The sequence below is a fragment of the Paenibacillus sp. FSL R5-0928 genome (assembly GCF_037970385.1).
GTDB lineage: Bacteria > Bacillota > Bacilli > Paenibacillales > Paenibacillaceae > Paenibacillus_AQ > Paenibacillus_AQ odorifer.
On sequence record NZ_CP150225.1, the window covers coordinates 2,825,900 to 2,883,570 of the forward strand.

General features: G+C 44.3%; 52 protein-coding genes and 1 pseudogene (1 of these 53 cut by a window edge). 47 read left to right on the forward strand and 6 right to left on the reverse strand.

What is annotated here, in order from left to right:
• From MKZ16_RS12515 to MKZ16_RS12525, 3 genes are all read left to right on the forward strand, one after another.
• Positions 1-810, forward strand: partial view of a metallophosphoesterase family protein gene (locus MKZ16_RS12515; protein WP_076106129.1) — the 3' portion only. The gene continues 432 nt to the left of window position 1, outside the view; the window shows 810 of its 1,242 coding nt (coding positions 433-1,242); its start codon lies off the left edge, out of view; the stop codon is at positions 808-810.
• Between the two features lie 218 nt (positions 811-1,028).
• Positions 1,029-1,787 carry a DUF6612 family protein gene (locus MKZ16_RS12520; RefSeq protein ID WP_076106132.1) on the forward strand — a complete coding sequence of 253 codons (759 nt, stop codon included), beginning with the start codon at positions 1,029-1,031 and terminating at the stop codon, positions 1,785-1,787.
• A gap of 351 nt (positions 1,788-2,138) precedes the next feature.
• Positions 2,139-5,759, forward strand: a complete 3,621-nt coding sequence (locus MKZ16_RS12525; RefSeq protein WP_339205411.1) for a X2-like carbohydrate binding domain-containing protein — start codon at positions 2,139-2,141, stop codon at positions 5,757-5,759.
• Between the two features lie 501 nt (positions 5,760-6,260).
• On the opposite strand, the gene MKZ16_RS12530 is transcribed toward MKZ16_RS12525, so the two are convergent.
• Positions 6,261-7,001: an SDR family NAD(P)-dependent oxidoreductase gene (locus tag MKZ16_RS12530; RefSeq protein ID WP_076105479.1), complete on the reverse strand. Its 741-nt coding sequence runs from the start codon at positions 6,999-7,001 to the stop codon at positions 6,261-6,263.
• A 131-nt stretch (positions 7,002-7,132) separates the two neighbouring features.
• On the opposite strand from MKZ16_RS12530, the gene MKZ16_RS12535 reads away from it, so the two are divergent.
• On the forward strand, positions 7,133-8,026 hold the full coding sequence (locus MKZ16_RS12535) for a LysR family transcriptional regulator (RefSeq protein ID WP_076105480.1): 894 nt from the start codon (positions 7,133-7,135) through the stop codon (positions 8,024-8,026).
• A 388-nt stretch (positions 8,027-8,414) separates the two neighbouring features.
• Positions 8,415-9,125, forward strand: coding sequence for an SAM-dependent methyltransferase (locus MKZ16_RS12540; RefSeq protein ID WP_036685878.1), 711 nt, complete (start codon positions 8,415-8,417; stop codon positions 9,123-9,125).
• A 75-nt stretch (positions 9,126-9,200) separates the two neighbouring features.
• Here the strand turns inward: MKZ16_RS12540 and MKZ16_RS12545 are convergent, their stop codons facing one another.
• Entirely contained in the window at positions 9,201-10,415 is a 1,215-nt protein-coding gene (locus MKZ16_RS12545; RefSeq protein WP_036686510.1) for an MFS transporter, read from the reverse strand.
• 174 nt (positions 10,416-10,589) lie between these two features.
• On the opposite strand from MKZ16_RS12545, the gene MKZ16_RS12550 reads away from it, so the two are divergent.
• The 7 genes from MKZ16_RS12550 to MKZ16_RS12580 all read left to right on the forward strand — a co-directional run bounded on the left by MKZ16_RS12550 (position 10,590) and on the right by MKZ16_RS12580 (position 16,065).
• Positions 10,590-10,751: a hypothetical protein gene (locus tag MKZ16_RS12550; RefSeq protein WP_179089302.1), complete on the forward strand. Its 162-nt coding sequence runs from the start codon at positions 10,590-10,592 to the stop codon at positions 10,749-10,751.
• Positions 10,748-11,710 carry a phosphotransferase gene (locus MKZ16_RS12555; protein ID WP_076105482.1) on the forward strand — a complete coding sequence of 321 codons (963 nt, stop codon included), beginning with the start codon at positions 10,748-10,750 and terminating at the stop codon, positions 11,708-11,710. The genes MKZ16_RS12550 and MKZ16_RS12555 overlap by 4 nt, the downstream gene beginning before the upstream one ends.
• A gap of 60 nt (positions 11,711-11,770) precedes the next feature.
• Positions 11,771-12,256, forward strand: coding sequence for a DUF3888 domain-containing protein (locus MKZ16_RS12560; RefSeq protein WP_256715508.1), 486 nt, complete (start codon positions 11,771-11,773; stop codon positions 12,254-12,256).
• A gap of 638 nt (positions 12,257-12,894) precedes the next feature.
• The gene (locus MKZ16_RS12565; RefSeq protein WP_235219526.1) at positions 12,895-13,230 is read left to right on the forward strand and encodes a hypothetical protein; all 336 of its coding nucleotides are present in this window, start codon (positions 12,895-12,897) and stop codon (positions 13,228-13,230) included.
• Positions 13,231-14,373: a DNA polymerase III subunit beta gene (dnaN, locus tag MKZ16_RS12570; protein WP_076105483.1), complete on the forward strand. Its 1,143-nt coding sequence runs from the start codon at positions 13,231-13,233 to the stop codon at positions 14,371-14,373.
• Between the two features lie 183 nt (positions 14,374-14,556).
• Positions 14,557-15,441: an EFR1 family ferrodoxin gene (locus MKZ16_RS12575; RefSeq protein WP_076105484.1), complete on the forward strand. Its 885-nt coding sequence runs from the start codon at positions 14,557-14,559 to the stop codon at positions 15,439-15,441.
• Positions 15,442-15,444: 3 nt separating this feature from the next.
• Complete coding sequence (locus MKZ16_RS12580) at positions 15,445-16,065, forward strand: hypothetical protein (protein ID WP_076105485.1); 621 nt, start codon at positions 15,445-15,447, stop codon at positions 16,063-16,065.
• A gap of 110 nt (positions 16,066-16,175) precedes the next feature.
• On the opposite strand, the gene MKZ16_RS12585 is transcribed toward MKZ16_RS12580, so the two are convergent.
• Positions 16,176-16,793 carry a nitroreductase family protein gene (locus MKZ16_RS12585; RefSeq protein ID WP_036685885.1) on the reverse strand — a complete coding sequence of 206 codons (618 nt, stop codon included), beginning with the start codon at positions 16,791-16,793 and terminating at the stop codon, positions 16,176-16,178.
• 220 nt (positions 16,794-17,013) lie between these two features.
• Between MKZ16_RS12585 and MKZ16_RS12590 the strand changes: the two genes are divergently transcribed.
• From MKZ16_RS12590 to map, 6 genes are all read left to right on the forward strand, one after another.
• A complete protein-coding gene (locus tag MKZ16_RS12590) occupies positions 17,014-17,856 on the forward strand; it encodes a DUF2785 domain-containing protein (RefSeq protein ID WP_076105486.1) in 843 nt (280 codons plus the stop codon).
• A gap of 200 nt (positions 17,857-18,056) precedes the next feature.
• Positions 18,057-18,500 (forward strand): DUF1641 domain-containing protein, encoded by a 444-nt coding sequence (locus MKZ16_RS12595; protein ID WP_036685888.1) that lies wholly within the window; start codon positions 18,057-18,059, stop codon positions 18,498-18,500.
• 40 nt (positions 18,501-18,540) lie between these two features.
• The gene (locus MKZ16_RS12600; protein WP_036685891.1) at positions 18,541-19,719 is read left to right on the forward strand and encodes an NAD(P)/FAD-dependent oxidoreductase; all 1,179 of its coding nucleotides are present in this window, start codon (positions 18,541-18,543) and stop codon (positions 19,717-19,719) included.
• A gap of 164 nt (positions 19,720-19,883) precedes the next feature.
• Entirely contained in the window at positions 19,884-20,510 is a 627-nt protein-coding gene (locus MKZ16_RS12605; RefSeq protein WP_076105487.1) for an SGNH/GDSL hydrolase family protein, read from the forward strand.
• Positions 20,511-20,678: 168 nt separating this feature from the next.
• Positions 20,679-21,665, forward strand: coding sequence for a hypothetical protein (locus MKZ16_RS12610; RefSeq protein ID WP_143763742.1), 987 nt, complete (start codon positions 20,679-20,681; stop codon positions 21,663-21,665).
• A gap of 32 nt (positions 21,666-21,697) precedes the next feature.
• On the forward strand, positions 21,698-22,444 hold the full coding sequence (gene map, locus MKZ16_RS12615) for a type I methionyl aminopeptidase (RefSeq protein ID WP_076100706.1): 747 nt from the start codon (positions 21,698-21,700) through the stop codon (positions 22,442-22,444).
• Positions 22,445-22,640: 196 nt separating this feature from the next.
• Here map and MKZ16_RS12620 read toward each other — a convergent pair whose 3' ends face one another.
• Together MKZ16_RS12620 and MKZ16_RS12625 are read right to left on the reverse strand one after the other, a co-directional pair.
• Positions 22,641-23,729 carry a hypothetical protein gene (locus MKZ16_RS12620; protein WP_036685899.1) on the reverse strand — a complete coding sequence of 363 codons (1,089 nt, stop codon included), beginning with the start codon at positions 23,727-23,729 and terminating at the stop codon, positions 22,641-22,643.
• Between the two features lie 33 nt (positions 23,730-23,762).
• A complete protein-coding gene (locus MKZ16_RS12625; protein ID WP_038570088.1) occupies positions 23,763-24,749 on the reverse strand; it encodes a hypothetical protein in 987 nt (328 codons plus the stop codon).
• Between the two features lie 248 nt (positions 24,750-24,997).
• On the opposite strand from MKZ16_RS12625, the gene MKZ16_RS12630 reads away from it, so the two are divergent.
• From MKZ16_RS12630 to MKZ16_RS12765, 28 genes and pseudogenes are all read left to right on the forward strand, one after another.
• On the forward strand, positions 24,998-25,774 hold the full coding sequence (locus tag MKZ16_RS12630) for an electron transfer flavoprotein subunit beta/FixA family protein (protein ID WP_339815770.1): 777 nt from the start codon (positions 24,998-25,000) through the stop codon (positions 25,772-25,774).
• A gap of 158 nt (positions 25,775-25,932) precedes the next feature.
• Complete coding sequence (locus MKZ16_RS12635) at positions 25,933-26,973, forward strand: electron transfer flavoprotein subunit alpha/FixB family protein (RefSeq protein WP_339205083.1); 1,041 nt, start codon at positions 25,933-25,935, stop codon at positions 26,971-26,973.
• Positions 26,970-27,665: a hypothetical protein gene (locus tag MKZ16_RS12640; RefSeq protein WP_036685905.1), complete on the forward strand. Its 696-nt coding sequence runs from the start codon at positions 26,970-26,972 to the stop codon at positions 27,663-27,665. Before MKZ16_RS12635 ends, MKZ16_RS12640 begins: the two co-directional genes overlap by 4 nt.
• 26 nt (positions 27,666-27,691) lie before the next feature.
• Complete coding sequence (locus MKZ16_RS12645; protein WP_076105491.1) at positions 27,692-28,549, forward strand: hypothetical protein; 858 nt, start codon at positions 27,692-27,694, stop codon at positions 28,547-28,549.
• 12 nt (positions 28,550-28,561) lie between these two features.
• Positions 28,562-29,710, forward strand: coding sequence for a DegT/DnrJ/EryC1/StrS family aminotransferase (locus MKZ16_RS12650; protein ID WP_218642115.1), 1,149 nt, complete (start codon positions 28,562-28,564; stop codon positions 29,708-29,710).
• Positions 29,707-30,714 carry an ATP-binding cassette domain-containing protein gene (locus MKZ16_RS12655; protein ID WP_036685909.1) on the forward strand — a complete coding sequence of 336 codons (1,008 nt, stop codon included), beginning with the start codon at positions 29,707-29,709 and terminating at the stop codon, positions 30,712-30,714. Before MKZ16_RS12650 ends, MKZ16_RS12655 begins: the two co-directional genes overlap by 4 nt.
• Positions 30,711-31,502 (forward strand): ABC-2 family transporter protein, encoded by a 792-nt coding sequence (locus MKZ16_RS12660; RefSeq protein WP_036685911.1) that lies wholly within the window; start codon positions 30,711-30,713, stop codon positions 31,500-31,502. Before MKZ16_RS12655 ends, MKZ16_RS12660 begins: the two co-directional genes overlap by 4 nt.
• Before the next feature lie 5 nt (positions 31,503-31,507).
• The gene (locus MKZ16_RS12665; RefSeq protein ID WP_036685913.1) at positions 31,508-32,302 is read left to right on the forward strand and encodes an ABC-2 family transporter protein; all 795 of its coding nucleotides are present in this window, start codon (positions 31,508-31,510) and stop codon (positions 32,300-32,302) included.
• A 12-nt stretch (positions 32,303-32,314) separates the two neighbouring features.
• Positions 32,315-33,796 (forward strand): class I adenylate-forming enzyme family protein, encoded by a 1,482-nt coding sequence (locus tag MKZ16_RS12670; protein ID WP_076105492.1) that lies wholly within the window; start codon positions 32,315-32,317, stop codon positions 33,794-33,796.
• Positions 33,797-33,804: 8 nt separating this feature from the next.
• Positions 33,805-34,719, forward strand: a complete 915-nt coding sequence (locus tag MKZ16_RS12675) for an NAD(P)-dependent oxidoreductase (RefSeq protein ID WP_179087398.1) — start codon at positions 33,805-33,807, stop codon at positions 34,717-34,719.
• The gene (locus tag MKZ16_RS12680) at positions 34,716-35,912 is read left to right on the forward strand and encodes a nucleotide disphospho-sugar-binding domain-containing protein (RefSeq protein ID WP_076105494.1); all 1,197 of its coding nucleotides are present in this window, start codon (positions 34,716-34,718) and stop codon (positions 35,910-35,912) included. The genes MKZ16_RS12675 and MKZ16_RS12680 overlap by 4 nt, the downstream gene beginning before the upstream one ends.
• Positions 35,913-35,915: 3 nt before the next feature.
• The gene (locus tag MKZ16_RS12685; protein WP_076105495.1) at positions 35,916-37,085 is read left to right on the forward strand and encodes a peptidase U32 family protein; all 1,170 of its coding nucleotides are present in this window, start codon (positions 35,916-35,918) and stop codon (positions 37,083-37,085) included.
• A gap of 14 nt (positions 37,086-37,099) precedes the next feature.
• Positions 37,100-37,366, forward strand: coding sequence for an acyl carrier protein (locus MKZ16_RS12690; RefSeq protein WP_036685924.1), 267 nt, complete (start codon positions 37,100-37,102; stop codon positions 37,364-37,366).
• Between the two features lie 2 nt (positions 37,367-37,368).
• Positions 37,369-38,562: a glycosyltransferase gene (locus tag MKZ16_RS12695; protein ID WP_076105496.1), complete on the forward strand. Its 1,194-nt coding sequence runs from the start codon at positions 37,369-37,371 to the stop codon at positions 38,560-38,562.
• Between the two features lie 11 nt (positions 38,563-38,573).
• A complete protein-coding gene (locus MKZ16_RS12700) occupies positions 38,574-40,307 on the forward strand; it encodes a hypothetical protein (protein ID WP_076105497.1) in 1,734 nt (577 codons plus the stop codon).
• Entirely contained in the window at positions 40,282-42,885 is a 2,604-nt protein-coding gene (gene uvrA / locus MKZ16_RS12705; RefSeq protein WP_339815775.1) for an excinuclease ABC subunit UvrA, read from the forward strand. The genes MKZ16_RS12700 and uvrA overlap by 26 nt, the downstream gene beginning before the upstream one ends.
• Positions 42,879-44,531, forward strand: coding sequence for a carbamoyltransferase C-terminal domain-containing protein (locus tag MKZ16_RS12710; protein ID WP_036685931.1), 1,653 nt, complete (start codon positions 42,879-42,881; stop codon positions 44,529-44,531). The genes uvrA and MKZ16_RS12710 overlap by 7 nt, the downstream gene beginning before the upstream one ends.
• A 27-nt stretch (positions 44,532-44,558) precedes the next feature.
• Positions 44,559-44,846 carry a hypothetical protein gene (locus tag MKZ16_RS12715; protein WP_036685933.1) on the forward strand — a complete coding sequence of 96 codons (288 nt, stop codon included), beginning with the start codon at positions 44,559-44,561 and terminating at the stop codon, positions 44,844-44,846.
• 38 nt (positions 44,847-44,884) lie between these two features.
• A complete protein-coding gene (locus MKZ16_RS12720; protein ID WP_076105499.1) occupies positions 44,885-48,226 on the forward strand; it encodes a non-ribosomal peptide synthetase in 3,342 nt (1,113 codons plus the stop codon).
• An 18-nt stretch (positions 48,227-48,244) separates the two neighbouring features.
• Entirely contained in the window at positions 48,245-48,505 is a 261-nt protein-coding gene (locus MKZ16_RS12725) for an acyl carrier protein (protein ID WP_162164283.1), read from the forward strand.
• The gene (locus MKZ16_RS12730; protein WP_147614428.1) at positions 48,477-49,505 is read left to right on the forward strand and encodes a hypothetical protein; all 1,029 of its coding nucleotides are present in this window, start codon (positions 48,477-48,479) and stop codon (positions 49,503-49,505) included. The genes MKZ16_RS12725 and MKZ16_RS12730 overlap by 29 nt, the downstream gene beginning before the upstream one ends.
• Positions 49,502-50,674 carry an FAD-binding oxidoreductase gene (locus MKZ16_RS12735; protein ID WP_076105501.1) on the forward strand — a complete coding sequence of 391 codons (1,173 nt, stop codon included), beginning with the start codon at positions 49,502-49,504 and terminating at the stop codon, positions 50,672-50,674. Before MKZ16_RS12730 ends, MKZ16_RS12735 begins: the two co-directional genes overlap by 4 nt.
• A 21-nt stretch (positions 50,675-50,695) precedes the next feature.
• On the forward strand, positions 50,696-51,439 hold the full coding sequence (locus MKZ16_RS12740; protein WP_036685943.1) for a hypothetical protein: 744 nt from the start codon (positions 50,696-50,698) through the stop codon (positions 51,437-51,439).
• An 18-nt stretch (positions 51,440-51,457) separates the two neighbouring features.
• Positions 51,458-52,882, forward strand: coding sequence for a radical SAM protein (locus MKZ16_RS12745; RefSeq protein ID WP_076105502.1), 1,425 nt, complete (start codon positions 51,458-51,460; stop codon positions 52,880-52,882).
• Between the two features lie 41 nt (positions 52,883-52,923).
• Positions 52,924-53,529, forward strand: a pseudogene (locus MKZ16_RS12750) (4'-phosphopantetheinyl transferase superfamily protein); the annotation flags it as partial.
• Between the two features lie 378 nt (positions 53,530-53,907).
• The gene (locus MKZ16_RS12755) at positions 53,908-54,735 is read left to right on the forward strand and encodes a hypothetical protein (RefSeq protein ID WP_081383957.1); all 828 of its coding nucleotides are present in this window, start codon (positions 53,908-53,910) and stop codon (positions 54,733-54,735) included.
• A gap of 349 nt (positions 54,736-55,084) precedes the next feature.
• Positions 55,085-55,507: an Rrf2 family transcriptional regulator gene (locus MKZ16_RS12760; RefSeq protein ID WP_076100677.1), complete on the forward strand. Its 423-nt coding sequence runs from the start codon at positions 55,085-55,087 to the stop codon at positions 55,505-55,507.
• A gap of 175 nt (positions 55,508-55,682) precedes the next feature.
• Positions 55,683-56,207, forward strand: coding sequence for a hypothetical protein (locus tag MKZ16_RS12765; RefSeq protein ID WP_076105503.1), 525 nt, complete (start codon positions 55,683-55,685; stop codon positions 56,205-56,207).
• A 50-nt stretch (positions 56,208-56,257) separates the two neighbouring features.
• On the opposite strand, the gene MKZ16_RS12770 is transcribed toward MKZ16_RS12765, so the two are convergent.
• Positions 56,258-56,788 carry a hypothetical protein gene (locus MKZ16_RS12770; protein ID WP_339815780.1) on the reverse strand — a complete coding sequence of 177 codons (531 nt, stop codon included), beginning with the start codon at positions 56,786-56,788 and terminating at the stop codon, positions 56,258-56,260.
• A 119-nt stretch (positions 56,789-56,907) separates the two neighbouring features.
• On the opposite strand from MKZ16_RS12770, the gene MKZ16_RS12775 reads away from it, so the two are divergent.
• Positions 56,908-57,642 (forward strand): metallophosphoesterase family protein, encoded by a 735-nt coding sequence (locus MKZ16_RS12775; protein WP_076105504.1) that lies wholly within the window; start codon positions 56,908-56,910, stop codon positions 57,640-57,642.
• Positions 57,643-57,671 lie beyond the last annotated feature (29 nt).

Below are 57,671 nucleotides of genomic sequence, written 5' to 3' on the forward strand. Positions count from 1 at the left end.
TCTTTTATCAACGTAACGGATTCTCAAGGGGAAACGGCAGAGGATTTTAAGCTGTGGGGGAATACACTGAACAAGGCTTTTCAGACATTTCCTGAAGCCAAATTTATTGTGCATAACGGGGATTTGACGGAGGATCCGGAGGATTCGGCAGGCTGGGATGATTTTTTTGGCAATGTGCAGGGCTGGATTTCAGGGATTCCGTTAATGCCGGTAACAGGCAATCATGATGAGGTGGATGAGGATGCAAAGTATTATACTTCACACTTCAACCTGCCGGATAATGGGGCGAAGGGTTCAATTACTGGCACCTCGTATTCCTTCGATTATGGACCTGTGCATGTAACGGTACTGAATACAGAGAGCAATCTAAAAAAGCAAACGGAATGGCTGAAGGAAGATCTGAAGAACACAGACAAGAAATGGAAAATCGTTGCGATGCACCGTCCGGCTTACGGGGGGAACTCCTATAAGAAAGTTGAAGATTGGACGGATATTTTTGATACGTATCAGGTTGACTTAGTGCTGCAGGGTCATAATCATGAATATTCCAGATCCTACCCGTTACGTGGCGGAAAAAAAGTTCCAGAAGGTGAGATTTCCAAAGATGCTAAACGAGGTACAGTCTATGTTGTGACCAACGCTTCTGGAGGGAAATTTAACGAGAAAAAAGAAGATCAGTTCTATCACGCGGTGCATTTTCAGAATAATAAGCAAATGTTTGCCGGCATTAACGTTACCGGGGATACATTAACCTATCAGGCCTATGATGTGGATGGAAAGCTGCTGGATGAGTTTGTGCTGACACATTGAGCTAAGGGAATTGGTAATATTACTAAAATACCTTCTCAGCTGTAAAGGCGGGGGAGGTATTTTTTTGATTTGCATCAAAGCACCAAACCCGGCGCAACTGTACACCATAAGACGCTTTTTCACATGTCTACCTTTTCCGTCATATAAGCTGTTAGCTTTATAATGATAAAATAGATTTAGTTATATTTGGATTTCATTCGAAGTGAAGGGGAAGTAATATGTTTATCAGAAAAATGGTTTTTATCGGTATCATTTGTATGTTAGGTTTGACAGGTTGTGCAACGAACACTAAATCGGGTGCTGAAGGAGAGGGAGATAAGCGTGCAGAGGAGCTGCTCAGCATGTCTCGGAGTGAACTGGCTAAGCAGGAGAGCTACACTATAGAAATGGAGAAACAAGAAGAAACATCAAGCAAATCGGAAAAAAGTGAAGATAAACATTGGTCGAGCGCTGTCTCATTTCATGTCGACTATGTTAGAAATCCTTATACCGTATATCTAAAATCGGAGACTGCGGAAGGGAAGGAACGAGAAGAGTACATATCGGATACTGAATATCATACAAAGGTAATGGATGATTTATTTATCAAGCAAGACGATTATATTCCAGTGAAAGAAAAACAAATGGTACAAAGATTTATTGATCCGTACGATTATATAGACACGTACCAGATAGATTCTCAGGAGATCGTTGTTACTGAAGAGGAACAAGAATACATACTTTCGATGGAGATATCGTCTAATGATGCGAGTAAGGAAACACTCAAATTGATGAAACAGAATTTAACAGACAAAATTAAACTAAGATATACGCTGGATAAAACTACACATTTGCCGCAAAAAGTGGAAGCGGAAATATTCACTTCATTGAAATCAGAAAACTTAGATTCAGAATCAGTGCTCACTTTGCAAACAAATATCAGCCATTTTAATGGTATAAAAGAGATTGTTATGCCTGCAGATACTAGTGAAGAATAGTTATATTAGAAAGCCTCTGGGATTTATTCCGGAGGTTTTCTTTATCAACAGAATTATTTTTGATCAAAATTTAGTGAAATTGTATCCTGAAGTGTGAAAATGGTACGATTTTTAGAGACAATCTTCTGCAAAATATAACCATTTTCTCTCGATAATGAAAAACCTTACCATTATAATGAAAGCGTTATCAGAAAATGGATTCTAAGTTCTAAAGGTATGGATTAAGGGGGAGGGAGGAGCAGGGATATAGAGTAAGAAGAAGGCATAAACAAACCAATTATATCGTAGGAGGCGTAAAACGTGATTCGTAACCGTATCCGGAAAACAGGACTTTTGGTCCTGCTTGGCGCGATGGTAGGCTCTTTATTCTCTGCATTCCCAGCTACTACCCATGCAGTCTCAAGTGAACCTTACACCTGGAAAAGCGTTGTAACGGGAGCTGGCGGGGGCTTTGTACCCGGAATTATTTTTAATCAAACTGAACCGGATCTGATTTATGCCAGAACAGATATTGGCGGTGCCTATCGCTGGAATCAAGCTACATCCAGTTGGGTCTCAATTAGTGACTCGGTAGGCTGGGTAGATTGGAACAAGAATGGCGTAGATGCTCTGGCTACAGACCCAATTGATCCTAATAAAGTCTACATGGCAACGGGTACGTATACTAATCATTGGGATAATAATGGCCAGATTATGCGCTCTAATGACCGGGGGAACACCTGGCAAACCACACCACTGCCTTTTAAAGTAGGTGGCAATATGCCGGGCCGTTCCGCTGGTGAACGCCTAGTCATCGACCCCAATAAGAACAACATTCTCTACTTTGGAGCTAGAAGTGGTAACGGTCTCTGGAAGAGTATTGACTCTGGTGTAACTTGGTCAAAGGTAACCTCTTTTCCAAATGTAGGCACGTATATTCAGAATCCGACACTTGATTATGGGAATGATCTCGTCGGATTGTCTTGGATCACTTTCGATAAGAGTACAGGTACACTTGGCAACGCTACTCAAACGATCTATGTCGGTGTAGCCGACACGGCTAGCAGCGTATATCGGAGTACAGATGGTGGAGTAACCTGGACAGCTCTGGCTGGACAACCTACGGGTTTCTTGCCACATCACGGCGAGCTGTCATCCACAGGCGACCTCTATATTACTTATAGTAATGGTGTAGGACCGTATGATGGTAGTAAGGGTGAAGTTTGGAAATATAACAAAACTAGTGGGGCTTGGACCAATATCAGTCCTACGACTGGTACAGATAATTGGTACGGCTTTGGTGGATTGGCGCTGGATGCTCAGCACCCTAACACATTGATGGTATCCAGCTTAAACGCCTGGTGGCCTGATGAAGTCATTTTCCGCAGTACCAACGGTGGCGCTACTTGGAGTCGCATTTGGGATTGGGGCAATTATCCAGAACGGACTTATAAGTTCAGTATGGATATCACCGCCGCTCCATGGCTCGATCATGGAACCACTTCTACATCCCTGGATCCTTCACCGAAGTTAGGCTGGATGATGGGTGATTTGGAAATTGATCCATTTAACTCGAATCGAATGATGTACGGCACTGGAGCAACAATTTATGGCTCGAACAATTTGACCTCATGGGATACCGGTGGCAAGGTAAATATCTCAGTCATGGCAAAAGGTGTGGAGGAAACTGCAGTGCTGGGTCTAATTAGCCCGCCAACTGGAACTTCGCATTTGATCACTGCACTTGGTGACGTTTCTGGTTTCCGTCATGAGGATTTGTCGGTAGCACCAACCAAATTCCAGACCAGTCCTTCATGGGCAACAACGATGAGTATTGACTACGCTGAATTGAGTCCGTCCTATATGGTGCGGGTAGGCAGTGCAGATAAAGAAAAAACGCCAAGCATGAAGTCCATTGGTATCTCTAACGATGGTGGAGTGAACTGGTATATGCCAAACTCCGAGCCTTCAAATGGAACCAAAACAACGGTGGGCCATGGACAAGTGGCAGTCTCTGCAAGTGGTAATTCCATTCTGTGGAGCACCTCAGATATTGGGGTCTATTACTCCAAAACCTCAGGCAATTCTTGGACAGCAAGTGCAGGATTACCGGCAGGGGCGAAGATAGCGTCTGATCGCGTGAATCCTAACAAATATTATGGATTCTATGCAGGAACTTTCTATGTAAGTGTGGATGGTGGAGCTACATTTACTGCCACCGCAGCTTCGGGCTTCCCGACCAATAATGTGGCTGGATTACAGCCGAATGAAGCCCAAATCAGTATGAAGGCAGTTCCAGGTATTGAAGGCGACATTTGGTTCGCCGGAGGGAATACGGTTGAGAATAAATATGGTCTATGGCACTCCACTAATTCAGGTGCGAGCTTCACGAAGTTAACGAATGTAGAAGAAGCTGATCTTATTGGTTATGGTAAGGCTGCTCCGGGCCAAACTTATATGGCATTGTACACCGTAGCGAAGATTGATGGTGTAAGGGGCGTTTTCCGTTCCGATGATGTTGGCGCAACTTGGGTACGTATTAATGACGATGCTCACCAATACGCTAAGATCAATATGGCGATTACTGGGGATCCAAGAATCTATGGACGTGTATATCTCGGTACGAATGGCCGAGGCACCTTGTATGCTGATCCTGTAAATCCACCAGCTACAGGCTCGACCATTACGCCAATAACTGCAAGCTTTGATAAGAAAACAGCGAATCAAGCAGACGTTGCAGTAACTATGACGTTGAACGGAAATACACTGAGCACGATCAAGAACGGAACGGCAACCCTTGTAGCCGGAACGGATTATACGGTAAGTGGATCAACAGTGACGATTAAAAAAGCGTATTTAGCGACACAAGCGGTAGGAACGACTACGCTGACGTTTAGCTTTAGCGCTGGAGCTACACAATCTTTGGCGGTAGCGGTAACGGATACTACAACACCAGTATCCAACTCGACCATCACCCCAAGCAGCGCAGGTTTTGATAAGAAAACAGCAAATCAAGCAGACGTTGCAGTAACTATGACGTTGAACGGAAATACGCTGAGCACGATCAAGAACGGAACGGCAACCCTTGTAGCCGGAACGGATTATACGGTAAGTGGATCAACAGTGACGATTAAAAAAACGTATTTAGCGACACAAGCGGTAGGAACGACAACGCTGACGTTCAGCTTTAGCGCTGGAGCCACACAATCCTTGGCGGTAGCGGTAACGGATACTACAACACCAGTATCCAACTCCACGATAACGCCAACAAGCGCCGGATTTGATAAGAAGACAGCGAATCAGACAGACGTCGCCGTAACTATGACGTTGAACGGAAATACGCTGAGTGCGATCAAAAATGGAACGGCAACCCTCGTAGCTGGAACGGATTATACGGTAAGTGGATCAACAGTCACTCTCAAGAAGGAGTATCTGGCAACTCAAGCCGTAGGAACGACAACGCTGACCTTTGAGTTTAGTGCAGGAGCCGCACAATCCTTGGTTGTCACCATCACAGATACGTCAGTAGCTCCTACAGCAGCACTGAAAGTGCAGATGTATAACGGTACAGTGTCTGCTTCCGGAAATACTCTAAATCCAAAGTTTAAGCTGGTGAATACAAGCACAAGTGCTGTTGCACTTTCTGATGTGAAATTAAGATATTATTACACAATTGACGGTGAGCAGGCACAAAGCTTCTTCTGCGATTGGTCACAGGCTGGAAGCGCGAATGTAACGGGCACGTTTGTGAAGCTGCCAACGGCTAAAGCAGATGCGGATTATTATCTGGAGCTTGGATTCTCGAGTGCAGCAGGTTCACTTGCTGCGGGTGCGAGCATCGATATCCAAGTGCGAGTGGCTAAAGAGGATTGGTCAAATTACACTCAAACCGGAGATTACTCCTTTAATGCGGTTGATACCAATTTTGTAGATTGGACAAAAGCGCCAGCCTATATCTCGGGTAATCTGATCTGGGGTAGTGAACCTAACTAAGAATCTCCATTAATAGTTATGCTGAAAAGGCTGTCCTAAAAGTAGAAAATTCTACTTTTGGGGCAGCTTCTTACTTTAACCCACAGACTGTGGTGTACTACGTGCGTTCTAAGAGGCGTGTACTATGTGGCAACGTTCTATAAGGCATGTGGTACGTGCTATGAGAAGGCATGTGGTATGTCGGATGCATTTATGGTTCCTACAGTGTTGGCTATATAGTAATTAGGGAAAACCTCCCTGAAAACAGCCGATATTTGCTTTAAATGAACGAAATCAGGGAATACCTCCCTAAAAATCAGGCGAATTCGTTATTTGCCAGTAAATTAGCTAATAATTAGGGAGGTTTTCCCTAATTATTGGTTGGATGACCAGAAAACTCAGAATTTTAGGGAGAAATTCCCCAATTATTCTATCAACGCTTCACTTCGTCCTGTACGGTACGTAAGAACCAGCTAATGATACTTAAAAGTAGTTCTGACATACCATTAGCTGTTTTGGCTGTTACAATGTTTGTCCGCTATCTATGGTAATGATCTGTCCAGTCATTGCTTCCTGTTCTAGCGCAGCGCAGACGAACTGGGCGATATCTTCGGGGGTTGAAATATGCTGAAGCAGCAGATTAGGGGCTAGTTTATACATCTGTTCTTCTCGTCCAGCCCACCATCTAGTAGCAACGGCGCCCGGTGCTACACAGTTAACTCTAATATTTGGAGCCAGCGCGTGTGCCAGCGATTTCGTAAGACCGTGGACAGCCGCTTTGGAGACGGCATAAGGAAGGGAGGAGCCTAAGCCTGTCTGTCCAGCGATGCTGCCGAGATTGATGATGGCTCCTGAATTTTTATGATTCATATATGGTGCAACCGCTCTGGCGCAGAAAAACATTCCTTTCACATTTACATCATATAGCTCATCCCATACTTCCTCGGTTGCCTTTTCCAGATCTCCGAGAGCAATATGTTTAGTTATACTGGCATTATTCACTAGCAGATCTATTGTCCCGAAATGCTGAATAATCGAATCCACCATACTCTGCACTTCTTGATCTTTAGAAACGTTGGCTTGTATTGCTATAGCCTGCCCCCCTTGATTCAGAATTGTCTTTACGGTTTCAATGGCTTCATCCTCAGATCTAGAATAGTTCACTACGACGTGAGCCCCGCGTTTGGATAGTTCCAAGCTTACAGCTTTGCCAATTCCAGTCCCTCCACCAGTTACTAATGCGACTTTATTGTTGAGATCCATCCTCATGCACTCCTTAAGTTGGCGTATGTTGTTGATATAAAGTATTCTATAGAGAAAAGTGGATTTCGTATAATTGAATATAATGAAGGTTTGGTTCAATTTATTTGAATTGAACACTGGAGGACACTAGGATGGATCTAAAAACAATAAAAACCTTTCAAACAATCGTAACTTCCGGAAGCTTTAATCGTGCCGCAGAAGAATTGAACTATGCCCAATCTACAGTTACGATGCAGATGCAAAGGCTTGAATCTGATCTGGGATGTCAATTGCTTGAGCGGGGTAAGCAAATCAGCTTAACAGAAGCAGGCAGATTGTTTTATGAAGAGAGCTTACATATCGTTAAAGATATGGAACGACTAGAGAGCCGTTTGGCTGATTTAAAAATAGGAGAAGCTGGCAACGTGCGATTAGGAGTAACGGACCCGACGGCGAGCTATCGTTTGCCGCAGCTTTTAAGTAGGTTTATGGTGCAATTTCCTAAAGTGAAGGTCTCCGTGGATATTGCGGGAACCGCCGCACTTAGTGAATTACTCCTGCGTGGTGAAATTGATTTGGCAGTGTGTTCGGCACCAGAGCTCGGTAAGGAGCTTTATTTTGAACCGTTATTTGCGGAGGAATTCTTGTTACTTTTGCCAGAAGAGCATCCGCTAGCATCCAAGGAACATATCACCCCAGAGGATCTACAGAGTCATCGCTTACTGATTACGGCAGCGAATTGTCCTTATCGCAAAAAATTAGAAAGTGTGCTGCAGGAATCAGGCGGGCCGCCACTAGAAACAATGGAGATTGGGAGTATGACAGCGCTGAAATATTTTGTGGGAAGTGGTTTAGGCGTGGCACTTGTTCCTGAGATTGTGCTGAATCCAGCCCCGGCAGGAACTATAGTACGGAAGCTGGAGGGGAAGGTTATTGATATGACCTGTGGGATCCTATGTAAACTTTCAGATTATCCGCTCAAGCTAGCGAGCTCCAGATTGTATCATTTTTTAAAACAAGAACTAACCGTGACAAGGATATTTTGAATTTTAAACGAATTGTTAAGAAATAGAAAAAATAGAAAGGGCGGTGTTTGATGTTTTTTAGGAGGAAATTCAGTTTCTGGCTTTCGATTATAAGTATCATCATCTGTCTGAGTGACTATCTGGGGGTGGGGATCGCGAATATTATTCTTGTCCGTTTGAACCCTATTATAGATACACTGATCTTTACAGAACCTTTTGAAAGCTTCATGGTTGATGTAAATAATCCGAGATGGGAAACCAATAGTGCGTTAATCAGCGTCAGATTCCCAACTTATATTATTCATTTTGGAACGTTTTTGATTTTGGGTATTCTAATGGATTACCTGATTCGTATAATAAAACAGAAGTAGAAGTGTAGATGAGCATAGAAGAGGAAAGGTGAGCTGAGATGAGCGGAGCAAAGGGAAAACTTGATTTGGAGAGAATTGTTTTTATTGGCAGGACCTATGAGGAATATATACGTATGTTTGATTTGCTGGAATCAGATCTTATCGGCCAGAGAATTCTGGATTGTCCTGCGGGTGCTTGCTCTTTTACAGCAATAGCGAATCAGTTGGGTGGTGAAGTAACGGCTGCTGATATTGCTTACTATTACTCTGAAGATGAGCTGGCAGTCAAAGGGGTTCTAGATATTGCACATGCGATGTCCGGAATGGAAAAAGTACAGGATAATTTCGTTTGGAACTACTTTAAATCAATCGAGGGACTGACCGAAGCGAGAAACGCAGCTTTAACCGCCAGCACTAAGGATCGAAAACAAACCCCGGAGCATTATGTTCCTGTGGTACTTCCGGATCTGCCTTTTGCGGATGAAGCATTTGATCTGACATTATCTGCTCACTTTCTATTTATGTACAGCGATCGGCTGGACTATGAATTCCATCTAGAGACTGTTAAGGAACTCATGCGGGTGACGAGAGGCGAGCTTCGAATCTTTCCACTAGTCGATCTTTCTTGCAAAAGGTATGAGCATTTAGACCGCCTTATTGATGATTTGGTAAGACAAGGATTTACTGCAGAGGAACTAGAGGTTCCTTATGAATTTCAAAAAGGTGCAAAGCAGATGTTGAAGATTAGAAGAGCAGAATTGTTCCTCTGAAATATAAAACGAGGGTGCCTCAAGCCATGATGACTTTGGGAGCGCCCTCGTTTTTTGTATAAATATCTATAAAGCTTACGCTACACTTTCTTTCCGTTCTGCTACAAAACAAGCTATGCCTAATACCAGACCAAGGCCCACTAGAACCGCACCGACCCAAGGAAGCGAAGTGATCGCTAGATGAGAAATAACCCAACCACCAATAAAGGCACCCGCTGCGTTACCGAGATTCCCGGCGGAGTGGCTGGTCGTTGAAGCAAGTGCAGGGGCTGCCTGAGCCAGACTCATAATCCGTATTTGCAGACCTGGCATGACCGCAAAGGACACCATACCCCAGAAAAATATTGTGATTACCGCAGCTATTGGGCTATGCATCGTGAAGGAAAAGATCGTTAGAATCATACTGACTGCAAAATAAAGTCCCACGATAGAAGGCATCAGCTTCCAATCCGCAAGCTTTCCGCCAACGATGTTCCCGATGGTCACCCCACAGCCGAATAAGACTAGAATCCAAGTCACACTATGTTCAGCAAAACCAGTCACTTCTTCAAGCAGTGGAGTAATATATGTGAACACGGTGAACAAGCTGGCGTTCCCTAACGCCCCGATCAATAAGAATAGCAGCAGCTTTGGATTAGCCAGAGCAGCAATCTGCTGGATAACACTCGCTGGTTTCTCTTGTTTAAGCTTTGGAATAAAAATGAGGATGCCGATCAGCGCGGCGACTCCCATGACAGCAATCGCTGCAAATGAGGCCCGCCAGCCCATACTTTGTCCAATAAATGTTCCTAGAGGAACTCCGACAATATTGGCTATCGTTAAACCTGCCATCATAATAGATACGGCTCCGGCCCGCTTATTGGGTTGTACAAGATTGGATGCAATGACTGCGCCAACCCCAAAAAAAGTACCATGAGTTAAAGCTGTAATTATACGAGCTACCATGAGAACGGTATAGTTGGGTGCAAACACAGAGATTCCGTTGCCCAGTATAAAAAGAATCATGAGAAGGCATAACAGTTTCTTTTGCGGAATGCGCTGCGTGAGAATGGTCAGGATGGGTGCGCCAACGGCCACTCCAAGTGCGTACATTGTAATGAGTTGGCCAGCAGTCGAAATACTAACCTGTAAATCGTTGGCGACATTTGGTAAAATACCCATAATAACAAACTCAGTCATACCAATCGCAAAAGCGCCTACCGTAAGAGAAAGTATAGAGATGGGAAAGGGCTCTTTCCCTGCTCGTTCTTTGCGTGTTTGTGCCTTGTTGAGGTTTGGAATTGCATTCATGATGCCGATGTTCAACCTTTCTTCTGCCTGTAATGAAGCTCCACCTTGGTTAAGATGATAGATCCGACATGTAAGTATTGCTTTTCTATTATTTAGTTTTCTGAAAATATTTTCAAGATAAATATTTTTTCAGATAGTTTTCATTTTTATAGATCATTGAAGGGATGGTTATATATGAATGTTGAAGGCCAAGTCCAAGTGCTTGAATTGCCGGAAATGAAGCGAGAATTTAATAACAGTTTGCAGAGTAATGATCGTGGATTGGATATAGAATTCTATCAAATTGCGAACCCTTCCTGGCCCGATGAGGCTGAAGTGTTCCTTCCTTTGCGATGAGAAAAAATTATAAGCAGGCAGCTTTAATAGCGCTTCAGAACTTTGACCTGGATTGGACGCAGATTCGTTTTAACCAGCTATCGGATAACTGTACCTTTGTAATCGAAACTAATAAAGAGGGAACTTTTTTACTGCGCCTTCATTCGGGGAGATCTAAAGAGGAAATTAACTCCGAAATCGCGTGGCTGGAGCTTTTAAGGAGCAAAATTGATGTCCCCCTGCCAAAAGGTGTTCATGATCGCACGGGTGCTGTAACGTTCAAAGTGGAACAGGGAAATGGAGAAGGCGTGTATGCCTCTTTAATGCGCTGGGTTGAAGGGGAACATGCGAATGAAAATCTTACCGAAGAACAAATGTACAAAGAAGGTGTTCTATTAGCCAAGCTACATAAGGCGGCACAGGAGCTGGAGTTACCCCCTGGCTTTAATCGTCCTGTTTGGGATGAACATAGCTTTCGAAAAGCAATGCTTCGTTTAAAGCTGCATTATCATTGTTTTCTTACGGATGAAGAGTTTGTGCTGTATCAGTCGGCAGCTGAGAAGTTATACAATTGGCTAAGCAAGCAGCATAAAAATAAGAACAGAAGGTCTTATGGCGTTATCCATGGAGATTTACATCAAGGCAATATCATATTTAAAGAGGGTGAGCCTCGGCCGATTGATTTTGGAAGATGTGGTTGGGGGTATTATCTTTATGACGTGGCACATACCCTTCTTGGACTGTATCCATTGCAAAGAGAAGGGGTCATTAAGGGGTACGAAAGTATCGCCAAGCTCGATGGGGAGTGGGTTCAGACTTTAGAGAATTTTACGGTCATGGTTATGATCGAAAATTATTGCCATCACGTATCCGATCCTAGGGAAACTGAGGGTCTAAAAGCAGAACAGCCCTATGCGCTAGCGATCCTGAAAAATTATCTTAAGGGAGAACCCTTTCTTTTTGACAGGATTGAGATTTAACGTATAAAAATAGGGTCTCTTTGGGGAATTTATATAAAGTTCCCTAAGGAGGCTATTGTGATGAAAAAAAGCTGGATTGCTCCCCTTCTTGTCGCAGTGATGCTTGTTCTGACGCCACAACCTTGCTCCGCTAATAGGTTAATTCAACCTCAATCTATAACGCCCTCCAGGTCTGATTCGGGACTTCAACTGCCAGATCAAGATTCTCGCGAACTTAAGTTTCAAGACATGCTGATGTTATTTCTTTTACCCCATATTGAGAAAAAAATTGCAGATATTTATTCACCGCTTCTGCGAGAATCGCCAATGGTTTATCCTTACTTTGTGGATGTGACTGAGGTGAAGCGGCTCAATGGTTTCCGTGGGTTTGATTTCTTGATTACACTTAACGTATATCCTACAGTAGGTCCACATATTTCAGTTGGAGAAGATACCATGACTTTTAGGATCTCTCCTGGTCCTAAGGTGAAGCTTGAATCGTTCAAGCATCTAAAAGACCCCCAAAAGTCAGACTTCCCACCAAATTATCAGAACATCCTGAGATAGTGTAGTTTAGGTAAGGCGGGCGGAAGAGTAGATGTTAATATGTGCCGCGCGTTGAGTTATGAGGCGAGCTATTTTTACATGAGTAGGGAGTTCTGCGGTAAAGGTAATGGGTTGAGTAGGGAAGGGAGTCTTAGGAGATGGTGAGTGAGAGGGGAGGAAGGTTGGGCTAGTGGCGTGATGAGGGTGAGTGCGTGTGTCCGGGAGCGGGTAAACGGGATAGTTGCAGTTTATGCACTTATTTGCAGGAGATAATAAGCTTAGTCACTTTTAGTTGCATTTGGTGCAGTTAAAAGAAGTCTTTTCACACTAATTTGTTAATATCGATGAATTTAGTTGCAGAGAATACACTTATTTCGCTCGGGCAGCACTATGTATTGTTTATAGTTGTATAAAGTGCAATTAACTCATACATTCACAAAAAAATTTAAGCAAAATAAAAAATCCATGGGTTAACGTTGCAATACCCAACTCATACCCAACGCATACCAAACTCATGCCTAGCCCACCACACACACTCCGATCTTTGGGGTGTTTTTTTTGTGGTTAGACTTGTGGTGGATTAATGGCGATTATGGTATTATGAAATTAGTGAATGCATTGATTTAAGTTACTAAATTCAAATACGGAGGTGCGAGGGATTGGGTGATCATAAATTCGAAGGCGTACACAAGAGGAGCAATTTTAGCGAAATTAAAGATAAAGTCACTAGCGATAGCGCAAGTAACAACGAGGATAAAGTTAAAGTAGGTGTAGCTACTAAAGATGGGCAGTTGGGGTTTCTTTTTACAAGGGGAGGTCTTCGGGAGGGTGCGGGTAGAAAAAGCACTGGTGTAACTAAAAAGGTATCTTTGACGTTATCTGAGGACGTTTGGCAGGAGATAGAGCAGGCTTGTGCGGATCAGAACGCATCTCGCTCTCAAGTATTTCGGAACATTATTGAGGCGCATTTTGTAAAGGAATCTAAGGAGAGTTAGGTGAAGTCTTTGCTAATCCATGTATCAAAAGATTCTCTTAGTACCGCATTACAGGCAGCATTAAAAGCCATATCCGCGAATAGTTCCTCACGTGTTCTTTCAGGAATACTTATTCAGGCGCAAACTCAGGGTCTGATATTAACAGCCAGCAATATAAGAATGACCATTGAATATAAGCTCCCTGTGAAGATGGATTCGATGGTTGTGCACAACACAGGTGAGATCGTAGTTCCCGCGCGTTATTTTTATGAGATCATTCGTAAGCTTGATCCTGGACTAATTAGGCTGGAAATCGAAGAGGCATTGATTCTAAACATTCAATCAGGGAACACTCAATTTCGTTTATGTGGAATGGATGCGGCAGAGTTTCCAAGAATCCAATACATAGATCATCCAAACATTCAAAAGATAAGCATGAAGAACACTCTCCTGAAGCAAATATTTAAAAGAGTGGTTTTTGCGGTCTCTTCATCGGAAACCAGACCTGTGCTCACAGGAGTTTTGCTTCAAATAGATAAGCGAAATATTCGTGTAGTCGCCACTGATGGCATCCGCTTCGCCCAGCATATTGTTGAAAGCATAGAAGATTACGGTGCAATTCCTTTAGATGTTGTAATCCCGGGCAGCAGCCTGGAGGATCTTTTAAAAATATTAAGCGATGATGCAGACAGCAGCACCGATTTAGAAATAGGCCCCAAGCAGATCAGATTTATTTCTAATGGATTGAGGGTTCAGTCTGCCCTTCTAGAAGGAACTTATCCCTCTGTCAATAATTTAATCCCAAAAGCGTATCTCTCCGAAGTGATTGTTAAGACAGACCGTTTGTTACATGTGGTTGAACGTATTTCTATATTGGCTGGTGAGAGTGTTATGCTCAGCGTACTTCCTTCTAACACGCTAAGTTTAGTGTCCAAGACTGCAGAAATTGGGGATGTAAAAGAAGAGATTCCTTTGGAGCATCTAGAGGGTGATCATTTTCGAGTAGCCTTTAACGGAAAATATTTCAGGGACATCCTTCGGGCGATTGATAGTGAGACGCTTAGAATCAGGTTCGCGGGAAAAGAAAGACCGCTGGTGATCCTGCCTGTAGACGCATCTTCGTCCACACTTTTTTTAATTACTCCTGTGAGGACGCATGATTGAGGATATGTTAATTGCAGTATTTGAGTACATTTGAGCGAATAGCTGCAACTGAGTCTGATAGTGTGGCAAAACGAGCGAAATTATAGAAATAAGAGCAACTGAGTCCGAAATAGCCCAAACCCACTTCAGCATCACAGCTTTCCCAGACGGGAATGAGGTATATTTGATCTGGGAGGGGATGGAATGCATAATGCAAAGACGGCCATATTTTATTTCTCAGGTACTGGCAATACGGAGATTATTGCTAAGCAATTTGCTGAAAGGCTAAGAAGTAAAGGGCAAGACGTAGATTTGTTTAGAGTGGAAGATATTATTAAAGGCACTCGTTCTGTAGAATATGAAGCCTATGATCTTATAGGTATTGGTCATCCGGTTCTAGGCTTTGGCGCTTCCGGTTTTGTTGAACATTTTGCAGATCAGCTGCCTGAATGTAATGGAACCCCGGCATTTGTATTCAAAACGGCATCCTCTCCACACTATATCAATAACGGTGCTTCGAATACGGTTCTTCGTTCTTTGCGTGGGAAGGGATATATCCCTTTTCACAATTCCATTTTGGCGATGCCATGTAATTTTTATATCAAATATGATGACAGGTTGAATAAGCAGTTGTACCAAGCCGCACAGCGTAAGGTGGAATTGTTTGCAGAGGAAATCGTAAACCGAACACCACGAAATCTGCCGATTCACCCTGTGTTGGAGCGGGTTCTGAGAACAGTATATTATTGTGAGGAACACCAAGGGGGAAAATACTTCGCCAAAGGATTGAGTACAACGGACGCTTGCACACTATGTTTAAAATGTGTCAGCAACTGTCCAACATCCAATATTAGTAGCGGCGTAGAAGGAATTGTTTTCAGTCAAAATTGTTTATTATGTATGCGTTGTGTTTATTCTTGTCCTCAGAAGGCAATCCAAGCGACAAGACTGAAGGCTAGCGTAGTAGATCCCTATACTGGAGGTCCGAATCTTCATAAACTAATGAAGGATTCTGCGAATGATGGACGGTTTGTTACTCCCAAATCCAAGGGCTACTATAAGCATTTTATTAAGTATTTGGAGGAATGACATATGAATCTGTTTCGGATGGGATCTAAGCCACTGGGGATTGAGCGGATCAGCACATTTTTGGAGGATAATTATGTGAGTATCGGCTACCCCGGAATAGGGGATCTGGAGAATCTAAGCATAGAGGAACTTCATGATCGATTAATCGGTACTTACCAATATAGTGAGCCGGAGCTTATGCAACATCTGCAAGCCCTTCAGCTATTTGTACATACGATGCAAGATGGAGATTATGTGCTGGTGGCCGATGGAGATTGGGTACATCTCGGAGACCTCGGAGATTATTTTTACAACGAGTTAAATGATAATGTTGACGAGGGTACATGCCATCGGCGTGGTGTAACGTGGTTGAAAAGTCTGCCGATTTCTGAACTAAACACAGGCCTGCGGGAGTTATTTAACCAAAGTGCACCGGTTGTACAATATAAGGGTCCAAAACCAAGTGCTCGCTTGGATCTGTGGATTACAGGTGTTTCTGCTAATGAACAAGAAGTGAATAGTCCGCTGCAATTGGATGAGGAGATGCTCTCTAAGGCGCTTAATATTTTGAAAGAAGCTTTGATTTGTGATGACTCCGAACGACGGGAACGAGCAGCGATTGCCATTTTACAATATGCGAAGTAAAACTTCTTCTATATAACGAGCGCATGGTCGACTATCTTCATGATGAGTTTCAATTAAAAAACGTTCCACCCGCTACTTGCCTCGGATGGAACGTTTTGCTGTATCTATAATCAGATGAACTCAACGAATTCGTTGACTGGCTTACGGTAGCCGCGGGGTCTGATTTTATGTTTTTTGTCTTTGCCGATCGTGATCAGCATAACAGGTACCATATGATCCGGCAGATTCAAGGTGGATTGGATAACATCAGCATCGAAGCCGATCATCGGGCAGGTATCCCAGCCTTTATCTTTGGCGATCAGCATAAAGTGCATGGCCGAGAGAGAGGCATTACGTATTGCTTCATCTCTTTGAAAAGCATCCTTATCAATGTAAGCATTGTTAATCATCTCTATTTGCTCATCATATTCCTCTTGTGACATCGCTCCTAAAGCTTTAAGCCCGCCATAGATTTCTGGAGCCTGCTGATAAGCATGCTTATCTCCTAGCACTACAATAACTGCTGAAGCAGTATGGATTTTATATTGGCCGTAAGCCGCTTCGCGAATTTCTTCTTTTAAGCTCTCGTTAGATATCACTTTGTAATTTGTATGCTGTAGATTATAGGCCGATGGTGCCAATCTGGCGTAAGAGAACATTTCCTCTAATTCATTTTGAGGGATGGTGACCCCTTCCACAAAATTCATAGCGGATCTGCGGGACTGAATCAAGTCTGTAAAAGCGCTCATAAGTATTCCTCCGTTGTGTATGTATTCGGTTGTAAAATATAAACACCTGATATTTGTAAATTTACTAACTAAATGTTACTAACTCAAAATAACACAGCCTATAAAATTCGTCAATGATAAAATTTATTGAAGTTAATCTTGAATACCCTGTTGTAAAAAAATAGGACATAAATTAGGATATTAGGATATGTAAAAACACGGTGAATGAAAGGTGGATAAATTGATTAATAGTAGAGAACGATTGATGATAGATTTGCAAAGAATCGAAGAGAATGACTACGAGCTTAGAAGTGGAGAGGACATAAAGGATTATGTGAAGTTGATGCTTGAGCATTTAGGAGTTCCCGAGCCTATGCTGCGTGATGAATTGATTTATTCCACATTCTACAAATGGATTAATGAGAAACATTGGTTTAATGATGCGGAGCTTCGTGAACTGCTGTGGATACTCCTTGACGAGCAGCATCTGTTTTATCACATTGGGAACAAAGAAGATCAGACGGTGTATACAAGAACATTTTCTGTATTGGTTGTTGCTCTTATTCTCCAGCGGCATAGGGAAAAGGCTATATTGGATAGCTCTGAATTTACAAAGGTGAAGCAGGGTTTAATTCATTATTATAAGGAAGAACGGGATTTAAGAGGTTATATGGAAAAAGAAGGCTGGGCACACGCAGCAGCCCATGGCGCAGACGCCTTGGATGAGCTGGTTTTATGCTCGGAGAGTGATGCCGAGGTGCGGGAAGAGGTTCTGACAGTTGTTCAAAAGATGCTTTATAACGATCAATACATATTCAGGGAGGAAGAAGATGAACGGATTGCTACTATTATAGTTACAATCATCGATCATCATTTACTTCCACAGCAGTCTATAACCGATTGGATTCTCAACTTGGCGCAATGTGGCAGTTGGCCTAGAAGCCACAGCCAGTATGTTACTCGAATAAATACAAAGAACTTCCTGCGTTCTCTTTATTTCAGGTTACTTCTAACAGAGAAGAATATGGACATTGTGGATGTTTTGTTGAAAACTGAGAAGAATTTGAATGAATTTGTACATTAATTCACTCAAACGGTTTTAATTAACACTGGTAATTTAAATAATTTATTATAATGTAATAAAAATCACAAAATTTTATGGAAATTCAAAAACTTTGTGACATTTATAACTTGATAAGTGCTATAATAGAAATATGGCGTTAAAAGTTCTTATGTTTTTCATTACTATTAAGCAGCAAAGCTTATTGCAGAGGAGATTTGGATATGTCAGAATCAATCACTCAAACACAACCTGAACAAGAATCACCAAAAGTAGCTGTTAGCAAGGAACAAATGGATGTTCTAGAGCAGCTCTTGAAACCAGAAGTTCAGGAATCATTAACAGTCTTGGTGGAACAGCTGCCAAAATTAACTGAGCTTGTTGGCGTGCTTACAAAGTCCTATGACTTTGTGCAAACTGTCGCAGCGGATGATGTCTTGAAAAGTGATACGGTAAGTGCAATTAAAGAACTTGCTGAACCTGTAGTGCATTCCGCGAAGAATATGGCAGCTACAGTGATCGAAGCAAAAGATCGTGCGAATGAAAGTAACGAAGTTATTGGTCTTTTTGGTCTTATGAAGTTGTTGAAAGATCCACAAGCACAAAAGCTTTTCCGTTTCGTAAATGCATACCTTCAAGTTGCTGGAGAACGCAGTAAGCAGAAATAATCATTTTCATATCTTATTCGTAAGGGACGGAGGAAACATCATGTCTAAACATATTGTCATTCTAGGAGCAGGTTATGGTGGTCTACTAAGCGCCTTAACCGTACGCAAGTATCTCAAAAAAGATGAAGCTAAAATTACTGTAGTTAATCAGTATCCTACCCACCAAATCATCACAGAATTGCATCGTCTTGCAGCAGGTAGTGTTGCAGAGGGTGCTGTTGCTATGCCTCTAACTAAGCTTTTCGCAGGTAAAGATATTGACCTGAAAATCGCGAAGGTTAATTCATTTTCTGTGGAGAACAAACAAATTGTTCTTTCTGATGGTGTGACACTAACTTATGACGCGCTTGTTGTAGGTCTTGGCAGCACTACAGCTTATTTTGGCATTCCAGGGCTTGAACAATACAGTATGGTATTGAAATCAGCTGCAGATGCTAACAAAATTCATCAACATATTGAGGATCGTATTCGTGAATATGCGAAATCGAAAAATGAAGCAGATGCAAACATCCTAATCGGTGGCGGCGGCTTAACAGGTGTTGAGCTTGTTGGTGAAATCGCGGATGTATTGCCTACACTTACTAAAAAATATGGCGTTGATCCTAAAGAAATTAAGCTTATGCTCGTTGAAGCAGGTCCTAAAATCCTTCCAGTATTGCCAGATGCATTGATCGAACGTGCTGTAGCAAGCTTGGAAAAACGTGGTGTTCAATTCTTGACAGGTCTTCCTGTTACGAATGTAGAAGGCAATGCGATTGACTTGAAAGACGGTCAAAAAATTATTGCTAACACGTTTGTATGGACTGGTGGCGTACAAGGAAATCCACTCATCGGCGAATCCGGTCTTGAAGTTAACCGCGGTCGTGCAACGGTGAATGAGTTCTTGCAATCCACTTCTCACAAAGATGTATTCGTTGCTGGTGACAGCGCGGTGGTCTTTGCAGAAGATGGACGTCCATACCCTCCAACTGCTCAAATCGCTTGGCAAATGGGTGAATTGATCGGATACAATCTGTATGCCTTCTTGAAAAATAAATCGTTTGAAAGCTTTAGCCCAATCAACTCTGGTACGCTTGCTAGCTTAGGCCGTAAAGACGGTGTAGCCATCGTTGGTGCAAGTTCTACTCCGTTAAAAGGCTTGCCTGCAACTCTGATGAAGGAAGCAAGTAATATTCGTTACTTGTCCCACATTAAAGGATTGTTCAGCCTAGCTTACTAATATAGTTTAACCCTAAACCCTGCTCGAATCTGAGCGGGGTTTTTGTTATTGTTTTTTTAGTGAAATGTTTGCATTATTGATGTTTCGTAGTAGGCTGTATTCATTGTATTTGATATAATAGATTGGGTTATATTAACAGAGGTAGTTAGAGGAGGATTTCATTTATGATATTCCAACAAAACGATGTCATTCTGTTTCAAGGTGACAGCATAACAGACTGGGGACGTAATCATGAAGACGCTTCATCGCTTGGAGTGGGTTATGCAATGATGGTCGCCGCTCGTCTGGGGTATTTATACCAAGAGAAGAATCTTACTTTTATTAACCGTGGCATTGGTGGCAACCGTATTGTTGATTTACAGGGGCGTTGGGATAAGGATTGCCTGGATTTGAAGCCGACTTGGGTGTCCATTTATATTGGAATTAACGACACTTGGCGCCGTTTTGATTCTGGTGAAGAAACCACTCCCGAGCAGTTTGAAGCTTCATATCGGGACCTGATTAAACGCACTCAGAAATCTTTGGATGCTAAATTAGTTCTTATAGAGCCTTTTGTTTTGCCTGTACCGGAAGATCGTAGAACTTGGCGTCAGGATCTTGATCCTAAAATTCATATTGTCCGCGAGCTGGCACGTGAATATGGGGCGCCGCTGGTTCCGCTAGATGGACTTTTTGCAGCGGCCTCCGTAAAAGCAAAACCGGCTTACTGGGCATATGATGGAGTACATCCTACTCCTGCAGGTCATGCACTTATTGCGGATGCTTGGCTCAAAACGATGGGAGCAATCTAATCAATTGTCATTATAAGACTAGAACCACGCTTTAATAAGCAGGTTGTAGTCTTTTTTTAATCGCGTGTTAGTAAAGTCGTTTTTATATATTTATAGACACTGTTATAATTGGAATATGCTTATGTATTGGAGGCGATTCGCATTAGGCGGTTAATATGGATAGCACCTTTGTTATTGGTCGTAGTGTTAAGCGGATGTAAAAGTGATTTGGGCTTCATCAATGCCAGATGGATCGAAGGCGTGTCGTTGACACCCGTGGCAACTAGTGATCAGAAACAAGCGGATCGTCCTTTGCACTCAGAGAGCTTAACGCTAAAGGATTCTGTTTTGATCAAGACGCTAGCGGAGGCTATGAACAAGAGTAAGAAATTTTCTGATGATCTGGATTGGGGTCCGGAATTTGAAATGAAGCTTGTTTATGGGGACGGCTATTCGGAAGACTATTACATAGCGCTTGGAGATCAACTTGGACATGAAGGGATGTTTACTACAGCGGAGAACAGCAGTCAGGGCTACACGATTCCTGTAAAAAACTCTGACCAGTTAAGAAAGCTCATTTATGGAACAATCGATACGAAGAACATTGAACAGGCAGACCCTGTGGAGACTTCTGTCGAGGTAACAGGTCCAGTAACCCTATCACATAATGAACTGTCTCCGGTCACAGGCAGAGCGGGATTTTTAAATCTGCAACTGCTAGAGGGGAGATATAGCGAAGATTGGACTACACCCAGTCCGTTAACGGGAAGAAACTGGAGTGGCCGATTTAGACTAGTTGTGACTGATGAGCAAGGGAAAACGCTGAGTAGCTATCCGTTAAATGATCAATTTGCCCAGACCTTTAATGATTTTTTCCAGCTTCAGTTTGAGGATTATAATGGAGACGGTGATCCCGATTTTACGATCGGACAATATGGAACGAGTAACGGTTATTTCTACAAGCTTTTTACACTCAGAAGAAATAACGTGATAGAAGAACTGCCTATTAAACCTGAAAATCAGCTGTTTATCAGCAGTCCTGAGCGGTATTCCATAAAGCTGGATAAAGTTGATGAGCATAGCTTCAAGAGAAGTTACTACGATATCGCAGCAGGCAAACAAGTGGAAGATACTTTTCAGTGGGTAGGGAGTGCATTTCAGAGGCTGGACAATTGATTAATTCATGAAGTGAGAGGAATGTGTGTTGGATGACAAGTGATACGGTACAAGATTTAGAAGGGTTAAAAGCTATTGGAAAAGTGGTGGGCCACACCATCGCCGAGATGAAAAAGAAAGTAACCCCTGGGATGACGACTGCGGAGTTGGATCTTATTGGAGCTGAGATTCTGGAAAGCTTCGGAGCATCCTCAGCCCCGAAGATAACTTATAATTTCCCGGGCAGCACCTGCATCAGTGTGAACGAAGAGGTTGCTCATGGTATTCCGGGTCCGAGAGTGATTAATGCCGGCGATTTGATCAACATTGATGTCTCTGCTGAGCTGAATGGGTATTATGGGGATGCTGGCGTTTCTTTTCAACTGCCGCCCTATAACGATGATATTCTGCGTTTATGCCGGAGTACTGAGGAAACCATGATGAGTGTGATCAATCATCTGCGGGCAGGGATGAAGGTTAACGAGATCGGCAGAATGATGGAACTTGAAGCTCGCAAACGCGGTTATAGAGTGGTGCGTAATCTGTGCAGCCATGGAATTGGCAAATCACTGCATGAGAAGCCTTTTGAAATTCTACCCTTCTATAATCCAAGAGTGACCACAGTACTGAAGGAAGGACAAGTAATTACAGTAGAGCCTTTCCTCTCGACTGGAGCGGACTATGTTGAGCAGCAATCGGATGGCTGGACGCTAAGTGTTGTAGATAACGGTCGGGTAGCGCAGTTTGAACATACGATTATCGTGACTAAAGGTGAGCCTATTATTCTGACTAGTGTGTAAGCCCGAATAGCGACTTAAAGGGGTGGAGGATGGAGGGGGATATGAGCAAAAGCCCTTACCCGGACCCTCCGTTCCTTCCATGTCTTTAGCGAAGTTGTTATTAGCCGTGATAAGTGGCAATGCGGTAAATACTTTAAAGAGACCTGTCTATTTGACAAGTCTCTTTTTTTCTAGGATGAGGCGTTACGCTTATATCCTATATTTGGCATAAATTATCGATGTTTTTTTCAATGGAATGATAAAACAGGTCTTCCGCATGAAGGACATAGGCCATGTATTCTTCCATCTGGTCAGTAAGTGTAAATTCATTCATAATATACTGCCTGGTCATAACATTCCTTAAAAGTTCCCATTGTTCGATGCTTTGCCGAGCACAATGAATGACATCGCTGAGAGCATTAGGATTTGCTAAGGAATTCAGCAGCAACAGCAATACTTTTTTCCTATCTGAATGACGGGTGAGCGTCGTCCGGGTTAAAGAGTAAAGGTCATGGGGGCGGTTTGAAATCTTTGTATTGAGGATGAAACGTCCACTTGCAAACAGATTGTTCAGTTCCTGGATGGCTGATCGTCCGATATATTCCAGGCGGCCTTCGGTACAAGAGGGCGGCTTATAATAATTCGATAGTGCGGTTCTTAAAATGAGCGAGGCTCGGGCTGGCAATTCAGCAAGCTCATCTTGATTAGGATGCACTGTGAAACAGGAAAACTGACGATTGTAGGCATCCATAAACGAAGTTTTGGCATCTTGACCGATATTTTTGTTATGCGGATAAGGCTTGAAATACTCTTTGTTGTAATTTATATAATTGTCCAAGAAATAAAAATCAGTTGCCGTCTGCCCTAGGATCAAAAATATATGCCCATCCACAATATGATCTGTTTCCAGAGCCGGGTTTAATTCAAATGTTCTATAAAAGGGGACTCGTTTCATTAACGTATTGACAAATACGACTTCGTTATTTGCTAACAGTGTCTCTATCGTCTGGATGGCTGCCTCTGCATTGTTGCTAAAAGTATGTTTATTAGCGACTGTTATATAATCCTCGGGATCTTTGATCTCGTTCAAGCTTAATTCAAACTGGTCACTGTCAGTATGGGTAACTAATTTCAGATTAAAATCATCTAAAAACATCTTGTACAATACGCTAGAGTCATTGACATACCTCTTTAGCATGAAAAAAATATTACGGGTATAGCAGTTTCCCAGTGACTGTACCTCTGCAATAGGCTCCCCTGCAGAATTATAGTAATATTCCATTTCTAACGTCTGCAACGTCTGCATAATTGTCCCTCCAACTGCTGCTAATTCTCCAATTCATCCCTTGGAGCCGAGCGCGCTTATTATTTCGCCCAATAATTTGGTTTCGTCTGTTTGTATGGTCAACAGAGAATGTTTGAGTGCGTCTAGCACCTTGGGGTCCATGGACAGATTATACCGAAGCACCATATTTCTGTTCAGAAGAGAGCGTTCTTCAAGCTCAGTACAACGCTCAATCCATCGGTCGCTTTGCAGCAGGAGTTTTATTTGTTGGAGATATTTAAGTCTTAAAACCATAAGCTTCTTATGCTCCCACAGCAAATGATAGGCTCTAATGTCAAGCTCAGGGTCATCTTCTTTAGGATGCTCCATTTGATAAATGAGGTGTTGGTACACACTTTGTCCATAGATGCTGGTAGTGGTATGGTTAATAAAATCGAATGAACGCTTGGAGGATAGATATCGCTGCAAGCTGTCGACAATCTGTTCGACGTTTAAATCAAATTCTGCATCGATTTTGCTAAGCAAAGTTACACGCGTAATAAAATTTTCTTCCCCGGACAGATAGTCAAAGGCGGATTCCAGTTCGGAAAAGGTGCATTGAGCGGTCATAAATTTACCGCCCGTAATATTGTCCCGAATGCAGACTGTTTGGCGATCAAGATCGTAGCCGTAAATTAATGTCTCGTGAAAACGGTGCTCTTGGCCGAACTCCTGATATGCAGATATAAAGTACCGGTCGAGATGGCACCATACATAGCAATCGCCGTTGATAGAGTCTACTACAAAATCCGTAAAGGAAGACCACTTGGAAATGATGGTTCTAGGCAATATGAACTTATTGAGAAATGGGCAATAATCAACAAGAAGCTCATGATTGTCAAAAAAGTAAGTTTCCCAATCCGTTACATATCTCAGCTGAATGAAGTTGGAATAAACCCAGGGCCATATGCGGTTATCCGAAGAAATAATAGAAAACAAAGTCCCATAGGCGTTGGAAGTATTTATTAGTGGATCGGAAACGGGTAAAGTAATTTTACTCAATTTACACCTCCATATTCCCCTTATATGTAAATGAAAATGAAATAAATGACATTATTATACTATAATAATTGTTCATTCCAATTATGTGATGATAATCATATTATGATAATAAAGGGAAATGGTAATCTGGCGAAGAATAGTACTTTTGGAAACATTTTGACATACGTTTCTCTGATAAAAAAGCAGCAGAATGTGATGGGGGGAGCGATATATTGCGAATAGTGGTTTGTTTAAAGTTTATTGCACACGTGAACAAAGGCGATGTGCGTGGCATTGCTGATGGCCGTAAGATCTCGGCCTCACCGCCACCGAAGGCAACCTTTGAGCTAAACTATCCGGACCGGCAAGCCATCCATGTGGCATTGGAGCTGAAGAATAGCTGTAATGCTAATGTAACTCTTATTTCCATGGCCCCTCCCGGTTGTAAAACGGCTCTGCAGGAGTTTATGGGTTATGGAATCGATGAGGCAGTCCTGCTCAGCGACGCTTCTTTTGCCGGTTCGGATACATTGGCGACATCGCTGGTACTGGCTCGTGCTGTTGAGAAGCTTGGTGGATGTGATCTGGTTCTGACCGGCAGCCATTCAACCGACAGTGATACCGGTCAGGTAGGTCCGGGAATCGGCGAGTATCTAGATATCCCCCACGCGATAAATGTAACACGGTTTGAGGATATTTCGACCGATGAGGTATTGTTCCACCGCCAGCATGACGAAGGGGTAACAACCAGACAGTCTTGCCGGCTTCCGGCAGTATTGAGTATTGGTGGAATGACAGCCGCCTCTGAGTTGAAATCGCTAACAATTGCTGCCAAATTGCATGCCAGAACCAAGGATATTCTAGTATGGTCCTGTCATGACCTTGGCCTTGACCCACAGACGGTTGGTTTGGCAGGCTCGGCTACTGAAGTAGTTTCAGTGTACGAACAGCACTCCGAAAGAAAGGGGATTTTGCTAGAAAGCGATGAATATCTACGGGTATTGGAGCCGATAATCAGCAAAATCAGCGAGGTTAGAAATGGATGATTAGGATTGATCAGGAACAATGCACATATTGCCTCCTGTGTTTAAAACGCTGTCCCGCCGCTGCAATCAAGGATGAGGATGAGGGCTTGCGTATCGACGTTGCGGCATGTACTTATTGCTCAGTCTGCACGTCTTGCTGTCCTAACCAAGCCATTATAATGAAAGGCAGGGCACAGGAGACCAGACAACCGTACCCTGAGCATGAGGGTATTTGCCTTGTTGTGGAACATGCTGAAGGCGCTCTCTCTTCATATTTTCCGGAACTGGTTACCGCAGCAAAACAGCTGCAGGCTATGAGAGCCCAGCGCATTTACGCTTTGGTGGTCGGAGAGCGTATAGAAGACCTAGCCCAGCGTCTGCTTCAGTGGGGAGTAGATGAGGTGTGGATGGTGAACAAACCGGGAATACAGCGTTACGCCGAAGATATTCATTATAATTTGATTTCTGCGGTGCTCCGGGATCAAAGACCGTCTGTCGTACTAGGTATGGCTACCGCATGGGGGAGGTCTATTTTCCCCAGAGTCGCAGTTCGCCTGCGGACGGGGCTATGCGCCGATTGCATCGATTTGAAGATGGGACCGGATCACGGGGATTTTATTATTACCAGACCGACGCAAATGGGCGAGCAATTCGCTGAGATAAAAATACCGGCAAGACGGCCGCAAATGGCAACTGTAAAAACCAATTTTTATTCCGCTGCTGAGACCGCACACGTCGCGCAGGGCAAGATTGTTGATCTAAGCTCCCTGTATTCTTGCTCTTCCTCAGTCCTGCAGTTTATGGGAGTAATTGAAGAAGCCGCGGGCAAGGAGAACATCGAGACTACAGAAATTATTGTTGCTGCCGGGAGAGGCATTCAAAACGCAGACAATCTTCGTTTAATCTATGCGCTCGCCGATGCGCTTGGGGGGAAAGTAGCGGTTACCAGACCGCTTGTAGAATGTGGATGGATGGATAGTATGCATCAAGTCGGACTGACAGGTAAAATGGTCAAGCCCAAACTGTACATCGCCTGCGGAGTGTCTGGGGCAGTGCAGCATAAGGTTGGGATGCATCATTCGGAGACGATATTTGCAATAAATACGGATCGCAATGCACCTATCTTTGATTACTCCACATATGGGATCGTAGGCGATCTTTTTACAGTCATACCTGAAATATTGTCGGCATTGAACACAGTACAGGAGGTTGGGCGATGATTGAGAAGGAGCTATTAAGACAACAAACGCTGCATACGATTGGCGTCATGCTCGATGAGCACTTGCTTCAGAAGGAGGATATGTTCAGGTTTCAAAGCGATGTCCACGACACATATTCTCCGGAATACATCCGGAGCGAGATGGAGAATTGGTACAGAACATTAGGAATCGAATATATCATCCAGCGAAAATTTTCACTTCGGATGCCGCAGTTTACGAGAGAAGAATTAGAAGAAGCGGACCGAAGAAACGAGATCATTTTATGTGTTCCCCAAGGCGTCAGTCGCAAGCAATTAGGCTGCTTGTTTAATATCCGCAATTGGGCGCTGGAGAGTGAACTGGTCGCAGCAACTCCGGAAATTGAGGATTTCTGGTTCACCGTTCCGCGGACAACCGAACCGGATATGCTGGATCGGACGGCTGTGGAAATACAGCGTACATACAAGAAAACCGGAAAATTGGGAATGAGTCTGGAGCGGTATCTGGTATTTGTCGCCCGCATGAGGCATCTGACAGGACAAACACCGGATATAAGGACAAAGATGTGGATTACCAACGGCAAATATGAAGGAAAGGCGATGCTTGTGGTTGGTTTCGACTCGGCTGGCGAGTTTACAGCACATGGCTGGATGCCGAATTTCCACTCGCCTATGGTGGGCGGACGTTATACCTGGATACCTGACCATATATAAACAGTAAGGAGACGGTTATTTCGGCTATGTACAATAAGTTCACTGAATCGGGGCCTCAGCCTAGTGTACACTTCACCGCTGCTCGCAAGGCAGAACCGGGTCCTAATGAATTGTTCATTACCAACCGTTTTACTTTAACGGGAACGGTAAAGGACCCATCCTGCTTGCAGCTTTTTCATGGGGCATGCCATTTACCAGGGCATTATCCTTACTCCAGTGTCGGAGTAGTGACTAAAGCGGGGCTTGGAGCAGAGCATCGCGTAGGCCAAGCTCTTGTGTTTTCTCCTCATTATACAAAGGATGTATGTGTCCCTCTGCACAGTGGGGTGGATGGTCAGATCTTTATTTCCAACGACTTAGACCCTGTGACAGCTGCGTTTGTTCCTATGTTTTGTGTGGCACTAAATGTGTGTGAAGAGCTGGCAGATGAAGGCATTAAAACGGTGGAACTGTGGGGAATGGGACTGCTAGGAAAGCTTTTATTAAGGTTGCTGGAGCAGGATGAAGATTTGAGCTTCAGTGTTGAAAAGAAGGAGGCCAAGGATGAGATTTGGGCCGGGTTAAACAGCGGTGTGTGGGACTGCGAGGAGAGAGCCATTGTTGCACTTGATTCGGACCTGCTCTCGCAGGTTCAACGGCATTCGGCTTTAAAAAACGATCCACCAGACCAGCACATACAATTTATTGATCTGACAAGACCTGGAATACTTAAGGAATCCATAACGCATGACCGTATTCAGGAAATCTCTCGCAGAATTGGGAAGCAAGAGCTTGAAGTAACCAGCCTAATTGCCCAACATATTCATGCGGAACATATGGAGCAATTTATCAGGCAAGCGGCGGAAGGCTTTTTTGAAGGGAAAACTGTAGTCTATGACTGGTAGAGGAGGTTCGTCATGCAGTTGACACAAGGTGTTATGGATGTACCCGCACTCGATATTGCATTTTCTGAGCAGGAGCGGCGTATCATTATGGAGCGAATTGATGATTGTCTGTCGAGAGGAGCGTTGAGTCAGGGTAGGTATGTACAGGAGCTGGAGGAACGTTTTGCCCGGTATGTAGGAGTTACTCATGCCATTGCGGTTAATTCGGGTACAAGTGCGATTGAAGCGGTAATGAGAGTGCTCGAAGTAAAGGGGCAGGAAGTGCTGGTTCCGGCAAATACGTTTATTGCCACGGCTTCCAGTGTCCTGTTTGCCGGAGGGCATGTTCGCCTTGTTGATATTGATCCCCGTACATTTTCGGTGTCGCTGGCTGAAATAAAGAAGCAGGCCACGAGTCGTACCCGAGGGGTTATTATCGTACATATTGGCGGAATTGTTACACCGGAGATTGAAGAAATCAGGCAATGGTGCGATGAGCAGGGGCTCTGGTTATTTGAAGATGCCGCTCATGCACATGGCAGCAGGATGGCCGGAAAAGGTGCGGGAGCTTTCGGAATTGCCGGAAGTTATTCCTTTTTTGCCACGAAAATCATTACCTCGGGGGAAGGAGGGATCATTGTCACAAACGATCATTCAATGGCTGAGAAGCTAAGAATGTTCCGCAATCATGGCAAGCCCCAGCCTTGGGAGACTTACCACACCTCGCTTGGCAACAATTATCGAATGAGTGATATCACAGCAACGATAGCGCTTACCCAGTTTGAGCGGCTCGACGCGATCATTGAACAACGGGAAGCGATCGCCAACCGTTATACTTCCTTCTTTACGAAAAATCTTCCTGATTTCGAGATTGTAATGCCGCAGGACAGATGCAGTTGGTATAAGTACATTGTTATAGTGCCTTTAGACGTTGACAGTTCCGATTTGAAGGACAGACTCAAGGAGAAAGACGTTTCGCTCCAAGGGGAGGTATATGCAACGCCGCTTCATAGGCAGCCGATCGCTGCTTCCCTACAGTTCAGTGGGGAATATCCGCTAGCGGATGATTATTGTCGGCGTCATATCTGCTTGCCGATTTATCCCAATTTGACTGATCAGCAGATCGATTATGTTTTGGCTGTATTCTTAAGTGTGGTCGCAGAGTTAAGGGGGCAGCAATGAACGAGGGCATTATTATTGATAATCTGAGAAAGGTCTATCGCGTCCCTGTAAGAGAACATGGGTTAAAGCATGCGTTCAAAAGTCTGATCAAAATGGAATACAACGAAGTTGAGGCGGTAAAAGGTATCGACCTCAGGGTTGAGCCGGGAGAAATTGTCGGGTTCATCGGACCTAACGGCGCGGGAAAGACAACCACGCTGAAGATGCTCTCCGGTATCCTGTATCCGACATCAGGCAACATTTCCGTCTATGGCTTCAAACCGTGGGAACGCCAACATAAGTTTCTGCGCAACATCAGTATGGTAATGGGGAACAAATCGACGTTAACCTGGGATATTACGGTCGAGGACTCTTTCTTTGTGATGAAGGAAATATACGGAGTCTCTGATGCTGATTTTAAACAAAGACTCAACGAGCTAAAAGAACTACTGGATATAGGGCATCTGCTTAAGAATCAGGCACGTAATCTCTCTTTGGGAGAACGCTCCAAGTGTGAATTAACAGCAGCGTTGTTACATCAGCCACGTGTATTGTTTTTGGATGAGCCTACTTTGGGGCTGGATGTTAGCATGCAGCTGCGGCTTCGCAGTTTTATCAAGGAGTATAACCAAAAACATGAGACAACCATCCTGCTTACCAGTCACTATATGGAGGATATTTCTTCCCTTTGTAAACGGGTTGTGCTGATCAATCAAGGCAAGCTGTTATACGACGGATCTCTGGAGCAGCTGAGCGGTAAAATAGCTCCCTACCGCATTCTCAAAGTCAGTTTTATGGATGAAGACGTAACGGGCACAATTGAAGAGCTAAAGGAGAAGTTTACTGACAGCTTGCAGGTCATGGAGCTTGCGGAAAGCTACGTATTGTTTAAGATTCAGAAGGAAGCTGTACCTGAGATTGTTTCAGAAATCTTTAATAGCTATTGCATTGGAAATGTAACAATCAATGATGCTCCAATCGATTCGGTAATTGATGAAGTGTATCGAGAGGGGAGGCTCCTTTGAATTTTCGCGGAGGCTTTGCGCTGATACGTAGGACTATGTTCGGGTTTATGGCTGAGAAAGGTTTCTTCTGGACATTGACGCTTGGTTGGATGATGGGACCTATCATCTATATGTTTGTTTGGACCGTTGCTGCGGGAGATGGAAGCATAACCGGGTTCACTCAGCAGGATTTTGTGAGGTATTATATTCTGTTAATTCTTGTGAACCAGCTGACCTACCCTACATCACACTGGACGGTCGGCGATCAAATCTATGGCGGCAAGATGTCGATTGTATTATTGAGGCCGATATCGCCTTTTTACGATGTGGTTGCATCAGATTTGGCTGTCAAAATCGTCTGTATGCCTTTTGTTATATTTGTTGCCGGTGTGGCTGCCATTTTTTTGAACTTCAGACTGGCTATATCCGGTCTGGACTTGCTGGTGGCCGTTTATCTTCTTCTCATGGCTCAAATAATCAGATTTATGCTGGCCTATACACTTTCCCTGTTTGCATTTTTCACCAATAAAATCAAGTCCTTACTTTCTATTAATGACACCCTGGTATTTTTGCTGGCCGGACAGGTAGCGCCTTCGTCGTTGCTTCCGGGATTTATGCAGGATATCTCGGATTATTTGCCTTTTCAATATATGATCAGCTTTCCGATAGAGTTTTCCCTTGGAAAGTTGGATCATTCACAGCTTGTTTTTGGCATAATTGTTCAATTCGTTTGGGCGGTCGTTATCATATTATGTAACCGTTTAGTGTGGAAAAAAGGGATTCGTGCATACATGGCCGTGGGAGGGTAGGGAACATGCTGAGATATATGCGTTTGCTGAGATTGTTTTTCTCTACAGCGCTTCTAAAGGAAGCGTCATTCCGCGGTGACTTTCTAATCAAAATTTTGTATACCGCAATTAATTTAACCGGGACGATTGGCGGGATCGCGATCCTCTTTTCCAACACAAATTCGCTTAACAGTTGGACTTTTGCGGATACGCTGGCATTATCGGGCGTGTACTATTTTATTTTGGCAATGAAAAATCTATTTGTTGGTCCAAGCCTTGGCTCATTAGCCGGGATGGAAGGAGAGCTATGGACTGGAGGATTTGATTTAACGCTGCTCAAACCGATTGAGACCCAGTTTTATGTGAGCACGAGATACTGGTCTCCGCTTAATCTGTTTGATGTTATGGTGGGAGTAGCGGTGATGGTGCTGGGCGTTTCTCAAATGCAAGAAGCGATAGGAATATCCACTTGTCTGATGTTTGTATGGGCCATTTGCAATGCTTTACTGCTGTTGTACTCAATACTGCTGTTATTAAGCTCTTTGGCGTTTTGGTATGCCGGAAGTCCGATGTTGAGTATATTCGACAGTATCATGCAGATGGGTAGATTTCCGGTCAATGTATATCAGAAACCAATCCAATTGGCGCTTACCTGGATCGTTCCTGTCGCCTTTATCGTTTCCATTCCTGCAGAAGCATTAGTGGGCAGGGTAAGCCTGTCCTATTTATTCGGAGGCAGCTTGCTAGCTGCGGTTTTGCTAATGTTAGCCAGTGCGTTTTTTAAACGAGCAGTGAAAAAATATGCAAGTGCTTCTAGTTGAGGAGGATTCTAAGTGAGCACTTCTTCCATATTGGATTTGATTTATTTCAATTGCTCGAATAATCCAGGGCTTACGGCCATTGATTATGAAGGATCAACGATCACTTATGAAGAGCTACGGCAGGAACTGGAGCACAGTAGTGAGAAGCTGGATCTCGCGGGGATCCGGCCCGGGCACAGAGTTGCCTTAGCCGTTGCAGACAAATCTGCTTTTATCATGCTGTGGCTTGCATGCTGGCATACGGGAGCCGTTCCGATCCCATTTGAACCTGTGAAGAACTTACCGGAACTGGAGAGAATGCACTCGTCAAGCCATTGTCAGTATTTAATTTGCGATCCAATTGATTCGGAGGGCAGCAGTCAGCTTGAGCTCGTACTCAGAGTACCGATGTTTATTTTTAGGACTGCAACGCTTTTTTTACAGGCAGATAAGCAGTCTGATGAAGATATTGCTTTGAATTTTTATACCTCAGGAACGACTGGACCGCCTAAATGCGTACAGTTTAGCGATCGGGCCATCTACAATAATGTAATGGCCATCTGTAGAGGGCTTGAAATTACTGCAAACGACAAGCTGTTCACACCGATTTCGCCGTGGCTGCCCGCGACGCTAACCACTGTAGTCCTACCGGCCCTCTGTGCCGGTGCTACATTAATCATGTCGAAGGGAACAATGCCTGCTAGAATTTGCGAGCAGATCAATCGCAAAGAGGTAACGATTCTTTTTGCGGTTCCCTATATGTATGCCTTGCTTAATGAGTCAGTCGTGTCATCGTCAAGTGTAGCTTGGGATAAAGTGAGACTGTGCATCAGCTGCTCTGCTCATCTGGACGCAGCGACTTTTAAGGACTTTTATAAGCTGTCGGGCAAGTCTATCCGTTCATTGTTCTGTTCATCCGAAGGTGGGGCAATTGCCTATAATCCTTCAAATGAGCAAGAACTGATCAGAGATTCGGTGGGACAGCCACATCTGGGAGTTTCTATTCGGCTGCTTGATCCGGAGGGGCACGAGGTTGCTCATGGAGAGGAAGGAGAGATATGGGTCAGCGGCGCTCATATATCGTGCGGGTATTACGGGCAACCCGAGTTGCAGGCAGAGGTCTTTCAACAGGGTTGGGTACGTACGGGTGATCTGGGAAGGTTGGATGAGGCTGGGTATCTGTATTTGTCGGGGCGGCTTTCTGATAACATCAATGTCGGCGGACATTTGGTAAATCCGGCAGAGATTGAACAAGTCCTACTGCTCCATAACGGCATTAAAGAAGCACTTGTATATGGTGTTTCCGATAAATACTATGGCAGCAAGCTGATTGCGGAGATCGTGCCGCTGGATGCCCAGGTATCAGCCGATGATATTATCAGATTCTGTTCAGCGAGACTTGCGGCATATAAGGTGCCGAGAGTAATCAAGTGGACGGATAACATTCCCAAGGGTCGCTATGGGAAGAAGCTGAGAAATCAGAATCAAGCAGCCAGTCACATCCTGACGCCATGAGGTTTCTTGTGACAGGTTGCAGCGGTTTTATCGGGAGCAGGTTAACAAGCAGTTTACTGGAACAGGGACATGCTGTCAGAGGGCTTGTATTGCCGAAGGAAAAAGGCGTTGGCGAAACACTTGTAGAATTGGGTATGGAACTGTGGGTAGGCGACGTTCTGAACCCTGAAACGATGGATGGCATAGGGGAGGATATTGATGTCGTCTATCATCTTGCCGGCAAACATTCTGGTTCTGTGTCCCGGATGAGGCAGCTGTATGTAGAGGGGACGCGGAATCTGCTGGACCAACTTTTGCGCAGCGGAACGTATGGCAAGTTCATTGTGGCAAGCAATGGGGCTGTATATGGAAGCGACAACGTTTGTGTGGCCGATGAATCTGCACTGTGCCATCCCGTTCATCCATTTGGAAGAATTACACTCGAAATGGAGCGGCTGGTCCAGCAATACTGCACCCATGCGAAATTTTCTTATATCATTCTCAGGATCGCTGAAGTGTACGGCCCGCTTGAGCATAATTATATCCGGCAATTAATGCGCTGCACTCAGATGCTGGGGAACGGGCGCAGTTATTCATCTAAAGTGCATATTGATGATGTTATTTCAATGATGCAGTTGGCCTGGAGTAATCTTGCTGTTCAAGAGATTTATAACGTGAGTGATGATCTTCCTCTAACACAGGAGGAATTGATAAAAGAGGTTCGGAAATATGCTCAACTGTCTGAAATACAATGGATTTCTCCTGAGGCTGTCACTGATCGTATCAGACTAAGTATACATGGTTTACGCGCCCTTTCCGTACGTATGGGAAACGAAAAGATAAAAAAGAATGCCGATGTACGGCTGGCATACCCTACTTACGCCCATGCGATTCCTTATTTAATCGAAGAAATGTCCAATAGAAGCGAGGTGAATAGTTTGTGAGTCCGCCAAGAATTATGCTTCTTCCAAGCCCCCCTAGCTCCGGTTCTATAGGATCAGTGAGCAAAACGCTGGGCATTGCCAAGGTTCTGCAAAGCCAAGGTTGCACGGTCAGCTTTGTGATTGGCGGCAAGCTTGCTGACTTTGTCCGAGCCAACGGCTTTCAGGTTTATGACTATCCGATTCCGCTTCCTTCAGGGAATTCCGGAGATGTTCGCAGTGCTGCCGATTATGTAGAGTGGACAGGGATGGCAGAATCGGGCTTTATTCGTCAAGCGGTTGAGGCTGAACTGAAGGCGATACAGGCTTTTAAACCCAACGCCATATTTGCCGAGTCTCGTCCGAGTGCTTCCATTTCAGCTGCCGTGGCCCAGATTCCCGCTTTGATGATTGCGAGCTGGCCAAGCCATCCAGCCTTCCCGGCCAACCTACAGTATCCGGGATCTGCCAAAGCTATCGCCGCTTTTAATGAGGTGTTGGCGGATTATTCACTGGATTCTGTTTCCAATCTGGCTGAATTATTATTTTCAAGAGCAACAATTAAAATGGCACCGACACTACCGGAACTGGAGCCGGAGCTGGCTGCGTTGAAGGAGTGCGATTTCGCCGGTTACATTTTGGATTTGGAGGCAAGACAATCTTCAAATCTGCAGTGGCATCCGGACTGGCAGGGCAAGCCGCTAATTTTTATTTATTTAAGCGTTAGTGCCATTCCCCCTTTAATTTATATTGAGCTGGTCAAAGAGATCTTTGACAAGCAACCCTACCGTGTTGCCTGTTTATGCGGATTTCATTATGAGCTTAAGGTGCTTCCTGACCATACCGACAATATTCAATTCCATTGGTTTATCCCGGCTGCTGAAATTATGCCGGAAGCAGCTCTGGTAATCTTTCATGGCGGACAAGATACTATGCTTACGACAATGCTTCATGGACTTCCGAGCATAACCGTTCCCGGTCAACATTTTGAACGGGACTATAATTGTACGCAGCTCCAAAATCTTGGTCTCACTTATAAGCTACCCGTTCAAGCATTCAGACCAAGCCGTATCCGTAAGATTGTTGAGACAGCGTTGAACGATAATTTGGCTGAGCTTCGCGGGCATTATAGGTCCAAGCTGAGGACTTTAAGCGGAACTGAGAATTGCTGTGCTGCATTGATCGCACTGGCACAAAAAAATAGCTGGCAGGTGTAATTTATGAAGATATCTGTTCCATATAACGGCGATATCCAGCTTATTGACGAGCTGGGCGGATACGAATATATCAGCTGCTTCTTCGGTGGTTCTTCTCAGGAGGGCTGTGGAAGCGGAAGATCGGCTGCGGCAATGCCGATAAGTACGCGGAGCGATATTGAACAAGCGGTTAAGCGGGCCCATATGTACAACAAAGAGTTTAACTATTTGATGAACAGTTCCTGTCTCGGCAACAGGGAATATGAGGATGAAGGCTACCGACAAATTGTAGATCAAATGGATTGGGCCGCTGAAATAGGTGTGGACTGGATCACCTTAGCCAATCAGCTGCTTGTGGACATTTGCAGGAGAAGACATCCTGAGATCAAAGTGAGCTTGTCCTCCTTTGCGGTGGTCGAAAGTGTGGAACGGGCAAAATACTTTGATTCAATGGGCGTCAAAGAGATCACAGTAAGAGAAAACATAGCCAGAGATTTCAGGCTGCTTGAACGTATACAGAACAGCGTTGAATGTGAAATCCAGGTCATTGTCAATCAGACCTGTCTCTATGAATGTCCAATGCAGGTCTATCATGACAATGTAATGAGCCATGGCTCATCCAACCGTGGAACGGATAACCAAAGCTTTATGGATTATTGCTCCGTCAAATGCACTTACGAGAAATTTAATGATCCAGGGAATATCATGAAGGCGCGCTGGATCAGGCCGGAGGATTTGGCGGAATATGAGAAGATAGGCATACACCGTTTTAAGCTGACGGACCGGTCAAAATCTACTGCCTGGCTGTTGCAGGCGGCAAAAGCCTATCATGATAGGCAGTATCCGGGGAACTTGGCTGATATTTTGAACATCGTTCACACCAACCATCGCAGAACGGCCGGTGCGGTTACACGAGAAAAGGCGGTTTTTTCCCGGCAAACGCAGCAGAGCCGCCAGAGCATCCGTGCCCTGACCTTATTGGATGTTTATATTGACAATTCTAAGCTGCAAGGTTTTATTGATTTTTTCAAAGAAGTCGATTGCCGGTCACTGGATTGTGCGGTATGCGGGTATTGTGATCAATTTGCCGTTGAAGTCCTTTCGTTTCCTGATCCTTCCGCCCGGACCAAGAGCTTAAACATGCTGCAGCAGCTGGTACAAGATACGGCAGAGCGGCAACCAAAGGTTTTCTGAGAGGAGATATAAGCATGCAGAACAAGGAGATTCTGGGTAAGCTGGCCGCTATTTTTTCAGAGGTCTTGAGCAAGGAGGTTACAATGGAGGAACTGGATGCGCAAGCGGATTTACTTGAAGCGTTCCATATGGATTCACTGATTGCTTTGCAGATTATCGTTAAGATTGAACAACAGCTTGGAATCGTCATTGAAGATGATGACCTGGCACTGGAACTATTAAATGATACCGGAAAATTGACGGCATATATTGAGGGACAGTCGGAAAGGGTGAGCAGCTGACGATGAATCTTTTGTTTCTTTCTGAAGGTGCTTATTTTGCCTATTATCAAGGGGCCGTCAAGGCTAACCGTGCAGTATTCGAGTCCCTGGCTGCCAGGGGACATCAATGTAGAGTAGTCCATCTGGTAGACCAGGAAGATTCTCTGTTACAGGTGGAGGAACAGCTGCAGGAGCATGGGGTAAACAATATTATTCGTTCCGCGCATAGTCTTCAGGGGACAGTAAATGGTGTAGAATGCCATTTCACCACGAGTGTTATGCTGTTATACAGAACAGCAGGGGATTTAATGAAAAAAGGCAATCCGGACGTGGTTCTTGTGAATATGGCTTACCACACCATGGTTGCTGCGGGAATAAAGCTCGTGGCTGGAAGCGCAACAAAATTGGTTGTGATTTGTCATGATGTGATCACTCTCCCTTTTGGGCCGCATAGCTGGATCGAAAATCCGCTGCTCCGACAGGAACTTGCCCAGGTCTCCGGCTTTATTGGTGACAGTGATTTCGTAGCTCATAATATCACCGAATGGGGTGGTTATACCAATGCTGTTTCGCTACGTTTCCCAATTTATGGGGATGGTATTTTTCCAACCTTTCATAATTTCAACAGAGGATACATCGCGATATGCAACCCTACAGAGATAAAGGGTTTATCCATTTTTCTGAAGCTGGCTCAAGCTTTTCCGGACTATCCTTTTGCTGCGGTAATTACATGGGGCGATTTGAAGCAGGAGGAACAATCCGCTTTACGTGCTCTGCCTAATGTGACACTGCTTGAACCGGAGCGCGAGATGAATTTGATTTTTGAACAGGTACGAGTGTGGCTTCATCCTTCCATCTGCGCTGAAGCTTTTGGGCAGACAGTAATTGAAGCGATGCTAAGAGGTATTCCTGTTATTGCAAGCGACCAAGGCGGCCTCATGCAATCGAAATGCAAGGTTGACTATAATCTTCCGGTGACGCCGATTACGGAAACTTACAAGGATGAAGCAACAGGACATACAATGCCGGTTATTCCCGAACAGGATACTGCCATATGGGTGGAGACTTTGCAACGGCTGCTGACGGACAGGACACTCTACGAATCCATTTCTGCAGCCTCTAAAGCTGCCGCGCAGGAATTTATAACGGAGGCCCAGCCTGAAAAATTCGAACTGTATCTGGAGAATATGCTGCAATCCGAAATGTCAGCAAGGTGAGGTGAAGAAGTGTGGATAAGACATTGGATACATCCGCCATTTCCGTTACATTGCTCGACTGTCTTCATCGTGCTTTAACAACAGGAGATATTGAACTTTGGCTGGAGACCCAGTATTTCGAAGATGAAATGGAAGCTGAATCACAGCGGGCATGGTTCCATGGGTATTTACAAAAAACAGTTCCGACTTGCATAGAATTTAACGTACGAAATGTCAGAATAAGTCTTGCTGAAATTGTTGCTGCTTGTACTTTGACCTTTACTTATGAACAGTTTGACCAGCTAAAGGATGAGCATATTTATACTATGCGCTATGTTGAAGACAAAAAAGAATGGAAGGTTGTAACGATCGAGAAAAGCTGGCTACCGTTTGGTTCGGCCGAAGCCGATCTAATTCATTACGATACTTATTCCATGACTGATCTCTTCTGGTGGACCAATGAAGCGGAATTGGAGATTGTTAGAAACAGCAACGATCCTCTGCCGGCGAATTTATACGCTCGGGCAATTCCACGAAATATACGTTCCCGGGAAGTGCACTCTGAATTGGAATGTGCGGCCATTCTATCCAATATGCTGTCTTTGCGCGTAGCTGATCTGGCAGCATTGCTGTTTCAGCCAACCGCTCTAGGGACGCTGGAGTCCTTATATCATTTTGCAAGTGAAAATATCAATTTCCAGATTGAGCGGCCTGATCGTAACAGCAGCTGGTCAAGCAAATTTACTGCTCCAACGTTTAGTTATGATGAACTGTTGACCTTGGCTGAAGATCACTTTCCATTAACCGCTAATTGTACGCCGCTTATGTCATTTTATTTTGCGGTGCTCCGATTATGCGGCTTGGCGGCTTCGGATATCGTCCAGCTCCGTTTAGTTAATTACGATTGTTTGCTCGTCTCCATCACTGGAGAGGCATACCTGTTTTTCACAGACCGGATTGTTAAATTAAATGCAGGTACTTACTATTATCAGACCGAAATCAGCAAGCTGTTCAATGAGAGGGAGTATTGGTCTGCTGCCGGAAGTTCGAATTTATCAGGCCGGACGGTGGAGCGATTAAATAACTGGTTCAAGGATGGCATTGTGTTTAAATTCTCACGTCCGCTAACAACGGGAAGTAGCTATATGGATGAATGCCCAATGCCCAGTTTAAAAGAATGCGCTGACCCGCTGCAACTTCATCGGTTGCTGCGTCAAACGATGCTGAGATACAGCTGCAATCTGCCGGATTCTGTATATACGTACGCCAAATATGCTTATCAGACACTATTAGTAACAAAACCGCAGGCTTATGTTCTGGCATCTATGAATAGTCCGCTTATTCGTCAGTTTCTGAGCGATTATAATACGAAACAGCATTTTTTTGAGTATGTGGATTTATTGAAGAAGAAATCCATATTTCGGGAACACGACCGACTGATGACTGCAGACCAAGTAATACGTCACGGTACCGCCGATCCGGCTTCCCTTACAGTGTTGGTGTATGTCTGGTTAAATCAAAGCCACCAGTCTCAAGGCGGGGTTTGTATAACTGATGAAGATAGCTATTGTTTTTTTGAAGGAGAAATATGGAGCGGCAAAAAACGAAAACCAGCATCAAAGATGCAAGGAAATCTGTTAGTAGCTTTTAACCATGAATCATGCTTCAGTGAGCTGATGAACATTTCTGAAGCGAAGACCGAATGGATAACATTCATACGGCAGCATATGACGATGTCTCATGAAGGAGCCGATCACATTGAATGACTGGATTAAAATTCAAGGTGCGAGAGAAAACAATCTGAAAAATATATCTCTGTCTATCCCCCGAAACAAACTAGTGGTGTTAACTGGATTGTCTGGTTCCGGCAAATCAACGCTTGCCATGAATACCTTGCAGCAGGAATGTCAGAGGCAATACATGGATTCGCTCGGTATGATAAGTGATTTTATCCACAAACCTAAGGTTGATTCTATTGAAGGGTTGTCGCCTTCCATCTGTATTGACCAGCGCCACACTAACCGAAATCCCCGGTCAACCGTTGGAACTACAACGGATTTGTACACCTTGCTTCGTATATTGTTTACCAAAAGCGGAGAAAGAGCTTGTCCTAATTGCGGAAGCCAAGTCAAGGGTTCAAGTAGTGCTGACATCTGGCAGGAAAACTATGAGTCGATCGAAACAGAGATTCATGATCTTCCTATGTCCTATTCCGATGAGGGCAAAGCCGTGTGCCCAGAGTGCAGCCATGAGCTTAGAGCATTGACCATGTCCCATTTCTCTTTCAATAAACCTGAAGGCGCATGTCCGGTTTGTATGGGCTTGGGGGTTGAACGAAAACCGAATTTACAAGAAATTTTCGATGACAGCCTCAGCTTGAAGCAGTGTGCACTTAAGGGGAGCAATCCTCATGGAGCACAGTTAATGGCCGATAATTTGGTTGCAGCCGGTAACTATTACGGATTTGTGTTTGATCCTGATAAACCCTTGAGAGATTTGGGCACGGTCGAACGGGATCTGCTGTATTTCGGTGTATACAGCCAGCGATTTATCAGGCATTTTCCTGGGAAGACCCCTCCAACTTATGCTGCAGAGGGAAGATTCGAGGGGATTCTGACCAACCTGGAACGCAGATACAAGGAACGTGGACACGAATCGGACTATCGAGAGAAGATTGAAAAATTCTTTCATCTGCAAGAGTGTTCGGATTGTCACGGTACGAAGCTGAACGCAGACAGTCGAGCGGTTACGCTAGCCGGGAAAAGTATCACCGAAGCATCTGCAATGCCGCTCTTCCATTTGCTTGGCTGGTTGCGTAAAGTGTCCGCTCAACAGCTAGGGGGAAGTCAGGATCCGCTTATGAACATCGTTTCCGAAATGGAAAAAAAGCTGGCTCGCTTGATTGAAGTGGGTGTCGGCTACTTAAGCTTGGACCGCTCCACCGTTTCTTTATCTCTGGGAGAAATGCAGAGGCTTAAGCTCGTCTCATTAATCGGAGCTAGCTTAACAGGAGTTTTGTATATTCTCGATGAACCGACAATTGGCCTTCACCCGATAGATACCGAAGGTCTGCTCCGGGTGCTCCGGCAGTTGCGTGATCTTGGAAATACGGTTCTAGTTATCGAGCATGACCCGGATGTTATGCGGGCGGCCGATTACCTTATTGATATCGGACCGGGTGCGGGCAAGCAAGGGGGAGAAGTGGTTGCGGCTGGCTCCGTTCAGCAGCTGATTCAGTGCAGCAGATCATGGACCGGGCAGTATTTCGCTGGTAAAGATACGGTGGTTCTTCCTGAACAGCGCCGCAGAGGGAACGGGAAATGCATTGAGATTACAAATGCCAATCGCCATAACCTTAAGGATGTAAGTGTGAATATCCCGTTGGGCAAGCTCGTTGTGCTGACCGGGGTATCAGGGTCGGGGAAATCGACTCTTATGTTCGACGTCCTGGCTCGATCCGCACAGCTTCATTTTACCCAAAGCACCGAGACTGATGCCTATGCAGATGTTAAGGGCTGGGAGAATGTGCATAAGGTCATTAGCTTCGATCAATCCCCTATCGGTCAGACTGCAAGATCAAACGCGGCAACTTACACAGATGTGTACACGGCGATAAGGAATATTTTTGCTGCGCTGCCTGAAGCGAAAATGCGTAATCTCCAGGCCAAACACTTTTCTTGCAACGTCCCCGGCGGCCGATGCGAACGCTGTCAGGGAGCAGGGGTTGTGCAAGTGAATTTGCAATTCCTACCGTCGGTTGAGACCCCATGTCCTGTATGCCGGACCAAACGATTTAAGCCGGAGATTCTGGATGTAAAGTATAAAAACTATAGCATTTCAGATGTATTGGCTTGCTCTGTAAAAGAAGGGATGGAACTGTTCGCGGATGAACCATCCGTATATAACAAGCTGGATGTGATGTGCCGTATTGGACTGGATTATTTAATTCTGGGCCAGCCGGCAACCACTTTGTCCGGCGGGGAGGCACAACGGGTAAAGTTGGCCAGAGAGCTCTCCAAAAGCAGTAGACACCACACCTTGTACTTGCTTGATGAACCAACAACAGGCCTGCATCCGCATGATGTGATTAAGCTGATTGATATGCTTGGGCAGTTGGTCGACTCGGGTAATTCTGTCGTTGTGATAGAACATAATACCGATGTCTTAGTCATGGCGGACTGGATTATTGACATGGGGCCGGAGGGAGGCCTGGAGGGGGGACAAGTCTTGGGTGAAAGCACACCAGAGAACATCGCGGAAATCAAGAATTCCAAAACAGGTCGAATTGTAAATCAGCTTCTCAATCAATATCAACAAAACTTAGAGGGGGAGTATACGTGTTAATTCTTGGTTTAAGCGGTGGGCTAGGACATGATTCAGCGGCATGTTTGGTTCATGATGGCGTTTTGGTGGCCTATGCTGAGGAGGAGCGTTTTTGCCGAAAAAAACATGCTTACGGAGAGCCCCCGGTTTTGTCGCTCCTCAATTGTCTGTCACAAGCGGGCGTTGCTTTTGAAGATATCGATCTGATTGCTTTATCATGGGACCCGCAAAAAGCGGAAGAATTGGGGATATTGGAGAAATTCAAGAAGCACCCGGTATTATCAGGCAAAAAAATGCCCACTATCATTTCGGTCAGCCACCATTTATGTCATGCGGCAAGTGCCTACTATTTATCCGGGTTCGATGATGCGGTGATTTTGGTTATGGACGGACAAGGTGACGATATTTCAACCACAGTAGCCTATGGGAAGAATGAGCATATTGAGGTTAAGCAAGAATACGGGATTTCACAATCGCTTGGATTTTTTTATTCCATCGTCAGTGATTATTTACAGCTTGGAGCATCGGGAGAAGGAAAGCTGATGGGATTAGCCTCTTATGGAGAGTCAGTCTATGACTTTTCTGTACGGTTGACGGAAGACGGGTACGAGATTCCTATCGGAGAACCTGATAGTTCGCTTGGTTTGGAGGATAAGTATAACAAGCTGACCCGAATATGGATGAAGGAAATGTACCGTAAATTCGGTGATCCTCCAAAGCGTATCTATAGCAATAATACACTGTATGGCGGGCTCAATTATACGGTCGAATACAGCAAGAAGCACAAAGATATTGCCGCATCGGCGCAGCAGGCGCTGGAAGACACTATTGTGCATCTTTGCCAGCAGACCATCCGGCAAGGCAACAGTAAAAATTTGGTGATAGGCGGAGGTGTTGCTCTCAATTGTACGACGAATGGAAGGCTGGAACGCCTCGGAATTTTCGATGAAATCTTCGTATTACCGGCAACCAATGATGCTGGGGGCTGTATCGGAGCTGCCATGATTGCCTCTAAAGAACGTTCCGTTCTCCCTGTAAAGGGCAGACTGAAGACTCCTTACTGGGGAATTTCCTATGATGACAACCATATATCGGAGGTATTAAACAAGCTTGGTTTGAAGTATAACTATTCATCCGATATTTGCCGGCAGACGGCAGAACTGATTGATAGAGGTAAAGTCATTGGCTGGTTCCAAGGCGCAGCCGAGATGGGGCCAAGGGCATTGGGCAATCGTTCCATAACAGCCAGTCCTGCAAGTTATGATTCATATGTAAAAGTCAATCAAAAAATCAAATTCAGAGAATCCTGGAGACCGCTGGCGCCAAGTATTATGGATGAACATGCGGATTGGTTGGTGGAGGAGGCGCAGTATTCGCCGTATATGCTGAAAGCCTACACAGTCAAAGAAGAGAGAAGGCAGGCTGTTCCTGCCATCGTGCATGTAGATGGATCTACCAGACCGCAAACGGTTCGAAGCGAGGTGAATCCGGTCTGGCATCAGCTTATTGCCGAGCATTATAAGTTGTCTGGAATTCCGCTGATAATGAACACATCGCTTAACACACGAGGAGAACCGGTGTGTGAGACTCCATACGACGCCATCAAAACCTTCTATACCTCCGCTATGGATGCGCTGGCGGTCGGCAATTTCTTAATCGAAAAATAATACGGGAAACGAGGGGATTTGACCGTTATGAACAGAGATGAGGAATATATCCAAGCGACAGTGATGGAACTAATCCGCAAAAATGGAGCCTTACCCTCAGTAGAGCAGAAAGAGACGCTGCAGGCTGCTGATTTGAACAGAACTTTAACCGAATGGGGAGTTAATTCGTTCCGGGCTTTATATCTTCTGTACGATTTGGAGGAGGTCTTCCGGGTTCAGATTCCAGACAACTGTCTCACTCCAGAGACCTTTGAGTCTCCCTTGACGATTATTAACTGTCTTAAAGTGTTGCTCAATGATAAGGCAATTTCCTGATGCATGATTTTTAATTCCAAGAATCGGGAGGATGAAGTATGACTCGAGGTTTATCAAATTGGGAAGCGCTGCTGCAGGCCGAGCGAATGCATAGAAGTCTCCCTCCTATCCGTGCTGATTCCGATTTAACCGATATTCCGCTGAGCGGCGCTCAGCGCAGATTATGGTTTTTGCATCAATTGAACCCTGCCAGCTCCGCTTACAATATGACGATACAATACCGCTTGAAGGGTTGTCTGAATTATAAACACTTGACTGAATGTCTGGGTATATTGAAGGAAAGGCATCGAATTTTAGACACTGTATTTTACGAAAAAGACGGGGAGCCTTACCAAAAGACGGTTCCACAGCCCGCAGCGGTCAGGATTGAGCGGTTGGATTGTCTTGAGTCAGAGATGGAGAAACAGGCGTTGGATTGGTTGGCAATGGAGATTAATAAACCGTTCGAATTAAATGGAGGCTCTTTATTTGAGACGGTACTGGTGCAGATGAGCCCAACCGAGCATTTACTGATATTTCGTTTCCATCACAGCATTTCAGATGCGTTGTCTCTGGATATTTTTACAAATGAATTCAGGGAGATCTACAACGCTTTGGAAGAAGGCAGGGTGGCACGCTTGCCTGAATTGCCGGTACAGTATTCTGCTTATGCGGTCTGGGAACAAAAATATATTGCAAATGCCGGCAATCCAACACTAATGGATTATTGGAGCAACAAGTTAGCTTCGGCAGATACACGGCTTGATTTAAACCTTGCGGCAATGCCTGAAGCTGCTGGGCCAACCGATTCGGAGTGCAATTATGGGGGAGAGTTGCCGCAGGATGCCTATAATGAAATGCTGGATTTTATAAAACGTCACCCCGAATTCACGGTCTATAACGTTATGCTCGCAGCCTACCGGGTCCTGATGTTTAGATATACCGGCCAGTCTAACCTGATTATCGGCTCAACCATGGCTAACCGTAACCGCATTGAAGTAAGGAATCTTATCGGTTTTTTTGCCAATACTTTGCCACTCACCACCAATGTGCAGACTGAAGACAGCTTCTTTGAAGTATTGAATAAAGAGAAAGAAACAATTAATGAGGGCATTGCCTATCAACAAGTCTCTTTCGACAAGCTGGTCAGTATTATGCATCCAGATCGCAGGCCAGGGGAAAATCCGCTGTTTCAAACGATGTTTACTTATGTGCAGAGCGGCAAAACGGATTTGGAGTTATCCAACCTAACTGTTGAAGCGTTAAAGGCAGATAAAAGCTCTTCGGCCTTTGACCTGACGATTGGGCTTAATGATACCGGAAGCGGAGTGCAATTATTTTACGAATACAACAATGATAAATGGTACGCGGCCTCATTGAGGCAATTCCATTACCACTACATTAACATTCTCCAGCAGCTGCTGCAGCGACCGGAGGCTACGGTTAGCAGCCACATGTTTTTGACCGCGGAAGAAATCAATAAAGTGATCTACGAATGGAATGATACTTGTACGGATTTCGGCTGTCTGGACAGCCGAAGGTTCATAAGCCAGATCAAAAAACAAGCTGCGAAGCATAGTCATCTGCGGGCTGTATTTTTGAGCGAAGAAGACAACATGAGTTATGAGGAGCTTGATCTGGCCTCAGATATGCTTGCTTCGAGGCTGATACAATTGGGGATCGGGCGTGGCAGCCTTGTTGGGTTGGGCTTGGAGAGATCTGTTGAGCTAGTCACCTCAATTCTGGCGGTAATTAAATGCGGCGGGGCATTTATGCCGCTTGATCCACAGCTGCCCTCCAAACGTCTGGCCCATATGATTTGTGAGTCGTCGTGTGCACTGATCATCACCCAGGAACAATATGCGGCTCTGTTTAAACCGATGCATAAGGTGGTCCTCGTCGGGATTAGCTCTTATTCAGCTGACTTAAGGTGTGAAATTGTGCACAATGAGCCGGTCGAACCCAGCGATTTAGCCTATGTTATCTATACTTCCGGTTCAACCGGAACCCCGAAGGGCGCGATGAACAGCTATGAGGGATTATACAACCGGCTTCTTTGGATGCAGCAGCAGTTTGGTTTGGATGAGACCGATAAAGTGCTGCAGAAGACACCGCTCACTTTTGATGTGGCAGTATGGGAGCTGCTGTGGCCATTACTGCATGGAGCGGAATTGGTATTAGCCCGACCGGATAAACCGCATGATCCTGAATATATTGGGAATGTGATTGTCGAGAGGCATATTACGACGATTCATTTTGTTCCGGCGTTACTGCAGCAGTTTATGGACTCCTTTCCAATAGAAAGCTGCATTTCACTTAAAAATGTCATTTGCAGTGGAGAAGAGCTGAGTACCACATTACGTGATTCTTTTTTCTCAAAATCCGCTGCGCATTTGTTCAACTTGTACGGGCCCGCTGAGGCGGCCATTGATGTAACCTGCTGGGACTGTGCGGAGAGCCGAGGCCATTCAAGTGTTCCGATCGGCAAACCGATTTCCAATCTCCGAATTTACATTCTGGATAAGTATCTTCTGCCGGTTCCCGTTGGGGTTTACGGAGAAATATGCATTGGTGGAATAGGAGTGGGCCTAGGATACATCGGAAATGAAGAGCTGACCAACCGCAGTTTTGTACCCAATCCTTACTCCAGACATCCTGCTGCTGAACGTCTGTACCGCACAGGAGACATGGGCAAATTCCTCGAAGACGGCACGATTATTTATGGGGGAAGAACAGATCAACAAATCAAGCTCAACGGTGCGCGGATAGAGCTGGGTGAAATCGAGGCCGTATTTCGCCGTTACAACCGGATCAAAGAGATTCTTGTCCATCCGCTCAAGCAGAATAACGGGGGGCAGCTTATGATTGCCTATTATGTGAGCGATGAAGAGATTGCCGCTGCGGAGCTGCGAAACTATGCGAGAGCTTATTTGCCGGCCTATATGATTCCTGGCATCTTTATGAGACTTGAGAGATTTCCGTTAAATCGAAATGGTAAGGTTGATCGCCAGGCGCTTCCGCTGCCTGATGTGAGATTTAAAGAAGCGAGCAGCGCTCTACTTCCTAAAAATGAGTTTCAGGCAGAGATAGAATCTATCTGGCAAGAGTTGTTGAGTTTGGAGGGCCGTGCGATCGGCATTGCCGAGAATTTTTTTGATCTGGGCGGCCATTCGTTATTAGCTCTAAAGCTAGTTAGTATTGTCAACAAAAGATTCAATACAAACATAACCATTATGGAGTTGTACCTAGGCGAATTTACGATTGCAAGAATGGCGGACATGCTTGCTGAACCGTCCTCTGCTGCAGCCCAGGGACAGCTGACGAAATCAGTGTTATCTCAATTAGGAATGTCGTTGGAAGAAATTTTGCAAGTAGGCGAAGGAACATTAGGCCAGAGATAAATGATGGACGGGGAGGATATGATGGACCAAATACAACAGCGGGTGGAGGTATTGCTGCGCCTATTTGTAAAGTGTGATATTTCCTTGGAGCCCGAAAGTGTGTTCACAGATCTGGAAATGGATTCGCTTACTTACATCAAATTTATTGTTGAAGTTGAGCGGGCGTTGCAATTGGACTTTGATCCTTACCTTTTGGTAGCAGGACATTTTCCTACGGTTGGAGATTTAACGGCATATCTCTGGAGTAAAAATGGTGAAGGATGTGCCACAGATGCCTAACCTGCCGATCAAGTACCCTATGGTGAACAGCAGCATGAACAGCTCTCATCTGCTCAGTGTAGTAGAAGTCTGCTCTAGAAAGATGGATTGGCTGCATAACCATTATATTCATTTGTATCTTGGAGCGAATATGGATGTGATGGATCTTGAATTTCTGTCACCCGAGCAATCTTTGGGGCATTTCCCCTATCTGAATTTGAAAGAGATCAGGCTTGGTCCTGAACGTGTTGCTGTAAAACAGATCTTGGATTGTCTGGCCGAGAAGGAGTATGTCGAAGTAAGCTTGGATGAATTTTATATAGAAGGTAAGCACTATTTTAATAAGGTTCATTTCGAAAGGAATTTTATGATTTACGGCTATGATGATCTTAGTCATACATTTAGTATTGCTGGCTCGGATTACGATAAAATCTTCGAGTTTCATGAGCTTCCCGCCGATCAGATCATATCATCGCTGCGCGCTCATGCATTCGAACGGCGTTCGATTCGCTCTGTCCGGCTAAATGAAGCTGATAAGATGCATTTTGAGCCAACTACACTGATCGCAAGCCTAGCGGATTATTACTATTCACGCCAGCCAGAAACCATGGTAACCTGCCCGGGAACAGATGGAGGTTCGTGTTGGGGAATGAAGGTGTATGGAGCGCTGCTAGACTATTTAGATAGGTTGGCGCGTAACGAAATTTTCTATTGTGTTCGTCCGTTTCATTTACTCTGGGAGCACAAAAAATGCATGGTTAACAGGCTTGGATATTTATCTCAATGTGGATATAACCTTTCTGATTTCATTATGAAAGGCTATGAGGATATATACGAAACCACTCTTATTCTCAGAAACATTTTGGTGAAATATCATCTTGAGCCTGACCTTAACCTGTTGCGGATCGCTGCACGCACAGTGGAGAGTATCGATGTGCAAGAGCGCGCGCTTCTGTCAGCGCTTTTGAAAGAGTTTAGTACTGTAATCAGCAAAATAGAAGAAAAGGAGAATTCTCGGTGATACCCGATAAATGTGAAGTTGTTATTATTGGATCTGGGGCAGTCGGGGCATGTACAGCCTACTATTTAGCCAAAAAAGGAATAACCGATGTGGTAGTGCTTGAGAAAAGCGAAAGTTTAGGCGGAGCAACCACATCTATCTGCGCAGGCGGGATGCGAAGTCAGTTTACAACGGAGATAAATATTGAATTGTCCAAGTTAAGTTTTCGATTGCTGGAGCAGCTTGATTCGTATAACCTTGTTCAGGATGAAATGGACCAGTGCGGATATATGTTTATTTTCACGGCACAAGATAATCTTTCTGAGTTTTATGATGCGATGCTTTTGCAGCAAAGGTTGGGTGTGCAAACGGAATGGATGGAGCCTAAGCAGATTCAAAAGAAGCTGCCGATGCTGGTTCTAGAGGATGTAACCGGTGCAACTTACAATAAGCAGGATGGATTGATCGATCCCAATAAGATTACAAGCACGTATATTCGGCTCTCCAGAGAGCTGGGTGTCAAATATTATCCTGGAGTCGCTGTAACGGACTTTATTACTGACGGTTCCGAGATACAGCAAGTGGTAACGTCAGAAGGAGCGATAACTTCGCGAGTTGTTGTAAATGCTACGGGCCCCTGGTCCAAATTTGTGGCTGCTAAAGCCGGAATTGAGTTGCCGGTAATCCCCTGCCATCAGCAGTTGTTGGTTACAGATGTGCTCCCATGGCTGCCCGCCGATTTTCCCGTTATTGTGTTCCCCGGGGAAGGTCTGGGCTTACATAAGGAGACAGGCGGTCTGTTAACGGGCTTAAATAAGCCCTTTGTTGCAGGGGGATGCGAAGATCCGGATTATAGCTACTCAGACCCGGAATGGGAATATAAACATCTGGAAGCTGCTCTTCGTCGGCTGCCTCGTCTCCAGGAAGCAACCATCAAATCCTGCTGGGGAGGGTATTATGATGACACGCCGGACTCCCATCCGGTGCTGGGCGCTGATAACAAAATCCAAGGGTTTTACCATGCGTCAGGATTCAGCGGACATGGTTTTATGCACAGCCCGGCCGCCGGACTCCTAATCAGTGAAGAAATAGCCGGGAATTCGGCACAAACATTAGACATATCATCATTGCGGTCCAATCGCTGGCTAACTGCAGCAGGCAGAAAAATTAATGAATACTACAAGATTTAGAAGTATAGGAGGTTTATTGAAATGGAGAACTCTAAGAACCAAATGTTAAAGCTTATAGATAATATGCTAAACGCAAATGTGCTTCAGCGGACGGATCTCAAACGGTTTACCGCAAACCTTGAGCATTCACCGGATGATCCCGAAATGCTGCGTCTGGAGCTTGAATCCTGGTATCGTGGGATGGGGGTAGATCAGATCATTGGCAGAAAATTCGAACTATCGCCTTGTCCTTTTACAAGCGAAGAGATTCGTTCATCGAGAGAAAATGGAGAAATTATTTTGTGCTTTCCCAAGGGAATTACACGGGAACAGATTGGTGAGCTTACAAGAATTTCAAGCTGGGCCTTAAAAGATCCACTTGTGACAGCCGCAACGGAGCAGGAAGATTGCTGGATTCGAACATCGGCTGCGCTGTCGCCTTCATTAATGAAACACACAGGGCTAGAGGTTGCACACTTAGTGGAAGACAGCGGGGATCTTAACTTTAGTTTGGAAAGGTATCTTCTTTTCGTGGCTAGAGTGAGATTCTTGACAGGTAATACCCCGGATTCGGAATACTGGATTTGGCTTCCAAGAGGGAGATACGACCGTTCGGGAATGTTAATTGCCGGTTTTGACCGAAATGGCTGCTTTAATGTGCATGGCTGGATGCCCCAATTCTCTGCCAGTTTTTTGGGTGCCAGATTTGGAACACTTCCCGGTTCCGCTGCCAAAGTCGGTTCTTCCATCGTCTCAGATTCAGACCTCAGTTTCACTAAAATTTAACAATGGAGGCCGAAATCAATGGCAGATCGTCAGAGTAAAAGAGTAGCCTGTGTTATTCCCCCGTTTTACCGGCTTATTGAGTCGAAAAACAATAGGATCAGTCCTGCTATGCATTACATAGCGGAGATATTGCATCGTAGGGGTCATGCAGTCACGTTAATTAATGGCGATAATGCTCCAGATGATCATGATTATACAGAGCGGTACAGTATGACTATGAACAGCTGGCTTATGCAGGAACGTTGTACTCGGGGGCATGAAAGCTTTGATATGGTCATAAATGAGCTAGAGCGTTTTCAGCCTGATTATGTGTTTATTGGTGTTGGCGATGTTCTGATGCCTACTGTCGAACTTGGAAGTACTCAGTCCTGTGCATACCTTGCAAAAGAGATAAAGAAGAGATGGGGAGATAAGGTTACCTGTATTGGTTATGGACATTTGCTTAAACATGCCAAGCTGAAGGACACGGCTGATTTGGATACGATCATTGTTGGAGAAGGCGAGGATCTTGCGGTTTCTGTAGTAGAGGGGAATGCAAGGGGAATGCTGCCTGTTAAATGGGCCCAGCAATTAAACGATCTTCCGATACTGACAGATTCATATTTAGCGCAGAAAAATAAGCCGGAAGACTGGGACTACATTATGTCTATGCGCGGGTGCCCCAAACGCTGTACATTCTGTTATCAGCCCTCGCTGCGCGGCTGCAATGTCTCCTTTATGTCTCCCGAACGTTTTGTTAGCGAAATCCGCTACCGCATTGAACGTATGCATGTATTTGGATTTTATTTCTCAGATATGATCTTTCTGCCGGGCTTAGGCAAACGCACTTCAGAAATGCTTAGATTGCTGATTGAACTAAAAGAGGAGTACCCTGAGTTTCACTGGTGGGCAGAGGCGCGCGTGGACATTTGTGTGAGACAGAATATCCTTGATAAGATGAAGCAGTCGGGGTGCGTGCATTTGAAATTTGGTGTGGAAATGGCCAACCAAAGGATGCTGCAAGTGGTGAATAAAGGAATTAGATTGACGGAAGTCGAGGAAGCTTTCCGCATGGCAGCGGAGGCGGGAATCAAACGGACAGCCTATATTTTGCTGGGATGCCCTGGATTCAATGACCAAGATTATATAGAGATGTTACCTTTTTTTAAAGCCTTAAAGGCTGATAATTATGTGATAAATATCAATGTTCCTTATGTTGGCACACAGCTATATGAACAGGTGAAGGAACAGCTTTTTGATTTTGGAATTTATAAAGATGGTGAAGAAAGCTACATGCATACTTCCTTGGTGATGCAAAAATTCTGGGGAATTTCTGATGAAACACGGGATAGTTTTTTTGCACTTCAAGGAGAGAAAGATGATGCAAAAGTAAGGAATTATAAGCGGAAAATTGTAGAGAAAGCTGCTTTTATAGAGAATGACGTGTTGTCCTTTCATGAATAGGATTCGCAAGTACTTATGAGCTGAAGGAGTAGCGATGAGCGATGGAGATTTTCGGGGTGAAGGTGGCTGAGCTAATATCTGAACCTGCGTTAGAAACATTAATGTGGCGCATCCCCCAACAAAAGAGAGAGCGGCTTAAACGCTTTAAAAGAGTGGAAGCGTTGCAGCATTCTCTTATTGCTGAATTGCTGGTTCGTGTAAGCTTAAATAAACGGTTAAAAGTGAACAACCGCGATATCGAGTTTGTTACAAATGTCTACGGAAAACCCTCCCTAAAAAAAAGGGGGGGTACTGTAGAGTTTAATATTTCGCATTCAGGAGAATGGGTGGTTTGCGCATTAGATGAATTGCCGATCGGTATTGACATTGAGCAGATTCAGCAAGCCGATCTTAATATTGCTAAGCGTTTTTTTTCGCAAGATGAATATGTCCAATTGACGGAATGTGAAGAGATGGGTCGGATGAGTCTTTTCTTTGACCTTTGGACACTTAAAGAAAGCTATATCAAAGCGATAGGGAAGGGATTATCTCTTCCATTGAACTCGTTTTCGTTTCGTTTAAACAACGGAATTCAATTGGAGAACCATGACGCAATCGGATTGTATCACTTTAAGCAGTATCATATTGATGAGAAATATAAATTAGCCGTATGTGCGCAAAACCCCTTATTTCCCGGGGAGGTTTCAGTGGTAAACCAATGCCAATTTCACCAGGATTGCATGCAACTATTGGATGCTTTTTAACGATCTAAGCCTAGGTGATATTGAACTTGTTACAGAGAAGCGGCTTATCTACAGATAAGTTGCTTTTTGTCTTGCACGTTTTCGCTTTATCTAGATTTGAAGTTTTCTGCCAAGGTGTTAATATTCCCTCATCGGTTATATGCATAAGCCATTGATGTGATGTAAAATGTCCATGAGTGATTAATGCTGGAGATTTGATCAAATATTGATGGAACAGGAAACTCGCATACGCGATGCAAGGAATCGTTCGAATCTGAAGATAACTATCGGAGGGGACCAGAGATGGCTGAGCAAAAGATGATTGAAGTGCCGTTTCAGCAATGGGTAAACGATAAGGAGCTGTGGGTACAGCTTAATGATTTGATGATGCAGGAGAGTAAACTCCCAGGACCACGAGTGAATTTGGAGCTCTCAGACCATTTCGCCAAACAATTCGCGCATCCTAATCTAACAGATACAGGCTGGGAGCTGCTCGTCTCTTGGACTAATATTACTGAAGCTGAAGCTGGGGTGAATGATCCCCGTGAGTTTCTGCCGTTTTGTGCGGTTAGGGCGTTCGGTGCTTATTACAGTTACGCTGGAGAAGAACAGCAAGTAGTGATTCAAAACAGCATTAAGACAGCTATGAATGATTCGAGATGGAGGGTGCGTGAAGCGTCTGCTATGGCGCTGCAAAGTATAGGGGAGGATGATTTCACCCTGCTCAGGCAGCTGATTGACATGTGGGAGAAAGGTGCGAACAGGCTTGAACAACGGGCTTTTGTAGCGGCATTAGCGCATCCTCCTCTTTTAAAAAAGAAAGAAAATACGCTATATTGTCTTCAGTTGGCTGCCCGAATCATGGAGAGTATAGATGGTGGGGGAGCGCAACATGAGGACGCTGAGCATTTTCGTGTATTATCTAAGGGACTTGAATACAGCTTGAGTGTATTTGTGGCGAATGAGCCTGAAGAAGGCTTTGTTATGCTGGAGAGATTTGCAAAGAGCCGAGATGCCCGAATCATTAAGATTGTGAAGAGTAATCTTGGCAAATCGCGTCTGAGTAAAAAATATGCTGCCCAGGTGGCTGAGATTCTAAAGGAATTCGATAACATAGGAAAAGATACTTAGGATACGAGTGCCATTTGGCAGTTGTATTTAATCATTTTTTTTGTTTTTACTTTTATTAGAATTAACAATTAAAGAAACAAAGAGAATTAAGATAATCAAAGAAAACCATTCTATGGATTGTTCGAATATTAAACTGTAAGTTATATTAATAAATTCAAAGACAACTGTTATTATTAAAAATATTGCCCAGCGATCTTTTTTTATGAAAATATACCATCCTAATCTATATGGAGAATATTGATAGATTTTAAGTTGTTCATATCCTCAAAAGTTTGACAAACGCATGAAATGTAACTATTATAGTTGCATCTGAATGATGTTTTGCAGCAAGGCAGAAGGAGAGATTTCTATGAATATTAGCACCCGATTTGCGGTAGCCATTCATATATTAACGTTGATTGACAGCAATAAAGAAGGCAAAAGCACTTCGGAGTGGATAGCTGGTAGCGTAAACACAAACCCTGTAGTTATCCGTCGGCTTACGAGTATGCTGCAAAAAGCAGGACTAGTAAATGCCCGCCCCGGAGTCGCAGGTGCTTCGCTTACGCGTAGCGCATCCGAGATTACGCTGCTGCAGATTTATAAAGCAGTTAATGCGGTGGAAGAGGACTCGTTGTTTTCTGTCCATGAGCATCCTAATCCCGATTGTCCTGTTGGCAAGAATATAGCCAGTGCAATTGTACCTGTGTTCTCGCTCGCCCAAAAAGCAATGGAGAATGTTCTCCAGGAGGTTACATTGGAGCAGATTGTGAATGAAATGCCTGAATTATGATTACTCCATATCATAGCTTAGAAGGAAGGCCAGAACATGTGAAAACGTGATTCTGGTCTTTTTTTGCTTAATTAGGTTTATGGACAAAGAAGGGAAGTAAGAGGGAATATAGAATCTGTATTTAGAAGCCGGATTAAAGATAATATACATACATACATTGAGGGAGAGCTAAAGAATGTTAAAGAAATTACTGCCTATACTACTAATTATGGTAATGATTACCGGATGTAATGAATCAAGGGATACCACTAAATACGAGGATGCGAATTTTGGAATCACCTTTAACTATCCGGATCATTGGGTTGTAACTGAGAAGTATGGAGCGCCATTATGGTTGATAGTCTCTACGACTGATTATAAACCTGCTGAGGGACTTAAAGGTCCAGGAGTAATGCTCTTTGGATTTAAGCCTAAGGATATGGAGCTTGTCAACAAATGGCTCGAGGATGCCCAAACGAATTACAACAACGGGGCGGAGCTGACAAAAAGTAAAGCTAGTTTAGGCGGGTTAGAGTCCATAAAGTACGAAACTGAAGTATTCGAAGAGGAAGGGAGTAAAGGGAAAGCTATCTATTACGTTATTGAGGAACCGGAAATGTCATTTATGGTGCAGTTCCCTTACAGTGTGGATGAAGTACATAAAGAAGACATGAAGAGGATAGAGGATATTTTACAATCCATAAAGTTTACAAAAGATTAAGTGGGACTAGAACAAGATAGCTGGAATGGTGAAATGTACGGTATAAATGCCTATGAAATGGGCTGAAGTGGCTGGAATGGTGGAATGTACGGTATAAATGCCGTTGAAATGGGCTGAAGTCGCTGGAATGATGAAATGTACGGTATAAATGCCGTTGAAATGGGCTGAAGTGGATGAAATGGTGAAATGTACGGTATAAATGCCGTTGAAATGGGCTGAAGTAGCTGAAATGGTGAAATGTACGGTATAAATGCCGTAGAAATGGGCTGAAGTTGCTGGAATGGTGGAATGTACGGTATAAATGCCGTTGAAATGGGCTGAAGTGGATGAAATGGTGAAATGTACGGTATAAATGCCGTTGAAATGGGCTGAAGTTGCTGGAATGGTGAAATGTACGGTATAAATGCCGTTGAAATGGGCTGAAGTGGCTGGAATGGTGGAATGTACGGTATAAATGCCGTTGAAATGAGCTGAAGTGGCTGGAATGGTGGAATGTACGGTATAAATGCCGTTGAAATGGGCTGAAGTGGCTGGAATGGTGAAATGTACGGTATAAATGCCTCAGATTTGGCTGAAATCATCCAAAGTAGCAAAATGAGAAGCAAAAAAGCCCTATAAATGAGCAACAGTCGCTGATGCAGTACAATTAGAATTAGGATAAGTAACTTTTTTAAAGATCAATATATACGGAGGTTCTACAGTGGAGCAAATTGCAATAATCTCAGACATTCATGGAAATATACCGGCCCTTACGGCCGTTTTAGATGACATCCAGCAGCGGGGAATCAGCAGAGTATTTTGTTTAGGCGATATTGTTGGAAAAGGACCGAACTCAGATCTAGCCGTTGATATCATAAAAAAGAATTGTGAAATCAGTGTTATGGGGAACTGGGATGATTTAATGAATCAGGATGTTGATTTTGAGATGGCTCGGTGGTGCCGCGGGTTATTAGGTCAAGAACGTCTTGATTATTTAAGCACGTTGACGTTTTCGATTGAGTTTATGATAAGTGGTAAATTTGTGCGATTATTTCATGCTTCGCCACGAAGCCTGTATGAACGTGTTCAACCTTGGGATGATTATGAAAAGCGATTATCTTTGTTTGATTATTCTGATCTCTGCCAGGAGAAACGACAAGCGGATATCGTAGGTTACGGGGATATTCATAATGCTTTTATTCAACATTTAGAAGGCAAGACTTTATTTAATGTAGGCAGTGTGGGGAATCCGCTTGATTTAACCCAGGCATCTTATGTGATTATGGAGGGAGAATACATGGGAGGGTCAGCAGCTCCTTTAAATATGCAATTTGTAAGAGTGCCTTATGACATCGAGTTAGCCGTTCAACAGGCCGTTGAGGCAGATATGCCAGCTGCAGAGCCTTATATTCGTGAGCTTAGAACCGCGCAGTACAGGGGAAGTGTCCGGGGATAATAAAGGAAAGGATAATAAAGGAAACAAAA

Bases quoted from the DNA above. Each gene is read 5' to 3' on its own strand.
- MKZ16_RS12520 (WP_076106132.1), top strand. From the start codon at position 1,029: ATGTTTATCAGAAAAATGGTTTTTATCGGTATCATTTGTATGTTAGGT.
- MKZ16_RS12525 (WP_339205411.1), top strand. From the start codon at position 2,139: ATGGTAGGCTCTTTATTCTCTGCATTCCCAGCTACTACCCATGCAGTC.
- MKZ16_RS12530 (WP_076105479.1), bottom strand. From the start codon at position 7,001: ATGGATCTCAACAATAAAGTCGCATTAGTAACTGGTGGAGGGACTGGA.
- MKZ16_RS12535 (WP_076105480.1), top strand. From the start codon at position 7,133: ATGGATCTAAAAACAATAAAAACCTTTCAAACAATCGTAACTTCCGGA.
- MKZ16_RS12540 (WP_036685878.1), top strand. From the start codon at position 8,415: ATGAGCGGAGCAAAGGGAAAACTTGATTTGGAGAGAATTGTTTTTATT.
- MKZ16_RS12545 (WP_036686510.1), bottom strand. From the start codon at position 10,415: ATGAATGCAATTCCAAACCTCAACAAGGCACAAACACGCAAAGAACGA.
- MKZ16_RS12550 (WP_179089302.1), top strand. From the start codon at position 10,590: ATGAATGTTGAAGGCCAAGTCCAAGTGCTTGAATTGCCGGAAATGAAG.
- MKZ16_RS12555 (WP_076105482.1), top strand. From the start codon at position 10,748: ATGAGAAAAAATTATAAGCAGGCAGCTTTAATAGCGCTTCAGAACTTT.
- MKZ16_RS12560 (WP_256715508.1), top strand. From the start codon at position 11,771: ATGAAAAAAAGCTGGATTGCTCCCCTTCTTGTCGCAGTGATGCTTGTT.
- MKZ16_RS12575 (WP_076105484.1), top strand. From the start codon at position 14,557: ATGCATAATGCAAAGACGGCCATATTTTATTTCTCAGGTACTGGCAAT.
- MKZ16_RS12580 (WP_076105485.1), top strand. From the start codon at position 15,445: ATGAATCTGTTTCGGATGGGATCTAAGCCACTGGGGATTGAGCGGATC.
- MKZ16_RS12585 (WP_036685885.1), bottom strand. From the start codon at position 16,793: ATGAGCGCTTTTACAGACTTGATTCAGTCCCGCAGATCCGCTATGAAT.
- MKZ16_RS12595 (WP_036685888.1), top strand. From the start codon at position 18,057: ATGTCAGAATCAATCACTCAAACACAACCTGAACAAGAATCACCAAAA.
- MKZ16_RS12600 (WP_036685891.1), top strand. From the start codon at position 18,541: ATGTCTAAACATATTGTCATTCTAGGAGCAGGTTATGGTGGTCTACTA.
- MKZ16_RS12605 (WP_076105487.1), top strand. From the start codon at position 19,884: ATGATATTCCAACAAAACGATGTCATTCTGTTTCAAGGTGACAGCATA.
- map (WP_076100706.1), top strand. From the start codon at position 21,698: ATGACAAGTGATACGGTACAAGATTTAGAAGGGTTAAAAGCTATTGGA.
- MKZ16_RS12620 (WP_036685899.1), bottom strand. From the start codon at position 23,729: ATGCAGACGTTGCAGACGTTAGAAATGGAATATTACTATAATTCTGCA.
- MKZ16_RS12635 (WP_339205083.1), top strand. From the start codon at position 25,933: ATGAAAGGCAGGGCACAGGAGACCAGACAACCGTACCCTGAGCATGAG.
- MKZ16_RS12640 (WP_036685905.1), top strand. From the start codon at position 26,970: ATGATTGAGAAGGAGCTATTAAGACAACAAACGCTGCATACGATTGGC.
- MKZ16_RS12645 (WP_076105491.1), top strand. From the start codon at position 27,692: ATGTACAATAAGTTCACTGAATCGGGGCCTCAGCCTAGTGTACACTTC.
- MKZ16_RS12650 (WP_218642115.1), top strand. From the start codon at position 28,562: ATGCAGTTGACACAAGGTGTTATGGATGTACCCGCACTCGATATTGCA.
- MKZ16_RS12655 (WP_036685909.1), top strand. From the start codon at position 29,707: ATGAACGAGGGCATTATTATTGATAATCTGAGAAAGGTCTATCGCGTC.
- MKZ16_RS12665 (WP_036685913.1), top strand. From the start codon at position 31,508: ATGCTGAGATATATGCGTTTGCTGAGATTGTTTTTCTCTACAGCGCTT.
- MKZ16_RS12685 (WP_076105495.1), top strand. From the start codon at position 35,916: ATGAAGATATCTGTTCCATATAACGGCGATATCCAGCTTATTGACGAG.
- MKZ16_RS12690 (WP_036685924.1), top strand. From the start codon at position 37,100: ATGCAGAACAAGGAGATTCTGGGTAAGCTGGCCGCTATTTTTTCAGAG.
- MKZ16_RS12695 (WP_076105496.1), top strand. From the start codon at position 37,369: ATGAATCTTTTGTTTCTTTCTGAAGGTGCTTATTTTGCCTATTATCAA.
- uvrA (WP_339815775.1), top strand. From the start codon at position 40,282: ATGAAGGAGCCGATCACATTGAATGACTGGATTAAAATTCAAGGTGCG.
- MKZ16_RS12715 (WP_036685933.1), top strand. From the start codon at position 44,559: ATGAACAGAGATGAGGAATATATCCAAGCGACAGTGATGGAACTAATC.
- MKZ16_RS12720 (WP_076105499.1), top strand. From the start codon at position 44,885: ATGACTCGAGGTTTATCAAATTGGGAAGCGCTGCTGCAGGCCGAGCGA.
- MKZ16_RS12725 (WP_162164283.1), top strand. From the start codon at position 48,245: ATGATGGACCAAATACAACAGCGGGTGGAGGTATTGCTGCGCCTATTT.
- MKZ16_RS12730 (WP_147614428.1), top strand. From the start codon at position 48,477: ATGGTGAAGGATGTGCCACAGATGCCTAACCTGCCGATCAAGTACCCT.
- MKZ16_RS12740 (WP_036685943.1), top strand. From the start codon at position 50,696: ATGGAGAACTCTAAGAACCAAATGTTAAAGCTTATAGATAATATGCTA.
- MKZ16_RS12745 (WP_076105502.1), top strand. From the start codon at position 51,458: ATGGCAGATCGTCAGAGTAAAAGAGTAGCCTGTGTTATTCCCCCGTTT.
- MKZ16_RS12755 (WP_081383957.1), top strand. From the start codon at position 53,908: ATGGCTGAGCAAAAGATGATTGAAGTGCCGTTTCAGCAATGGGTAAAC.
- MKZ16_RS12760 (WP_076100677.1), top strand. From the start codon at position 55,085: ATGAATATTAGCACCCGATTTGCGGTAGCCATTCATATATTAACGTTG.
- MKZ16_RS12765 (WP_076105503.1), top strand. From the start codon at position 55,683: ATGTTAAAGAAATTACTGCCTATACTACTAATTATGGTAATGATTACC.
- MKZ16_RS12770 (WP_339815780.1), bottom strand. From the start codon at position 56,788: ATGATTTCAGCCAAATCTGAGGCATTTATACCGTACATTTCACCATTC.